Source organism: Pseudomonas sp. MWU12-3103b (assembly GCF_023100615.1).
GTDB classification, from domain to species: domain Bacteria; phylum Pseudomonadota; class Gammaproteobacteria; order Pseudomonadales; family Pseudomonadaceae; genus Aquipseudomonas; species Aquipseudomonas putida_A.
Window position 1 is genome coordinate 1 of record NZ_JALMEY010000016.1, and the last position, 57,671, is coordinate 57,671.

43 protein-coding genes (1 of these 43 running past the window's edge) are annotated in these 57,671 nt (G+C 61.7%); 15 read left to right on the plus strand and 28 right to left on the minus strand.

The window, feature by feature from the left end:
• The first annotated feature begins 104 nt into the window (after positions 1–104).
• Positions 105–2,054 carry a hypothetical protein gene (locus M0808_RS22410; RefSeq protein WP_247842457.1) on the plus strand — a complete coding sequence of 650 codons (1,950 nt, stop codon included), beginning with the start codon at positions 105–107 and terminating at the stop codon, positions 2,052–2,054.
• 121 nt (positions 2,055–2,175) lie between these two features.
• On the opposite strand, the gene M0808_RS22415 is transcribed toward M0808_RS22410, so the two are convergent.
• Positions 2,176–2,925, minus strand: a complete 750-nt coding sequence (locus tag M0808_RS22415; RefSeq protein WP_247842458.1) for a transporter substrate-binding domain-containing protein — start codon at positions 2,923–2,925, stop codon at positions 2,176–2,178.
• 143 nt (positions 2,926–3,068) lie between these two features.
• Here M0808_RS22415 and dnaX point away from each other — a divergent pair, with 143 nt between their 5' ends.
• From dnaX to M0808_RS22440, 5 genes are all read left to right on the plus strand, one after another.
• Entirely contained in the window at positions 3,069–5,150 is a 2,082-nt protein-coding gene (gene dnaX / locus M0808_RS22420; protein ID WP_247842459.1) for a DNA polymerase III subunit gamma/tau, read from the plus strand.
• 67 nt (positions 5,151–5,217) lie between these two features.
• The gene (locus tag M0808_RS22425) at positions 5,218–5,556 is read left to right on the plus strand and encodes a YbaB/EbfC family nucleoid-associated protein (RefSeq protein ID WP_003223337.1); all 339 of its coding nucleotides are present in this window, start codon (positions 5,218–5,220) and stop codon (positions 5,554–5,556) included.
• Positions 5,557–5,820: 264 nt separating this feature from the next.
• Positions 5,821–6,855: an NADP-dependent oxidoreductase gene (locus M0808_RS22430; protein WP_247842460.1), complete on the plus strand. Its 1,035-nt coding sequence runs from the start codon at positions 5,821–5,823 to the stop codon at positions 6,853–6,855.
• Positions 6,856–6,921: 66 nt separating this feature from the next.
• Entirely contained in the window at positions 6,922–7,524 is a 603-nt protein-coding gene (gene recR, locus M0808_RS22435) for a recombination mediator RecR (RefSeq protein ID WP_007965550.1), read from the plus strand.
• Between the two features lie 201 nt (positions 7,525–7,725).
• Positions 7,726–8,874, plus strand: a complete 1,149-nt coding sequence (locus M0808_RS22440; protein WP_247842461.1) for an acyl-CoA dehydrogenase family protein — start codon at positions 7,726–7,728, stop codon at positions 8,872–8,874.
• Positions 8,875–8,982: 108 nt separating this feature from the next.
• On the opposite strand, the gene M0808_RS22445 is transcribed toward M0808_RS22440, so the two are convergent.
• Together M0808_RS22445 and fnr are read right to left on the minus strand one after the other, a co-directional pair.
• Positions 8,983–9,531, minus strand: coding sequence for an adenine phosphoribosyltransferase (locus M0808_RS22445; RefSeq protein ID WP_003223345.1), 549 nt, complete (start codon positions 9,529–9,531; stop codon positions 8,983–8,985).
• A gap of 78 nt (positions 9,532–9,609) precedes the next feature.
• Complete coding sequence (gene fnr, locus M0808_RS22450; RefSeq protein ID WP_003223347.1) at positions 9,610–10,344, minus strand: fumarate/nitrate reduction transcriptional regulator Fnr; 735 nt, start codon at positions 10,342–10,344, stop codon at positions 9,610–9,612.
• A gap of 155 nt (positions 10,345–10,499) precedes the next feature.
• On the opposite strand from fnr, the gene M0808_RS22455 reads away from it, so the two are divergent.
• Complete coding sequence (locus M0808_RS22455; protein ID WP_247842462.1) at positions 10,500–10,982, plus strand: hypothetical protein; 483 nt, start codon at positions 10,500–10,502, stop codon at positions 10,980–10,982.
• Here the strand turns inward: M0808_RS22455 and hemN are convergent.
• The 8 genes from hemN to M0808_RS22495 all read right to left on the minus strand — a co-directional run bounded on the left by hemN (position 10,979) and on the right by M0808_RS22495 (position 18,922).
• Complete coding sequence (gene hemN / locus M0808_RS22460; RefSeq protein WP_003223350.1) at positions 10,979–12,361, minus strand: oxygen-independent coproporphyrinogen III oxidase; 1,383 nt, start codon at positions 12,359–12,361, stop codon at positions 10,979–10,981. The genes M0808_RS22455 and hemN overlap by 4 nt on opposite strands.
• A gap of 133 nt (positions 12,362–12,494) precedes the next feature.
• Complete coding sequence (locus M0808_RS22465) at positions 12,495–13,178, minus strand: sulfite exporter TauE/SafE family protein (RefSeq protein WP_097087645.1); 684 nt, start codon at positions 13,176–13,178, stop codon at positions 12,495–12,497.
• Positions 13,171–13,383 (minus strand): cbb3-type cytochrome oxidase assembly protein CcoS, encoded by a 213-nt coding sequence (gene ccoS / locus M0808_RS22470; RefSeq protein WP_007965536.1) that lies wholly within the window; start codon positions 13,381–13,383, stop codon positions 13,171–13,173. The genes M0808_RS22465 and ccoS overlap by 8 nt, the downstream gene beginning before the upstream one ends.
• A gap of 22 nt (positions 13,384–13,405) precedes the next feature.
• A complete protein-coding gene (locus tag M0808_RS22475) occupies positions 13,406–15,856 on the minus strand; it encodes a heavy metal translocating P-type ATPase (protein ID WP_247842463.1) in 2,451 nt (816 codons plus the stop codon).
• A gap of 212 nt (positions 15,857–16,068) precedes the next feature.
• On the minus strand, positions 16,069–16,608 hold the full coding sequence (locus tag M0808_RS22480) for a FixH family protein (RefSeq protein ID WP_098967981.1): 540 nt from the start codon (positions 16,606–16,608) through the stop codon (positions 16,069–16,071).
• Positions 16,609–16,619: 11 nt separating this feature from the next.
• A complete protein-coding gene (gene ccoG / locus M0808_RS22485; protein ID WP_247842464.1) occupies positions 16,620–18,035 on the minus strand; it encodes a cytochrome c oxidase accessory protein CcoG in 1,416 nt (471 codons plus the stop codon).
• 222 nt (positions 18,036–18,257) lie between these two features.
• Positions 18,258–18,668, minus strand: a complete 411-nt coding sequence (locus M0808_RS22490) for a type II toxin-antitoxin system VapC family toxin (protein ID WP_098967983.1) — start codon at positions 18,666–18,668, stop codon at positions 18,258–18,260.
• On the minus strand, positions 18,668–18,922 hold the full coding sequence (locus tag M0808_RS22495; protein WP_047599120.1) for a type II toxin-antitoxin system Phd/YefM family antitoxin: 255 nt from the start codon (positions 18,920–18,922) through the stop codon (positions 18,668–18,670). The genes M0808_RS22490 and M0808_RS22495 overlap by 1 nt, the downstream gene beginning before the upstream one ends.
• Before the next feature lie 627 nt (positions 18,923–19,549).
• On the opposite strand from M0808_RS22495, the gene M0808_RS22500 reads away from it, so the two are divergent.
• Positions 19,550–20,554 carry a metallophosphoesterase gene (locus M0808_RS22500; RefSeq protein ID WP_098967985.1) on the plus strand — a complete coding sequence of 335 codons (1,005 nt, stop codon included), beginning with the start codon at positions 19,550–19,552 and terminating at the stop codon, positions 20,552–20,554.
• Between the two features lie 56 nt (positions 20,555–20,610).
• On the opposite strand, the gene ccoP (M0808_RS22505) is transcribed toward M0808_RS22500, so the two are convergent.
• From ccoP (M0808_RS22505) to ccoN (M0808_RS22540), 8 genes are all read right to left on the minus strand, one after another.
• Positions 20,611–21,594: a cytochrome-c oxidase, cbb3-type subunit III gene (gene ccoP, locus M0808_RS22505; RefSeq protein WP_103368398.1), complete on the minus strand. Its 984-nt coding sequence runs from the start codon at positions 21,592–21,594 to the stop codon at positions 20,611–20,613.
• The gene (locus M0808_RS22510; RefSeq protein ID WP_003175465.1) at positions 21,591–21,776 is read right to left on the minus strand and encodes a CcoQ/FixQ family Cbb3-type cytochrome c oxidase assembly chaperone; all 186 of its coding nucleotides are present in this window, start codon (positions 21,774–21,776) and stop codon (positions 21,591–21,593) included. Before M0808_RS22510 ends, ccoP (M0808_RS22505) begins: the two co-directional genes overlap by 4 nt.
• Before the next feature lie 6 nt (positions 21,777–21,782).
• Positions 21,783–22,391 carry a cytochrome-c oxidase, cbb3-type subunit II gene (gene ccoO / locus M0808_RS22515; RefSeq protein ID WP_024164411.1) on the minus strand — a complete coding sequence of 203 codons (609 nt, stop codon included), beginning with the start codon at positions 22,389–22,391 and terminating at the stop codon, positions 21,783–21,785.
• Positions 22,391–23,833: a cytochrome-c oxidase, cbb3-type subunit I gene (gene ccoN / locus M0808_RS22520; RefSeq protein ID WP_007969186.1), complete on the minus strand. Its 1,443-nt coding sequence runs from the start codon at positions 23,831–23,833 to the stop codon at positions 22,391–22,393. Before ccoN (M0808_RS22520) ends, ccoO (M0808_RS22515) begins: the two co-directional genes overlap by 1 nt.
• Before the next feature lie 482 nt (positions 23,834–24,315).
• Complete coding sequence (ccoP, locus tag M0808_RS22525; RefSeq protein WP_247842465.1) at positions 24,316–25,269, minus strand: cytochrome-c oxidase, cbb3-type subunit III; 954 nt, start codon at positions 25,267–25,269, stop codon at positions 24,316–24,318.
• On the minus strand, positions 25,266–25,463 hold the full coding sequence (locus M0808_RS22530; protein WP_098968495.1) for a cbb3-type cytochrome c oxidase subunit 3: 198 nt from the start codon (positions 25,461–25,463) through the stop codon (positions 25,266–25,268). The genes ccoP (M0808_RS22525) and M0808_RS22530 overlap by 4 nt, the downstream gene beginning before the upstream one ends.
• A gap of 5 nt (positions 25,464–25,468) precedes the next feature.
• Complete coding sequence (gene ccoO, locus M0808_RS22535) at positions 25,469–26,077, minus strand: cytochrome-c oxidase, cbb3-type subunit II (protein ID WP_003223389.1); 609 nt, start codon at positions 26,075–26,077, stop codon at positions 25,469–25,471.
• Between the two features lie 10 nt (positions 26,078–26,087).
• Positions 26,088–27,512, minus strand: a complete 1,425-nt coding sequence (ccoN, locus tag M0808_RS22540) for a cytochrome-c oxidase, cbb3-type subunit I (RefSeq protein WP_103368400.1) — start codon at positions 27,510–27,512, stop codon at positions 26,088–26,090.
• Between the two features lie 95 nt (positions 27,513–27,607).
• Between ccoN (M0808_RS22540) and M0808_RS22545 the strand changes: the two genes are divergently transcribed.
• Positions 27,608–28,288, plus strand: a complete 681-nt coding sequence (locus tag M0808_RS22545) for an alpha/beta family hydrolase (RefSeq protein WP_247842466.1) — start codon at positions 27,608–27,610, stop codon at positions 28,286–28,288.
• Between the two features lie 907 nt (positions 28,289–29,195).
• Here the strand turns inward: M0808_RS22545 and M0808_RS22550 are convergent.
• Positions 29,196–29,663 (minus strand): hypothetical protein, encoded by a 468-nt coding sequence (locus tag M0808_RS22550; RefSeq protein ID WP_098967989.1) that lies wholly within the window; start codon positions 29,661–29,663, stop codon positions 29,196–29,198.
• Positions 29,664–30,060: 397 nt separating this feature from the next.
• Here M0808_RS22550 and M0808_RS28510 point away from each other — a divergent pair, with 397 nt between their 5' ends.
• On the plus strand, positions 30,061–30,189 hold the full coding sequence (locus M0808_RS28510; protein ID WP_256214487.1) for a hypothetical protein: 129 nt from the start codon (positions 30,061–30,063) through the stop codon (positions 30,187–30,189).
• Between the two features lie 772 nt (positions 30,190–30,961).
• Here M0808_RS28510 and M0808_RS22555 read toward each other — a convergent pair.
• The 3 genes from M0808_RS22555 to inhA all read right to left on the minus strand — a co-directional run bounded on the left by M0808_RS22555 (position 30,962) and on the right by inhA (position 34,344).
• Entirely contained in the window at positions 30,962–32,527 is a 1,566-nt protein-coding gene (locus M0808_RS22555) for a PAS domain-containing methyl-accepting chemotaxis protein (protein ID WP_003223402.1), read from the minus strand.
• Between the two features lie 102 nt (positions 32,528–32,629).
• On the minus strand, positions 32,630–33,421 hold the full coding sequence (locus tag M0808_RS22560; RefSeq protein WP_247842467.1) for a type II CAAX endopeptidase family protein: 792 nt from the start codon (positions 33,419–33,421) through the stop codon (positions 32,630–32,632).
• A gap of 236 nt (positions 33,422–33,657) precedes the next feature.
• Entirely contained in the window at positions 33,658–34,344 is a 687-nt protein-coding gene (gene inhA / locus M0808_RS22565; RefSeq protein ID WP_247842468.1) for an isonitrile hydratase, read from the minus strand.
• Positions 34,345–34,433: 89 nt separating this feature from the next.
• Here inhA and M0808_RS22570 point away from each other — a divergent pair, with 89 nt between their 5' ends.
• Entirely contained in the window at positions 34,434–35,465 is a 1,032-nt protein-coding gene (locus M0808_RS22570) for a GlxA family transcriptional regulator (protein ID WP_247842469.1), read from the plus strand.
• Here M0808_RS22570 and M0808_RS22575 read toward each other — a convergent pair.
• The 4 genes from M0808_RS22575 to M0808_RS22590 all read right to left on the minus strand — a co-directional run bounded on the left by M0808_RS22575 (position 35,428) and on the right by M0808_RS22590 (position 39,479).
• Positions 35,428–36,066 carry a BRCT domain-containing protein gene (locus tag M0808_RS22575; protein ID WP_247842470.1) on the minus strand — a complete coding sequence of 213 codons (639 nt, stop codon included), beginning with the start codon at positions 36,064–36,066 and terminating at the stop codon, positions 35,428–35,430. The two genes, M0808_RS22570 and M0808_RS22575, sit on opposite strands and share 38 nt — an antisense overlap.
• Before the next feature lie 12 nt (positions 36,067–36,078).
• Positions 36,079–36,468 (minus strand): hypothetical protein, encoded by a 390-nt coding sequence (locus M0808_RS22580; RefSeq protein WP_247842471.1) that lies wholly within the window; start codon positions 36,466–36,468, stop codon positions 36,079–36,081.
• 391 nt (positions 36,469–36,859) lie between these two features.
• Positions 36,860–38,686: a glycoside hydrolase family 15 protein gene (locus M0808_RS22585; RefSeq protein ID WP_247842472.1), complete on the minus strand. Its 1,827-nt coding sequence runs from the start codon at positions 38,684–38,686 to the stop codon at positions 36,860–36,862.
• Positions 38,679–39,479, minus strand: coding sequence for a glucose 1-dehydrogenase (locus M0808_RS22590; RefSeq protein ID WP_247842473.1), 801 nt, complete (start codon positions 39,477–39,479; stop codon positions 38,679–38,681). Before M0808_RS22590 ends, M0808_RS22585 begins: the two co-directional genes overlap by 8 nt.
• A 251-nt stretch (positions 39,480–39,730) precedes the next feature.
• Between M0808_RS22590 and M0808_RS22595 the strand changes: the two genes are divergently transcribed.
• Positions 39,731–40,903 (plus strand): MFS transporter, encoded by a 1,173-nt coding sequence (locus tag M0808_RS22595; RefSeq protein ID WP_247842474.1) that lies wholly within the window; start codon positions 39,731–39,733, stop codon positions 40,901–40,903.
• 177 nt (positions 40,904–41,080) lie between these two features.
• Here M0808_RS22595 and M0808_RS22600 read toward each other — a convergent pair whose 3' ends face one another.
• A complete protein-coding gene (locus tag M0808_RS22600) occupies positions 41,081–42,214 on the minus strand; it encodes a cupin-like domain-containing protein (RefSeq protein WP_108182192.1) in 1,134 nt (377 codons plus the stop codon).
• 132 nt (positions 42,215–42,346) lie between these two features.
• Between M0808_RS22600 and M0808_RS22605 the strand changes: the two genes are divergently transcribed.
• The 3 genes from M0808_RS22605 to M0808_RS22615 form a co-directional block, all read left to right on the plus strand.
• A complete protein-coding gene (locus tag M0808_RS22605) occupies positions 42,347–43,081 on the plus strand; it encodes an alpha/beta fold hydrolase (RefSeq protein WP_333991454.1) in 735 nt (244 codons plus the stop codon).
• Positions 43,082–43,325: 244 nt separating this feature from the next.
• Positions 43,326–55,646, plus strand: coding sequence for a non-ribosomal peptide synthase/polyketide synthase (locus M0808_RS22610; protein ID WP_247842475.1), 12,321 nt, complete (start codon positions 43,326–43,328; stop codon positions 55,644–55,646).
• A protein-coding gene (locus M0808_RS22615; RefSeq protein WP_247842476.1) for a non-ribosomal peptide synthase/polyketide synthase crosses the window boundary here: on the plus strand, positions 55,646–57,671 show its 5' end (the start). Its footprint extends 12,971 nt past the window's final position; the window shows 2,026 of its 14,997 coding nt (coding positions 1–2,026); the start codon lies at positions 55,646–55,648; its stop codon lies beyond the right edge, outside the window. Before M0808_RS22610 ends, M0808_RS22615 begins: the two co-directional genes overlap by 1 nt.

Genomic DNA, 57,671 nt, shown 5'->3' on the forward strand with positions numbered 1-57,671 from the left:
GCTGCCCCCCGATGCCTGTTCAGTCACCAAGGTTGAACAGTGGCATACTCCACCGTCTTGCTGCGCGCGTCGTTGACAAGTTCGCGCCCTGGCTACGAGGTTGTATGCACCCGGAACATCACGATTTATCCACCGCCGTGTACTTGCCCGTGACGGATGAGACCTGCGCCAGCCTGTTGCAGCCCGATGGCGCAAAAAACCTCGGCGAGTTGACGGATGCGCAGCTGGCCGCCGTGCTGGTCATCCAGAATCTGGCTCAGGCCACCGAAAAGGATCTCACCGCCGCAGCGGCGGAGAAGGTGCTGGCGCGCCTGATCGCCTGGGCGGTCGATGGCGGGGCAGGGCTGCTGTCCGAGGCGCAACGGCTGTTCGATCCGCGCCAGTTGTACTTCGGCCTGAACGCCATCAGGGGATTGAACCTGCGTCTGCTGTTGGCCGAAGAGGTATCGGCGCAGGATTACCTGCTGCCCGATGGCAAGTGGGACGACGAGTTCAAGACGCGCCACCACGCGGTCAACAATCCGTTCAGCCAGCAGATGATCAGCCCGGCGCACCGCGAGCGCTGGCTCAGCGCTGCGCAAGACAAACTGGTCAGAACCTTCCGCGCCAACCTCGATGAAGACCTGCACGTGCAAGGCTATGCCGGGATCGGCAAGAGCCACTTGGTCGGTGCCTTGACCGAGTACCTGGACCCCGGGAAAACCTTGTTGCTGGCACGCACCCCGGAAAAACTTGCGACCCTGTGCCAGCGCATGGGCGTTGCCAGTGAACGCAAGCCCGGCATCACCTTTGAGGCGTTCGCGCGCGGGCTGATTTATGGGCGCAAGCCACAGCCTGCAAGCGCCGCCGGCCGAGTCGCGAGTAAACAGAGTCTGGCGCAGGAGCTGAACATCCTCGGCTTTCGCGAGCATGACGCGCAACGCACCCTGAACGTCTGCCTGGAAACCCTCGAGCGCTATTGCCACGCCCGGGACTACAGCCTGTCGGCGCATCATCTGCCGTATTTCAAACTGTCCTTGTCCGGTCTTGAGTCCAAAGTGCTGCTGGAGTATTCGAGCCGCGTCTGGACTTACCTTGAGGCCAATCCGGCGTGGGGCCGGCAGAGCGGCTTTGAAGCCTTGTTGCTGATCAAACGGGCGAGCCTTGCGGGCTGCGTGGTGCCGCCGCGTTATACCCACGTGCTGATCGACGAGAGTCAGGACATTCCCGCTTCGCTGCTGCAGATAATCGAGCGTGGCCGACAGGTGCTGATCACGCTGGGCGATGAGTACCAGCATGCCGAGCGCGATCTGGTGAAGAGAAAGCGTGAGGTGCGCCAGAGCGATATCACCTACTCGGTGCGTTCGGGACGAAACGTCGAGCGTCTGGTCAATCCGCTGATTTCCCGGCACTCGGAAAAGAGCAAGGTGCCGTTCGAAGGCGCGCGTGAAGCTGACGTCGGCATCGAGTTTTATCCGCAGGGCTTTGTCCCGCCGGAAGGTTGCGTGGTGCTGACGGCGTCCCCTTGGGACACCATGAAGTGGGCCATGCAGCTGCACGATGCCAATTGCCTGTTCAGCTTTGCCGACATGAAAGCCCAGCGCGACCTCGAGCACTTCATGATCACCGCCATCGAACTGTTCAGGGTCGACTTCTACAGTGCCGAACACAGCGAGAAGGGCCCGCATCGCTATTTCAGCGATCTGCCCAAGTGGCAGCAGGTGCGCGATGCCAACCAGTTCGACGAGGCGTTTCTGTGGGTCGAGGCCGAACTGGAGAAGGGCTTCAAGGTCGCTGACCTGACCCGGCTCAATCGGATGATCGGCGGCCCCGGCAAAAGCTGCCTGCTGATGCAGGCGCACGAGGCGGGCGGCATGGAGTTCGACCGGGTTCTGCTGACGCCCGAACTGCTGACCAATGTGCAGTTCAAGGACGCCTACGCGTTCGATCAGCGGATCTGCGCCGTGTACATCGCCATCTCCCGCGCCCGGCAGCAGCTTTATCTGCCGTACGATGTGGTCGAATGGATCGAATTTCACGACTACCAGAAATTCCGTGAGTCGCACGGCTACTGAATAATTCTCTGTCGGAAATGTCCCCCTGTGGGAGCGGGCTTGCTCGCGAAGGCGGTGTGCCAGTTAACGAATCAGATGACTGACACACCGCCTTCGCGAGCAAGCCCGCTCCCACAATGGGTTATGGGGTGGCTTCAGTGGACCCGGTATACAACCGGATGATGTCATCAATCTCCCCCGACATTTTCATCCGCAGCAACGTGCGCAGGATCCGCTGCACTGGCACCTGTGGGTCATTCCTCACGTAGCAGCCCACATGCTGCTCCTGCAGCACCGCGACGCCGTGCAGTTGCTGCCCGGGCAGCAGGCGCTGATTGAACCAGTCGAGTGTCCATTGATTGCTCACCGCATAGCGGTAGCGGCCGGCCAGGAGTTTTTCCAGCACTTGTTCCTGATTACGCGCGTCCTCGCGTTGCAGGCGATCGGCGTCGAACAGCGGTTGCAGGGTCGGGTAGGTGTAGCCGAGCACGGTGCCGATCGATTGGCGGGGCAGGTCGGCAGGGTCGACGCGGGGCGGCTGAGCGTCGCGGCTGATCAGCAAATCGCGCTGGAACAGCAGCGGAAGGCTCCAGATATAGTCCCCGGACTGATTCGGCAGCCACGATTGTGCGGCATAGCAGCGCACGTCGACTTCACCGTGTTCCATGGCGTTCTGCACCCGGGCGCGCGGCAGCACATGGAATTCGGCGGGTACGCCGACCTGCGTTGCCAGGCTGAGCATGATGTCGTGGAGAATGCCCTGGGTGGGGCGGCCATGGTCGATCTGCACCATGGGCATCGCCCAGCTGTCGGCCACGACGAAGCGCAGCGGCGGTTCGGCGGCGTTCACGCTCAGACTGATCCCCAACAAAGCTCCCAAGGCCCAACGCATACATGCTCCGATGAGTCCCGACCACGAGCGAAATTTCCCCGCCAACAGCAGCTTAGCCAGATTAGACGAGCACACCGGATGCAATTTTGCCCTTGCTCCGCTAGCATTAGCCGCTTCAGCTTCCTTCGTTGCGACGGTTTTCGATGAGTTATCAGGTTCTTGCACGTAAATGGCGTCCGCGCTCGTTCCGCGAAATGGTCGGCCAGACCCATGTGCTCAAGGCTCTGATCAATGCCTTGGACAGCCAGCGGCTGCACCACGCGTACCTGTTCACCGGTACCCGCGGGGTCGGTAAGACCACCATTGCGCGGATCATTGCCAAATGCCTGAACTGTGAAACAGGTATCACTTCCAGCCCCTGCGGCGAGTGTTCGGTGTGCCGCGAGATCGACGAAGGCCGCTTCGTCGACCTGATCGAGATCGACGCCGCGAGCCGGACCAAGGTCGAGGACACTCGCGAGCTGCTGGACAACGTGCAGTACGCGCCGAGCCGCGGGCGCTTCAAGGTCTACCTGATCGACGAAGTGCACATGCTCTCCAGCCATTCCTTCAATGCGCTGCTGAAAACCCTCGAAGAGCCGCCGCCGTACGTCAAGTTCATCCTGGCGACCACCGACCCGCAGAAACTTCCGGCAACGATTTTGTCGCGTTGCCTGCAGTTCTCGCTGAAGAACATGACGCCCGAGCGTGTGGTCGAGCATTTGACCCACGTCCTCGGCGCCGAAAACGTGCCGTTCGAGGACGACGCGCTGTGGTTGCTGGGCCGCGCCGCTGACGGCTCGATGCGTGACGCCATGAGCCTGACCGACCAGGCCATCGCCTTCGGTGAAGGCAAGGTATTGGCCGCCGATGTGCGAGCGATGCTCGGCACGCTGGATCACGGCCAGGTCTTCGACGTGCTGCATGCACTGATCGAAGGCGACGCCAAGGCGTTGCTCGAAGCCGTGCGCCACCTGGCCGAGCAAGGCCCGGACTGGAACGGCGTGCTCTCGGAAATTCTCAACGTGCTGCACCGTGTCGCCATCGCCCAGGCCTTGCCTGAAGGTGTCGACAACGGTCATGGCGACCGTGACCGCGTATTGGCATTGGCTCAGGCGCTGCCGGCCGAAGACGTGCAGTTCTATTACCAGATGGGCCTGATCGGTCGCCGCGACTTGCCGCTGGCGCCGGATCCCCGTGGTGGCTTCGAAATGGTCCTGCTGCGGATGCTGGCCTTCCGGCCCGCGGACACGGCGGACGCCCCGAGGCAACCGCTAAAGCCAGTGGGGATCAGCCAGGCCACAGTTGATTCCGCAAACTCAGTGGCTGCCGCGCCCAAGCCTGCGCCGGTAGTCGCTGCGGCTGTTGCGCCTGCACCGGTGGTTGCGCCAGCGCCGGCTCCAGCGCCTGTGGTGGTGGCTGCGCCGGCACCCGCGCCAGAAGCAGAACCTGAACCGGTCGCCGCCGAAGCGGTGGTCGACCTGCCGTGGAACGACCCGGTCGAACCCGAGCCAGAACCCGAGCCGGTGCAGCAACCAGCCGTCGAGCCGGTGCTGGAAACCGCCAGCGAGCAGCCCGAGTTGCCGCCGATGCCGCTGCCGACCCCGGACAGCGTGGTGCCGGATGCACCGGAGTGGGCCGCTGCGCCGATTCCCGAGCCGTCGGTCGCCGACGTCGATGCCGCCACTCCAGGCATGGACCTCGACGACGAGCCGCCGCTGGACGAAGACTACATCGAGCCGGACATGGATTCGGCCTACAGCTACCTCGACGACCTGGCCAGCGAACACACCGCCGAGCCGGCCCCGGAACCCGAGCCGGAGCCTGCCGCAGCGCCGGCCACCGGTCTGGCGTTGCAATGGCTGGAGCTGTTCCCGCAACTGCCGATCTCCGGCATGACCGGCAGCATCGCCGCCAACTGCACGCTGATCGCGGTCGATGGCGACCATTGGCTGATGCACCTGGACCCGGCGCACAGCGCGCTGTTCAACGCCACGCAACAGCGGCGCCTGAACGATGCGTTGAACCAGTTCCACGGTCGCACGCTGACCCTGACCATCGAGTTGATCAAGCCCGAGCAGGAAACCCCGGCGCAGGCCGCGTCCCGTCGCCGGGCCAACCGTCAGCGCGAGGCGGAGGAATCGATCCACGGGGATCCGTTCATCCAGCAGATGGTCCAGCAGTTCGGTGCAGTGGTGCGACACGATACTATTGAACCTGTCGACGCCTTGGTCGCCCAAGGCTAATAACTGAGGGCGTCCGGCCTCGCTGGCCGGGCGCTGTTTTGATCCAAGTACTTTTGAGGTGATTCCCATGATGAAAGGTGGCATGGCCGGCCTGATGAAGCAGGCGCAGCAGATGCAGGAAAAAATGGCCAAGATGCAGGAAGAACTGGCCAACGCCGAAGTCACCGGCAAGGCCGGTGGCGATATGGTCACCGTGGTGATGACCGGTCGTCACGACGTGAAAAGCGTCAGCATCGACCCAAGCCTGGTTGAAGGCCTGAGCGAAGACGACAAGGAAATGCTCGAAGCCGTTGTCGCCGCGGCCGTCAACGACGCCGTGCGCAAGATCGAAGCCAACAGCCAGGAAAAAATGGGCAGCATGACCGCCGGCATGAACCTGCCAGCAGGTATGAAACTGCCATTCTGATTCGCCATCGCGAGTTGGATGAGCTACACAAAATGCCAGGCATCGCGCCTGGCATTTTTGTTTCTGCCTGAGTGTCATGTGTTGGCAGAGCTGACGCTTTCGCGAGCAAGCCCGCTCCCACATTTGGAATGCGTTCTTCCTGTGGGAGCGGGCTTGCTCGCGAAGGCGTCGACTCGGACCAACTGAAGAAACATCGAACCCACCACCGCCGCCAAAGGTCTGCTCCCTATACCCCCGGATTCCCCATTCACAGGAGACGCTGACATGTCCGACCCTCTGACCCTCAATCAACGCTTCGTCCTCGCCTCGCGCCCGGTCGGTGCGCCGACTCCGGAAAACTTCCGTCTGGAGCGCGAAGCGTTGCCGGATCTCGAAGACGGCCAGGTGTTGCTGAAAACCCTGTACCTGTCGCTGGACCCGTACATGCGCGGGCGCATGAGCGAGGCACCGTCCTACGCCGCGCCGGTACAAATCGGCGAAGTGATGACCGGTGGCGCTGTCAGCCGTGTCGAGAATTCCCGTCATCCGAAATTCCACCAGGGCGATCTGGTGGTCGGCCTCACCGGCTGGCAAAGCCACAGCATCAGCGACGGGCGCAACATCATGCCGATTCCGTCCGGTCTGCCGAGCCCGTCGATGGCGCTCGGCGTGTTGGGCATGCCGGGGATGACCGCGTACATGGGGCTGATCGACATCGGTCAGCCGAAAGAAGGCGAAACCCTGGTGGTGGCTGCAGCTTCGGGTGCGGTCGGTTCGGTGGTCGGTCAGGTGGCGAAGATCAAGGGCCTGCGCGCCGTGGGTGTGGCCGGTGGAGCCGACAAATGCAAATACGTGGTCGAGGAACTGGGGTTTGATGCCTGCATCGATCACAAGGCGCCGGACTTTGCCGAACAACTGGCCAAGGCTTGCCCGAATGGCATCGACATCTATTACGAGAACGTCGGCGGGCATGTGTTCGATGCCGTGGTGCCGCTGCTCAACCCCAAGGCGCGGATCCCGCTGTGCGGGCTGATCGCCGGTTACAACGCCACTGAAGTGCCGCAAGGTCCGGATCGTCTGCCGATGCTGCAACGCACCCTGCTGACCAAGCGCGTGCGGATCCAGGGCTTTATCGTGTTTGACGACTACGGCGACCGTCAGCCGGAATTCATCAGCCACATGGTGCCGTGGGTGCGCGACGGCAAGGTCAAATTCCGCGAAGACGTGATGGAAGGTCTGGAGCAGGCACCCGAGGCGTTCATCGGTCTGCTGGAGGGGCGCAACTTCGGCAAACTGGTGGTGAAGGTTGCCCAGGACTGAGCATTTGACGCTGGCCAGAGGCGCGGGTATAAACCGCGTCTCGTTGTTTTGTCGGACTTTTTACCCATGAGCTTCAGCCCTTTGATTCGCCAACTGATCGACGCCCTGCGCACTTTGCCGGGCGTGGGTCAGAAAACCGCCCAGCGCATGGCGTTGCAGTTGCTCGAGCGTGATCGCAGCGGCGGCACGCGCCTGGCCCAGGCCTTGAGCCAGGCCATGGAAGGGGTGGGTCACTGCCGTCAGTGCCGCACGCTGACCGAAGACGATCTGTGCCCGCAATGCGCCGACACGCGCCGCGACGACACGCTGCTGTGCGTGGTGGAAGGGCCGATGGACGTGTATGCGGTGGAGCAAACGGGTTTCCGTGGGCGCTACTTCGTGCTCAAAGGCCACCTGTCGCCGCTCGACGGTCTGGGGCCGGAAGCCATCGGTATTCCGCAGTTGATGGCGCGTATTGAAGAGGCGGGCACGTTTACCGAAGTCATCCTCGCCACCAACCCGACGGTGGAAGGTGAAGCTACTGCGCATTACATCGCTCAACTTCTGGCCAACAAAGGCCTGATCGCCTCGCGGATTGCCCACGGTGTGCCACTGGGTGGGGAACTGGAGCTGGTGGATGGCGGGACGCTGGCGCATTCGTTTGCCGGGCGTAAACCCATCTCTCTCTGAATTACAGGGTGTCTGAGCAGACGCCTTCGCGAGCAAGCCCGCTCCCACAGTTGATCGAGTTCATTCAGATTGAATGCGGTCGAATGTGGGAGCGGGCTTGCTCGCGAATGGCGCACCTCGGTCTGACTGATTCACACAAACTGATTGAAAACCAAGCAAGCGCTCGGTTAAGTTCGGTAAACCCTTCGATGGAGTTCGCCGATGCCTGCCTTCCAGGAATACTTCGACCCCAGCCACCAAATGGTCCGCGACAGCGTCAGACGTTTCGTCGAACGCGAGATCCTGCCGGACATCGATGCGTGGGAAGAAGCCGAAAGCTTTCCCCGAGAGCTGTACCTGAAGGCCGGGGCGGCGGGGATTCTCGGCATCGGTTATCCCGAAGCGCTGGGTGGCAGCCACGAAGGTGATGTGTTCGCCAAGGTTGCCGCCAGCGAAGAGCTGATGCGCTGTGGCTCCGGTGGTCTGGTCGCGGGCCTCGGTTCGCTGGATATCGGCCTGCCACCGATCGTCAAATGGGCCCGGCCCGAGGTGCGCGAGCGCGTCGTGCCGCAAGTGCTCAGCGGCGAGAAGATCTGCGCGTTGGCAATTACCGAACCCGGCGGCGGTTCCGACGTCGCCAACCTTCAGACCCGCGCCGTGCGTGACGGCGAATTCTACCGGGTCAGCGGCAGCAAAACCTTTATCACCAGCGGCGTGCGTGCCGATTTCTACACCGTCGCGGTGCGCACCGGAGCGCCGGGTTTCGGCGGCATCAGCCTGCTGGTGATCGAGAAGGGCACCCCAGGCTTCACCGTAGGCCGCCAGCTAAAGAAAATGGGCTGGTGGGCCTCGGACACCGCTGAGCTGTTCTTCGACGATTGCAGGGTGCCCGTGGGCAATCTGATCGGCGCGGAGAACATGGGCTTCGCCTGCATCATGGGCAATTTCCAGAGTGAACGGCTGGCGCTGGCACTGATGGCCAACATGACCTCGCAGCTCGCGCTCGAAGAGGCGCTGAAGTGGGCGCGCGAGCGTGAGGCGTTCGGCAAACCGATCGGCAAGTTTCAGGTGATCAAGCATCGGCTGGCCGAGATGGCCACGGCGCTGGAAGTATCGCGCGAGTTCACCTACCGCCAGGCGGCGAAAATGGCGGCGGGGCAGAGCGTGATCAAGGAGATTTCCATGGCCAAGAACGTTGCCACGGATACTTCGGACCGGATTACCACCGAGGCAGTGCAGATTCTTGGCGGCCTGGGTTACATGCGCGAGAGTCTGGTGGAGCGGCTGTATCGGGATAACCGCATTCTGTCGATTGGCGGCGGGACGCGGGAGGTGATGAACGAGATCATCAGCAAGCAGATGGGGCTTTGAATCTTTGGTGAGGCTACTGGCCCCTTCGCGAGCAAGCTCGCTCCCACAGGAGAATGCATTCAACTGTGGGAGCGAGCTTGCTCGCGAAGGCGGCCTGAAGGGCGCTACTTACTTATCAGTCAAAGCAAACTGCGTCAGGCAGAACGTCGGAATCCCCATGTCTTCCAGACGCTGCGACCCACCCAGCTCCGGCAGATCAATGATCGCCGCCGCCTCATGCACCCGCGCGCCCATGCGGCGGATCAGGTTGGCGGCTGCGATCAGCGTGCCACCGGTGGCAATCAGGTCATCGAACATCACCACCGAATCGCCTTCGCACAGGCTGTCGGCGTGTACTTCGAGGAACGCTTCGCCGTACTCGGTCGCGTAACCTTCGGCCAGCACGTCCGCCGGCAGTTTGCCTTGCTTGCGGAACAGCACCAGCGGCTTGTTCAGCTGGTAGGCCAGCACCGAACCGATCAGGAAACCGCGCGCATCCATCGCGCCGATGTGGGTGAAGTCGGCTTCCACATAACGGTGGGCGAAGCTGTCCATCACTAGGCGCAGGGCCTTGGGCGACTGGAACAGCGGGGTGATGTCGCGAAAGATCACGCCCGGTTTCGGGAAGTCGATCACGGGGCGGATCAGGGATTTGATGTCGAAGGAGTCGAAGACCATCGTCGAGGTGTCCTGGCAGGGCTGCAAACGGCGCAGTATACCCGCGGCTGAAACGCTTCGCTCAACCGCGGATCGAGATCAGCCTTCGAGCGAGCCGCCGGCCAGGGCGCAGAGCTGGATCGGGTCGAGGATGTGGATCTCTTTGCCCTCGGCGGCGATCAGTTCGTTCTGCTGGAAGCGGGTGAATACCCGTGACACGGTTTCCACCGCCAGGCCCAGATAATTGCCGATTTCATTACGCGACATGCTCAGGCGGAACTGGTTGGCCGAGAACCCGCGAGCGCGGAAGCGGGCCGACAGATTGACCAGGAACGTGGCGATGCGCTCGTCGGCGGTTTTTTTCGACAGCAACAGCATCATTTGCTGGTCGTCACGGATCTCGCGGCTCATCACCCGCATCAACTGACGGCGCAGTTGCGGCAGTTGCAGGGCCAGTTCATCAAGGCGTTCGAACGGAATTTCGCAGACCGAGGTGGTCTCCAGTGCTTGGGCCGACACCGGGTGTTTCTCGGTGTCCATGCCGGACAGACCAACCAGTTCGCTCGGCAAGTGGAAACCGGTCAGCTGTTCTTCGCCGCTGTCGCTCAGGCTGAAGGTCTTCAGCGCGCCGGAGCGTACTGCATAGACGGAATCGAAGGTGTCGCCCTGACGGAACAGGAACTCACCCTTTTTCAACGGGCGGCCACGTTTAACGATTTCGTCCAGCGCATCCATGTCTTCCAGATTCAGAGAAAGTGGCAGGCAGAGAGGGGCCAGGCTGCAATCCTTGCAATGGGCCTGGTTGTGAGCGCGCAGTTTGACTGGCTCGGACATTTCTTAAATCCTTGTGGGAAAACACACATAAGACGTAAGGGTAACCCACGGGGGGACATTCAGGCCAGCCTGTGGCGAGTTTGTCCCGCGGGCGTAAAGCCGCAGGGCAAGTGGCCGATAAAGGGGTATCACCACGCATGCAAGGAATCGCTTCGATGGCCGCCATTGACACGCTGAACCCCGGTAGCAGCGGCGTTGCGTCTGTGCCGAGCACCGCCAGGACAGGCACCGACAGCGAGCAGAATGCCGCCTCTACGCCGTTGGCAACCCCGACCTTGGTCGAGGGCGTCAAAGTGTCGCTGTCCGGCGCCTCCATCGAAAAATCCTTCAGCGTCGGTGGTGAGAACAGCGACATCGAAGACAGCGGCTTGCCCGAGAACGTCCAGCAGTTGCTGAAGATGATCCGCAAACTGCAAAAAGAGATCGCCGAGAAGAAAGCCCGGATGGCGGCGGTCATGTCCGACAGAACACTGACCAACGAAGCCAAGGTCAATATGCTCGCCGCGCTGCGCGGTGCCATCGCCGCCCTGAATACCGGGCTGATCAGCGCCAATCTGGCCCTGTCCAAAGTCATGGATCAGTCCGGCCTCACCTCCGAGCAGAACCTCAAACTCGGCTCACTGCTGACGAAAAACTAGATCACCCGCGAGAAGCGCTGGCGGTTCTGCTGTTCCAGATACGCGTCGAACACCATGCACACCGAACGCACCAGCAGGCGCCCGGCCGGCAACACTTCGATGCGCTCGCGTTCCAGATTGATCAGCCCATCGTTGGCCATGCCTTGCAGTTGCGGCCACAGCGCGCCGAAGTAACCCTGAAAATCGATGTTGAACGCCTGCTCGATTTCGGCGAATTCCAGGCTGAAATTGCAGATCAGTTGCTGGATCACCGCGCGGCGCAGGCGATCGTCGGCATTGCACACCAGGCCACGGCTGGTTGCCAGTTGCGCGGCGGCGAGGGTGTTCTGGTACTGGTTCAGATCGCTGTTGTTCTGGCAGTAGAGGTCGCCGATCTGGCTGATCGCCGACACCCCAAGACCAATCAGGTCGCAATGACCGTGGGTGGTGTAGCCCTGAAAGTTGCGCTGCAGGGTCTGCTCTTCCTGGGCGATCGCCAGCTCATCGTCGGGCAGGGCGAAGTGATCCATGCCGATGTAACGGTAGCCGGCGGCAGTCAGTTGTTCGATGGTGCGCTGAAGCATTTCGAGTTTCTGCGCAGGGCTCGGCAGCTCGTGGCTGTTGATCCGCCGCTGCGGCATGAAGCGCTCCGGCAGGTGTGCATAGTTGAATACCGAAAGCCGGTCCGGTTGCAGGCTGATGACTTCCTCGACGGTGCGCGCAAAGTTCTCCGGGGTCTGCTTCGGGAGGCCGTAGATCAGGTCGATGTTGATCGAGCGAAATTGCAGGGTGCGCGCGGCGTCGATCACCGCGCGGGTTTCTTCCAGGCTTTGCAGGCGATTGACCGCCCGTTGCACCGCCGGGTCGAGGTCTTGCAGGCCGATGCTGACCCGGTTGAAGCCGAGTTCGCGCAACAGACCCATGGTCGACCAGTCGGCCTCGCGTGGGTCGATCTCGATGCCGTAGTCGCCGGAATCGTCATCCAGCAGATTGAAGTGTTTGCGCAGGTGCGCCATCAACTGGCGCAGTTCGTCGTGGCTGAGAAAGGTCGGAGTGCCGCCGCCAAAGTGCAGTTGCTCGACTTTCTGCGCCGGCTCCAGGTGACAGGCGATCAACTGGATTTCCTGCTCCAGCCGCTGCAGATACGGCTGTGCGCGACCGCGATCCTTGGTGATGACCTTGTTGCAGGCGCAGTAGTAGCAAATGTTCGCGCAGAACGGCACGTGCACATACAGCGACAAGGGGCGCAACGCCTTGCGGCTGTCGCGCAGGGCGTGGAACAGGTCGAAGGTGCCGACCTGGCTGTTGAATTGCACGGCCGTCGGGTACGAGGTGTAGCGCGGCCCCGCCAGGTCGTAGCGGCGGATCAGATCAGTGTCCCAACGAATGGCGTCGAGCATGCGGGCATTCCCCCGGATAGGCTGGCAGTGTGGCGAGTCTATCGGGGTGCGGCGACGGGGCTGTTGATTTGCATCAACGGCGGATTGGTAGTGACTGCTTTTGTGGTGAGGGAGCTTGCTCCCTCACCACTGTTTAGTGGCCCATCAACCAATGTTGGTGAGGGCCAGGAAGCGTCCAGATCCCGAACACAATCACCAGCAACCCCCCAGCCATGCGCACGCTGCGTTTACGCAGCAACGCCGTGACCCGCTCGGCCGCCAGCCCGGTCGCCAGCAGCACCGGCCATGTGCCCAGCCCGAACGCCAGCATCAACAGCGCACTGTCCAGCGCATTGCCCTGGCTCGCCGACCACAGCAGCGTGCTGTAAACAAGTCCGCACGGCAGCCAGCCCCATAGCGCTCCGAGCAATAACGCACGGGGCAGTGTCGACACCGGCAGCAATCGATTGGCCACCGGCTGAATGTAACGCCACAAACCACGACCAAGACTTTCGATGCGAGTCAGGCCGCTCCACCAGCCGGCCAGATACAGGCCCATGGCGATCAGCAGCAGTCCGGCGAGAATTCGCATGACCATCGCCGCCGGGCTGTTCGCCACCGCCCAACCTGCCAGGCCGATCAGCAAACCGGCGGTCGCGTAACTGAGGATCCGTCCGAGGTTGTACGCCAGCAGCAGACGAAAGCGTCGGCTGCGCTGCTCCTTGGGAATCGCCAGGGTCAGCGCGCCCATCAGGCCGCCGCACATGCCCAGGCAATGCCCGCCACCGAGCAGGCCGAGGATCAGCGCGGAAACCAGCAGCGGCGCCAGCTCAAGCATGGGGTGGCGCCTTGTCCTGCGGTTTGTCGGCTTTGGCTTCGTCCACCGCGGCGGTGTGGTTCGGGTCCTGATCGTCGAACAGGATGCTGTGGGCCGGGCCGTCGAGGTCGTCGTACTGTCCGCTGTCCACCGCCCAGAAAAAGATGTACACGGCGATGGCCACGATCAGCAGGGCGGCCGGGATCATCACGTAAAGAGCTGGCATCGGTACTCCTGGCCCGCGCGGCTCAGGCCGGCAACGGGCGGGTTTCTGAACGGGTGCCGGCGACCGGCGCGCTCGGCAGGCGAGTCAGGCGCAGGGCGTTGAGCACCACGGTCAACGAACTGATCGACATGCCGACCGCAGCCCACACCGGGGTGATCCAGCCGAGGGCGGCGAACGGCAACATGAGGCCATTGTACAGCGCCGCCCACAGCAGGTTCTCGATGATTACCCGACGGGTTCTGCGCGCTAAGGTAAAGGCTTGCACCAGCGCGTCGAGGCGGTTGGATAGCAGCACCGCGTCGGCGCTGGTTTTCGCCAGATCGGTGGCCGAACCCATGGCCACGCTGATGTCGGCAGCAGCCAGCACCGGCACGTCGTTCACACCATCGCCGAGCATCAACACCTTGCCTCCTTCTTGATGAAGCTGTTGCAGCACCTGCAATTTGTCGTCCGGACGCAGACCGCCACGGGCCTCGTCGATACCCAGTTCGGCGGCGACGCTGGCGACCATCGGCGAGCTGTCGCCGGACAACAGCAGCGTGCGCCAGCCACGGGCCTTGCAGGCGGCGAGCAGGGCGGGCGCATCGTCGCGCAGGCGGTCGTCGAGAACGAACCACGCCAGCGCTGCCGAGTCATCGCCGAGCAGCAGCCACTGACCCGGTTCATCCGGCATCGCCGGCAGCGGCGAACCGCTGAGGGCGCAGACAAATTCTGCCTGACCGATGCGCAAACGCTGTGTGCCGACCAGCCCTTCGAGGCCAAGTCCCGGCGTGCTGTGCACTTCTTCAGCCGCCAGTGGCGCACGACCGAAGGCGCGGGCAATCGGGTGTTCCGAACGATTTTCCAACGCGGCGGCAAGGCTCAGGCACTGGTCGCTGTTCAGCGTGCCCAGTGGACGGATCGAACGCAAAACCAGCCGCCCCTCGGTGAGGGTGCCGGTCTTGTCGAAGATCACCGTGTCGATCTGGTTCAGGCCTTCCAGCACATGGCCGCGCGTCAGCAACAGGCCGAGTTTGTGCAGGGTGCCAGTGGCGGCGGTCAACGCCGTCGGGGTTGCCAGCGACAGCGCGCAAGGGCAGGTCGCCACCAGCATCGCCAGGACGATCCAGAACGCCCGCGACGAGTCCAGGTGCCACCACAACAGGCCGATCGCTGCGGCCGCAATCAGCGACAACAGCAGGAACCATTGCGCGGCGCGGTCGGCGATTTCTGCCAGTCGCGGCTTCTCGGCCTGGGCGCGATCGAGCAGGCGGACGATGGCCGACAGGCGCGTGTCCTGACCCAGTGCCAGTACCTCGACGGTGAGTGCGCCTTCGACGTTCAGCGTACCGGCGGTGACCGCATCACCCAGCATGCGCGGTTGCGGCAGGTATTCGCCGGTCAGCAGCGATTCGTCGATGCTCGACTGGCCATCGAGGATCTTGCCATCCGCCGGCAGGATCGAACCCGGTTGCACCAGCACCCGGTCACCCAGGCACAATTCGCTGAGCAGGATGCGTTCGCTCTGGCCATTGGCGTCGAGGCGCAGGCACGAGGCCGGTAGCAGGTTCACAAGCTGCGCGGTGGCCGCGGCGGTGCGTTCGCGGGCGCGTCGCTCCAGATAGCGCCCGGCGAGGAGAAAAAGCGCGAACATCCCGACCGCATCGAAATACAGCTCACCGACGCCGGTGATCGAGGTCCAGATCCCGGCGATGTAGGCACTGCCGATCGCCAGCGACACCGAGACATCCATGGTCAGATGTCGGGTGCGCAAATCGCGCATGGCGCCCTTGAAGAACGGCGCGCAGCTGTAGAACACGATCGGCGTAGTGAGAAACAGCGCGACCCAGCGCAGGATCGTGTGCAGTTCGGGGCTGAGGTCGATGTTGAATTCCGGCCAGGTGGCCATGGTCGCCATCATTGCCTGAAACCACAGCAGCCCGGCGACACCGAGCTGACGCAACGCGAGACGGTTTTCGCTGGCCAGTTGCTCGCTGGCGCGGTCGGCCTGATAGGGGTGGGCGGCGTAACCGATGTGGCGCAGCTCGGCGAGGATCTGGCTCAGCGGCAATTGCCCGTCGGCCCATTGCACATGCAGGCGATGGTTGGACAGATTGAGCCGCGCCTCGGCCACTGCCGGCAGGCTGCGCAGGTGTTTCTCGATCAGCCAGCCGCAGGCGGCGCAACTGATGCCTTCCATCAACAGGGTGGTTTCGGCGAGTTCGCCCGCGTGACGGACGAAAGGTTGTTGCACGTCGGCGCGGTCATACAGCGCCAGTTCATCGGTCAATTGCACCGGCAAGGCTTCGGGGTTGGCCGAGGCTTCGCTGCGATGCTGGTAATAGCTTTCCAGGCCACCGGCGACGATGGCTTCGGCCACGGCCTGGCAGCCGGGGCAGCAGAACTCGCGGGACTCCCCGAGCACGACGGCGGTGAAGCGGCTGCCTGACGGGACGGGCAGAGCGCAGTGGTAACAGGGGAGTGGGGTGGTCATGGCATCGTTGAGGGGGTAAGCCCTTGCATTGGGGTTGTCCGCTTGCCCTCACCCCAGCCCTCTCCCGGAGGGAGAGGGAGCCGATTGATGGAGGCCGGAAAAGAGGTGCATCCACGGATTTCGTCACTGCCATACAAAAGGCATGCGAGCGGCCGAAATCAGTCCCGTCTCCCTCCGGGAGAGGGTTAGGGTGAGGGGCTTCTGCAGTTTATTTATTTATCCAGGTCTTCGGCGCCCTGCAGCGGTTCGTCACCGAGCAGCAGATCCTTGTCGTGGCTGACCTGTTCCTCTTCGAACATGCGCCACACGTGGTCGTCCTGCGTGCCCAGCAATTCGACAAAACGTCGGCCTTCGACCTTGTCGCCCAACTGACCGATGTAACGGCCGGCTTCGGTTTCGCTGCGGGTCAGGACGATCTTGCGATCCTTCTCCGGCTGGGTCGGCGAGATCAGGTTCAGTTCCAGGGTTTTCGGCTGGCTGTCACCGCTCAGGCGCAGGTCGACTTCGCCGGTCAGGTCATCCAGATGCACGCTGGCGCGCATCTTCAGCTCCTGCGCCAGCAGCTCGCGATCCAGCGAGCGGTTGATGCCTTTGCCGGCCTCGTAATAGTTGTCGTTGACCAGGTTGTCCGGGTTGTTCACCGCGATGGTCACCATCGACAGGGTCAAGGTCACCGAACAGGCCAGAATTCCGATGATGATCCACGGCCAAAGGTGCTTGTACCAAGGACTGGCGGCGTTTGCTGCGGGCATGTTCAGTTCTCTCAACGGGTTTGTGGGCCGATGAATCGGCTCTTGGCTTCAACGTGAACGCTGTCGTCGTCGGCATCCTTGAGGATGAATTTCACCTCGTTGGTGCTCGACGGCAATTGTTCCGGTGCACTCGACAACTCCACCGGCATGCTGAAAATTTCGCCGGCCGGTACCTTGATCTCGCGTTTGCCTTGCAGGCGCAGATCCGGCAGACCGGCGGCTTCCAGCACGTAGGTGTGGTCGCGCTGATCCTTGTTCATGATCTTCAGGCTGTAGACGTTTTCGATCCGGCCTTCGGCGTTTTCGCGGTACAGCACGCGGTCCTTGCTGACGTCGAAACCGACCAGCGAGCGCATGAAGAACGCGGTCACCAGCAGGCTGATCATCGCCAGCAGCACCACCGCGTAGCCAATCAGGCGTGGCCGCAGTTTATGGGTTTTCTGGCCGGAGAGGTTGTGTTCGGTGGTGTAGCTGATGAGGCCGCGCGGGTAGTCCATCTTGTCCATGATCGCGTCGCAGGCGTCGATACACGCGGCGCAGCCGATGCACTCGATCTGCAGGCCGTCACGGATGTCGATACCGGTCGGGCACACCTGAACGCACATGGTGCAATCGATGCAGTCGCCCAGACCCATGGCCTTGTAGTCGACACCTTTCTTGCGCGGGCCACGGCTTTCGCCGCGACGCGGGTCGTAGGAAACAATCAGGGTGTCCTTGTCGAACATCACGCTCTGGAAACGTGCGTAGGGGCACATGTAGATGCATACCTGCTCGCGCAGCCAGCCGGCGTTGCCGTAGGTGGCGAGGGTGAAGAAACCGACCCAGAAATACGACCAGCCATCGGCCTGGCCGGTGAAGAATTCAAACACCAGTTCGCGGATTGGCGAGAAGTAGCCGACGAAGGTGATGCCGGTGACGAAGCCGATCAGCAGCCACAATGAATGCTTGGCGAGCTTGCGCAGAAATTTGTTGCCGGTCATCGGCGCTTTATCGAGCTTGATCCGCTGGTTGCGGTCGCCTTCGGTGACCTTCTCGCACCACATGAAAATCCACGTCCACACGCTTTGCGGACAGGTGTAGCCGCACCAGACGCGGCCGGCGTAAACGGTGATGAAGAACAGGCCGAACGCCGCAATGATCAGCAGCCCCGACAGCAGGATGAAGTCCTGCGGCCAGAAGGTCGCACCAAAGATGAAGAACTTGCGTTCCGGCAGGTTCCACCACACCGCCTGATGCCCGCCCCAGTTCAGCCACACCGTACCGAAATACAACAGGAACAGCGCGGCGCCGCCGATCATCCGTAGATTGCGGAACAGGCCGGTGAAAGCACGGGTGTAGATTTTTTCTCGAGAGGCGTAAAGATCGACGCTGTTGTTCGCGTTTTTGCTCGGTGGTGTGACGTCGTGTACCGGAATCTGGTTGCTCATCATTGCATCCCACGGCAGTGGACAAATGCCTCGGTCGATACGTGCCGACCGCGGTCAGAAAGGGGTGTCGCAGTGGCGCAATGATACGCCTGTCGCTCTAACTCAAGGGTGCGACCTTTGGTCGCGTTGGGGAAAAAGCATTATTGGTGTAGCGAATGCAGCAAAGCCTGATGCAGATCAATTGACTTGTTGAGTATGGACGGTTTTGGGGTGGCGGCTAATTCATTGTTCCCATGGGTTGATCAGGGCGACGCCGCTCGAGCGGAAATCACCGACATTGCGGGTGACCACTGTGAGTCCATGCACCAGGGCCGTGGCAGCTATCAATGCATCGCTTTCATTGGCCTGGTCGGGTACATGCAGGCTGGCACAACGCAGTGCCACCGCGGCATCAACCGGCAGAATTCGTGCTTCGAATGCCGGAATGACGTGACGCGTCAGCCAACTGCGCAACAGCTTTCCTTGAGCAGGATCACGCCGTTCCATTCGCAGTACTCCGGTTTCCAGTTCTTTCAAAGTAATGGCGGAAATGTACAGGCGCGGGGCGATGACGCCTTTGGCCCAACTGACCACATTGGCATCGGCCTGCGGCTTGCGAAGTTCGGAAATCACATTGGTGTCGAGTAAATACATCAGGACAGATCCACGGGACGATGAATGATGACTGCGCGCTCGGTTTCGAAATCGATGTCGGCAGCCTCCGGCATGACCAACAAATCGACAATGCTCGTGTTTGCGCCGCTCAGTTTCTGATATTCCTCAATGCTCAACAGGACATGAGAGGCCTTGCCACGGTCGGTGATGATCACTGGACCCAGACGCGCAGCCTTTTTGGCGCTGCTGGTGTCCTGATTGAATTCACGGCTGGAGATGGTGGTGATTGCCATCATGGTTGACCTCTCGCAATACAGATGTAGCAACGTTACTACTTCGCCTTGGGGGCGGCAATCGAGGAAGACAGGACTCAGCCGTCCGTTGGTCGGTCCGTGGCAGACATCAGTCGAGCCAGCCTCGCACAAGGCGCAGACCGGCTCGGATTGATTCAGACGTGGCGTCAAGACTCAGGGAAATCTGCCGCCGCCCAGGCTCTCGAGACTGCCGGTATTTCTGTGGGACTTTGTGGTGCTTCTGGAGTCGGGTTGCAACGGATTACCCAGTGTCACGGCAATCGATTCCACGGGGTGGTTCGATGGATCGATTGCCTGATCGTTGTCTGTGAGTTTCTGATCAACCGGGAGAGGGTTTTTGCTGTCATTCAACATAGCGGCTTCATCCTTGAAGTGGCTCCGATGAGGGTCAACGGGCTGTGGACGACCCTACAGAGCATAGCGAATCGAGTCCATCAGGCATGTGTCTCAAAGTATTAATTTCGAAGGCGATTTTAATATTCCAGAAATATCATTAGTTAATTAATGGGTTTTATTTTCTTGTTTTTTTCGAATAGCTTATTGGCTGTTCTGCAGCGTGCTAGTTGCATGTTCATGTTTTGAAATTTAACGGAATAATGGAGTGTTATGAAAATCAAGGAAGTTAAAAAGCTTTTCGCTTGTCTGTGTCTGGTGTCCCTGACTTCTCTCGCCAGTGCCAATGAAGGTATGCCGCAGCACATGGTATTTGCATCAGACCCGCAGTACCCGTGGACAGAAAAGTCGGACAGTGGCGAGGATGAATCGAGCGCGGATTTCGAAAAACGCGCGAAATGGTTGGTGGAAACCCAGTTCGCGAGCATTGCCCAGTTCCGCACCGAGATGGGCGGGCAGGCTGCCGTGCCATTGATGATCAACGGTGACATGACCGCGTTTGGCCACGGCTGGCAGCGCTCTTTCATCGGTTCGATGCTGAAGAAGCACTTTGGCGATCACGTGCTCTACGGATTGGGTAATCACGACTACCAGAACAACGTGAATGACTGTTTCAGTGAAAGTTGCGCAGCGGGCAGTATTGTTGATTACCGTGATCATCATGTCGGTAAAGTCGATGAGTTTGATCTGGAAGTCACCGGCAGCTTTGTGAATAAACACTATCTGGGTAGTCTGGCTTATTCAAAGAATATGGGTGAAGTGCATCTGGTGCAGTTGAACAATGAACCCACTTATGCGGTGAAGATTTCTCACGCGTTGAATCCGACCACATTCGATATCACGGCGTCGCTGGACTGGCTGGAAAATGATTTGCGAATAGCGCGAGCGCAGGGCTACGCGATCATTATCAACATGCACAAGCCCTATGAGTGGAAAGGCAGTTGGGATCAAGAGAAGCGCTTTCGCGAAATGATTGAAAAGTATCAGGTGACGGCGATGTTCGCCGGCCACTTCCACGACGAGGGTGGTAGCCAGACCTATATGGGGAGCGTGCCGATGTTTCTCAGCGGTTCAGCTTCTCAGCAGACGTACCTGACCGCCACTTTCTCCAAGGATCGCAAGCAATTGGAGGTGAGTCTGGTCGAGGACAATCAGTGGCGCAAACGTACGCCGGTGGCCACCGTGCCGGTGAAGTCGATCTGGGCCAGTAACCCATAAAAAAATCCCCCGCCAGAGCACTGGCGGGGGATTCTTCATTGCATCAAGCCCTGGCTTTACTGCGCCTCGGCCTCCGGCGCTTTTTCACCGTGGGACAGGCTGTACACGTACGCTGCCAGCAGGTGGACCTTGTCGTTGCCTTGCAGTTGTTCCTGCGCAGGCATCTGGCCCTGACGGCCGTAACGGATGGTCTGCTGCAGTTGCGCGAAGCTCGAACCGTAGATGAACGCGGCCGGGTGGGTCAGGTTAGGCGCGCCCATCGCCGGGGTGCCTTTGCCTTCCGGACCGTGGCAGGCCACGCAGTTGGCGGCGAACAGTTTCTGGCCGTTGGCCGGGTCAGCCTTGGTGCCTTCCGGCAGTTTGCGGCCATCGAGCTGGGTCACCACGAAGGCTGCGACATCGGCTACGCCTTGTTCGCCAATGACTTCGGCCCAGGCCGGCATCACCGCGTGTCGACCGCCCATGATGGTGGTCTTGATGGTTTCCGGCTCGCCGCCCCAGCGCCAGTCGGCGTCGGTCAGGTTCGGAAAGCCATAGGCGCCCTTGGCGTCGGAACCGTGGCATACCGAACAGTTGGAGGCGAACAGACGGCCACCCATCTTCAGCGCTTGCGGATCCTTGGCCACTTCCTCGATCGGCATCGCCGCGAACTTGGCGAAGATCGGACCGAACTTGGCGTCCGAGCGGGCCATTTCCTTTTCCCACTCATGCACGCCGGTCCAGCCGGTCTGGCCGTTGGCGAACGCGGTCTGCTTGTCGTTATCGAGGTAGTTGTAGCCCGGCAGCAGGCCTTTCCAGTTGCCCAGGCCCGGGTACAGCACCAGATAACCCAGGGCGAATACGATGGTGCCCACGAACAGCATGAACCACCATTTCGGCAGTGGGTTGTCGTACTCCTCGATCCCGTCGAAGGAGTGGCCGACCGTTTCGTCCGTCTGTTCGCTGCGCTGGCCCTTGCGGGTCGACAGCAGCAGCCAGGTCAGGGCGAAGATCGTACCGAGACTGAGGACTGTGACGTACAGACTCCAGAATGTAGTCATTCTTTGTTACTCCTAGAAGCTTGCTCGACGTGCTTGATGGCTTCGGGATCATCCGCAAAAGGCAGCAAGGTTGCGTCTTCAAACTCCGACTTGCGCTTGGGGCTGAATACCCACAACGCCAAACCGATGAAGGCCACCATCACGACAACGGTGCCCAGGCCGCGAATCATCCCGATATCCATTAAGAATCACCGTTTGCTTTTGATGATGGTGCCCAGGCCCTGAAGGTAGGCCACCAGCGCGTCCATTTCGGTTTTGCCCTTCACGGCATCTTTTGCACCGGCGATGTCTTCGTCGGTGTAAGGGACGCCGAGCGTGCGCAACACTTCCATTTTCTTGGCCGTGTCTTTGCCGTCGAGCTTGTTTTCCACGAGGAACGGGTAAGCCGGCATTTTCGACTCAGGCACCACGTTGCGCGGGTTGTACAGGTGCGCACGCTGCCAGTCATCGGAGTAACGACCGCCCACGCGAGCCAGATCCGGGCCGGTACGTTTGGAACCCCACAGGAACGGGTGGTCCCAGACGCTTTCACCGGCGACCGAGTAGTGGCCGTAGCGTTCGGTTTCAGCGCGGAACGGGCGGATCATCTGCGAGTGGCAGCCGACACAACCGTTGGCGATGTAGACGTCGCGGCCTTCCAGTTCCAATGCCGAACGCGGCTTCATGCCCTCGACCGGCTTGTTAGTGACGTCCTGGAAGAACAGCGGAACGATCTGGGTCAGGCCGCCAATGCTGACGGCAATGACCATGAAGAAGGCCAGCAGGCCAATGTTCTTCTCGACAGCTTCATGCTTCATCAGTGAGCTCCAACAACAGCGATCTGGGCGGCGGCTTCGGCTTCAGCCGCGTTCGAGGCGCGCACGGTGCGCCAGACGTTGTAAGCCATCAGGAACATGCCGCTGGCGAAGAAAGCACCGCCCAGGGCACGAACGATGTAGCCCGGGTGGCTGGCCTGCAGCGCTTCGACGAACGAGTAGGTGAGGGTGCCGTCATCGTTGATTGCACGCCACATCAGGCCCTGAGTGATGCCGTTGACCCACATCGAGGCGATGTACAGCACGGTACCGATGGTCGCGAGCCAGAAGTGCGCGTTGATCAGGCCGACGCTGTGCATCTGCGCACGACCGAACAGTTTCGGGATCATGTGGTAGATCGCGCCGATCGAAATCATTGCCACCCAACCCAAAGCGCCGGCGTGGACGTGGCCGATGGTCCAGTCGGTGTAGTGCGAGAGCGAGTTGACGGTCTTGATCGCCATCATCGGACCTTCGAAGGTCGACATGCCGTAGAACGCCAGCGACACCACGAGGAAGCGCAGGATCGGGTCGGTGCGCAGCTTATGCCAGGCGCCCGAGAGGGTCATCATGCCGTTGATCATGCCGCCCCAGCTTGGCGCCAGCAGGATGATCGACATCGCCATGCCCAGCGACTGTGCCCAGTCCGGCAATGCGGTGTAGTGCAGGTGGTGCGGGCCGGCCCAGATGTACAGGGTGATCAGCGCCCAGAAGTGCACGATCGACAGGCGATACGAGTAGATCGGACGTTCGGCCTGCTTCGGCACGAAGTAGTACATCATCCCGAGGAAGCCGGTGGTCAGGAAGAAGCCCACGGCGTTGTGGCCGTACCACCACTGGATCATCGCGTCGGTCGCACCCGAGTAGGCGGAGTAGGACTTGAAGAAACTCACCGGCAGGGAGGCGTGGTTGACGATGTGCAGCATCGCGGTCACGACGATGAACGCGCCGTAGAACCAGTTACCGACATAGATGTGTTTGGTCTTGCGCTTGGTGATGGTGCCGAAGAACACCAGCCCGTAGGAGACCCAGACAATGGCCAGCAGAATGGCGAGCGGCCATTCCAGTTCGGCGTATTCCTTGGTGGTGGTGTAACCCAGCGGCAAGGTAATGATGGCGCCGACGATGACCGCCTGCCAGCCCCAGAAGGTGAAGGCGGCAAGGCTGTCGGAGATCAGTCGCGTCTGGCAGGTTCGCTGCACGACATAGTAGGAAGTGGCAAACAGTGCACAACCACCGAAGGCGAAAATCACCAGGTTTGTGTGCAACGGGCGCAGGCGTCCAAAGCTCGTCCACGGCAGACCGAAGTTCAACTCCGGCCAGACCAGTTGCGAGGCGATGAAGACACCGAGCCCCATGCCAAGGATCCCCCAGACCACCGTCATGATGGCGAACTGGCGGACTACCTTATAGTTATAAGCAGTCGGACTGATTGCTGTGCTCATTCTAAGGTTCCACGGTTTGGGTGTTTTATTAGGATTAAAATCGGCCGCAAGTATGCAGAGAGCAGGGGGTCATTGCAACGCGCCATGACCTGGGTCAATGCTTTCCAACGCTGATTCTGCGGCCTTTCCATACGCCGCGTAAGGTCAAAATTGGCCTCGGACAAAATGTCGCAGCGGACGAAAAAAGCGAGGGGATCAGGTCGCTTGTAACGGGGTGTGTTCAAACGCTCAGTTCGGGTGACGGACGGTAAATGGCACGACAGCCGGTATCTACCGGCGTTTGCGGCCACATCAGTCAGCCGGTTCGCAGAACACAGCAGTCAGCGTTGACCTGGAACCAGCACAAGCCAGTCCGCATCGAGCAAGCGTAGACCCGAATCGGAGGATTCGAAAGGAGAGGGTGTGACGGGGTGCGACAATGCGTCGCAAAGGGGCGGGATGCTGCCGCACCGAGAACGGTGCGGCAGATATGTACGCAATGCTTATTGCTTGTTGTCTTCAGTAATCAGTTTTTCTGTATTCAATCCATGGCTCAGGCTGTACACATAAGCTGCGAGCAGTTGCACTTTATCGTTGCCCAACAGTTCGTTCTGTGCCGGCATGTGGCCCTGGCGACCGTGGCGGATGGTCTGCTCAAGCTGCGTCAGACTCGTGCCATAAATAAATCCGGCCGGGTGCGTCAGATTCGGCGCACCCATGGCTTCAGTGCCGTGGCCGGTTGCCCCATGACAGGCTACGCAGGTGGTGCTGAACGCTTGCTGTCCGGCTTGCAGGTCAGCCTTGCTGTCGGCGGGCAGTGGCAGGCCGGCCAGTTCGTGACGCACATACGCCGCGACGTTCTTCACCCCGGCTTCACCCAGCACGTCGCCCCAGGCTGGCATTGCCGCCATCCGGCCACCCATGATGGTGGTCTTGATGGTCTCGGCATCGCCGCCCCAGCGCCAATCGCTGTCGGCCAGGTTAGGGAAGCCGAAAGCGCCCTTGGCGTCGGAACCGTGGCACACCGAGCAGTTGGAAGCGAACAGCCGGCCACCCATTTTCAGCGCCTGCGGATCCTTCGCCACTTCTTCCACCGGCATGGCGGCGAATTTGGCGAAGATCGGCCCGAATTTGGCGTCGGCCTTGTTCATTTCCTTTTCCCACTCGTGCACGCCGGTCCAGCCGTCCTCGTAGCCGGGCAGAATGCCTTTCCAGTTGCCCAGGCCCGGATACAGGATCAGATAGCCCACGGAGAACACCAGCGTGCCGGCGAACAGCATGAACCACCACTGCGGCAGCGGGTTGTCGTACTCCTCGATGCCGTCGAAGCTGTGGCCCATGGTCTGGTCGACGCTGCCCTTGGTCTCGCCCCGGCGGGTGCCGATCAGCAGCCAGGTCAGGCCGATCAGGCTGCCGATGGTCAGTACGCAGATCCACGTACTCCAGAAGGTGGTCATGGCCGGGTACTCCTTGGTTCAGGTGCTTGGGTAATGTCGGGTTGCGGCTCGTCGGCAAACGGCAGCAGGCGCGCTTCGGCGAACTCCGGCGTGCGCTTGCGGTTGAACACCCAGATCGTCAGGCCGACGAAGGCGACGAACACCACGACGGTGCCGAGGCCGCGAATCAGCCCTGCACTCATTTCAATGATCATCGTGCTCACCTCTTGCTCTTGATCGCAGTGCCGAGCACTTGCAGGTAGGAGACGAGGGCGTCCATTTCGGTCTTGCCCTTGAGGCTGGCGACCGCGCCGCTGATGTCGTCGTCGGTGTACGGCACGCCGAGGGTGCGCATGGTCTTGAGCTTGGTTTCGGTGTGGCTGCTGTCGACCGCTTGCGTCACCAGCCACGGGTAGGCCGGCATTTTCGACTCCGGTACCACGTTGCGCGGGTTGTACAGGTGCGCGCGGTGCCAGTCGTCCGAGTAACGCGCGCCGACCCGGGCCAGGTCTGGCCCAGTACGTTTCGAACCCCAGAGGAACGGGTGATCCCATACGCTCTCACCGGCCACCGAGTAGTGCCCGTAGCGTTCGGTTTCGGCGCGGAACGGGCGGATCATCTGCGAGTGGCAGCCGACGCAGCCTTCGCGGATATAGATGTCGCGGCCTTCCAGTTGCAGCGCGGTGTAAGGCTTCATGCCTTCCACCGGTTTGTTGGTGACGTCCTGGAAGAACAGCGGGACGATCTGGGTCAGGCCGCCGATGCTCACGGCGAACACCATCAGCAGCATCAGCAGGCCGACGTTCTTTTCAATCGTTTCGTGTTTCATGGCGAACTCCTCAGGCCATCTGCGCGGCAGCAACGACGTCAGCAGGCTGCGAGGCCCGCACGGTGCGCCAGGTGTTGTAAGCCATCAGCAACATGCCGCTGAGGAAGATCGCCCCACCCACCAGACGCACGATGAAGCCAGGGTGGCTGGCCACCAGGGTTTCGACGAAGGAGTAAGTCAGCGTGCCGTCCTCGTTCACCGCGCGCCACATCAGGCCCTGGGCGATGCCGTTGACCCACATCGAGGCGATGTAGAGCACGGTGCCGATGGTGGCGAGCCAGAAGTGCGCGTTGATCAGGCCGATGCTGTGCATTTGCTCTTTGCCGAAGACTTTCGGGATCATGTGGTACAGCGCGCCGATGGAAATCATCGCCACCCAGCCGAGGGCGCCGGCGTGGACGTGGCCGATGGTCCAGTCGGTGTAGTGGGAGAGGGCGTTTACAGTCTTGATCGCCATCATCGGACCTTCGAAGGTCGACATGCCGTAGAACGCCAGTGAGACCACGAGGAAGCGCAGGATCGGGTCGCTGCGCAACTTATGCCACGCGCCCGAGAGGGTCATCATGCCGTTGATCATGCCGCCCCAGCTCGGTGCCAGCAGAATCAGCGACATCACCATGCCCAGCGACTGTGCCCAGTCCGGTAGCGCGGTGTAGTGCAAGTGGTGCGGGCCGGCCCAGATGTACAGGGTGATCAGCGCCCAGAAGTGCACGATCGACAGGCGATACGAATACACCGGACGTTCGGCCTGTTTCGGCACGAAGTAGTACATCATCCCGAGGAAACCGGCGGTGAGGAAAAAGCCCACGGCGTTGTGGCCGTACCACCATTGCACCATCGCGTCGGTCGCACCGGCGTACACCGAGTAGGACTTGGTCAGGCTCACCGGCAACTCAAGGTTGTTGACGATGTGCAGGATCGCCACGGTGATGATGAACGCGCCGAAGAACCAGTTGCCGACGTAGATGTGCTTGGTCTTGCGCTGCATGATCGTGCCGAAGAACACGATGGCGTAGGCGACCCAGACGATGGTGATCAGAATGTCGATCGGCCATTCCAGCTCGGCGTATTCCTTGGAACTGGTGTAACCCAGTGGCAGGCTGATCGCCGCCAGCAGGATCACCAGTTGCCAGCCCCAGAAGCAGAACGCGGCGATTTTCGGCGCGAACAATTGCGTCTGGCAGGTACGCTGCACCGAGTAGAACGAACTGGCGAACAGCGCGCAGCCACCGAAGGCGAAGATCACCGCGTTGGTGTGCAGCGGGCGCAGACGGCCGAAACTGGTCCAGGGCAAATTGAAGTTGAGTTCCGGCCAGACCAATTGGGCCGCGAGAAAAACCCCGAGCCCCATGCCGACGATGCCCCACACCACCGTCATAATGGCGAATTGGCGGACCACCTTGTAGTTGTAGGCGGTACTGATAGAAGTGTTCATGGTTCCCCATCCACGGTTCAGCCGAAGTGAGCGCGCGCAGAAAACGCCGCGAATCCTTCGCCTGGAGTTATAGGCAGACTAAAAGCGAGGCAAGCATGGACAAACAGCACAAGGCCAGTATTGACGGGGATCAATGGGCGCAGTGCGTGCGGGATCGTGGGTGGTTGTGGGACGCCGTTGTCGGCGAGGCTTCGGCGACGCTCATCCTCGCCCATGGTGCCGGGGCGCCGATGGACAGTGAGTGGATGACGGATATGGCTGGGCGCCTTGCTGCACTTGGGGTGAATGTGTTGCGGTTTGAGTTTCCATATATGGCGCAGCGGCGTATCGACGGTGGCAAGCGTCCGCCGAATCCGGCGCCGAAACTGCTTCAGTGCTGGCGCGAAGTGTTCGCTGAAGTGCGACGTCATGTCGCTGGGACTTTGGCCATCGGTGGTAAGTCCATGGGCGGGCGGATGGCCAGTCTTTTGGCTGACGAGTTGGGCGCCGATGCGCTTGTCTGTCTTGGATATCCGTTTTATGCGGTTGGGAAACCTGAGAAGCCGCGGGTTGAGCATTTGGCTTCTTTGCGGACTCGGACTTTGATTGTGCAGGGGGAGCGGGATGCGCTTGGCAATCGGGACGCTGTCGAGGCTTATGATCTATCGCCGAGTATTGAGGTGTTTTGGTTGGCCTCTGGGGATCATGATTTGAAGCCGCTCAAGGTTTCCGGGTTTACGCATGAGCGGCATTTGGCTGCCGCCGGGCAGAAGGTGGCTGCGTTTCTTCAGTGTTGACCGAGCCGAGCTGAAATTTTGAAACTCATGAAGATCGGCTCCCTTTCCCCCCTCGCCCCCTTGGGGGAGAGGGCTGGGGTGAGGGGGTAGATCTTGAACGTTGCACACTTTTCGAACTGTGTGCATATCCGTTGCTGCGGTAACGGCTACTTAGGGTTCCGCCCTTACGGCGGGTCACTTTTTACAAACGCCTAAAAAGTAACCAAAAACGCTTGCTCCTACGTCCGGCCCGCTCGCTAAAGCTCGGGGTCCCTTCGCTCCGGGATCCATCCGGGCGCAGCGCCTACGGTTTGCTTCGCTGCACCTCCTCTCGCTGTGTTTGGCTGCGCCAAACGGTCGCTGCGCTCCCACCCCCGGATCAATCCCTCCGCTCAGCCTTCCGATGTCGCCTGTGGATCAAGATCAAGAGCGACAGCCGAGCTTGCGCTCATCCTGGAGTGGGGCGGCTGCGCCGCGGGTTTTGTGTAGGAGCTGCCGAAGGCTGCGATCTTTTGATCTTGATTTTGTGGGAGCTGGCCTGCCTGGCGGCCTACGACCCGACCATTCACTTACTGATGCACCCCATCCAACTGTAGGAGTGAGCCTGCTCGCGATGGCGCCCTGATACCTGACCAACATCCTGCAGACTGCATGCAATCTCTGTGGGAGCTGGCTTGCCAGCGATGACGGTCTGACAGCCGATCATTCCCTTACTGACGCACCCAGTCCAAATGTGGGAGCGAGCTTGCTCGCGAAAGCTGTCTTCCGCGCGCCATCCATTTCAAACAGGCAATAAAACCCCGGAGGCTTTCGCTAACCAGTTTTTCACGATCAAAGATCGCAGCCTGCGGCAGCTCCAAGGAGTCATTCTTTCAAATTACATTGAAGGGGTACTCCTCCGGAGTTGCAGCGAGCACCCCTGCCAGAGTTAGCCAGCATCCGATGGTCTCAGTCTCGTCATGGTGAAAGTCCCCTTGGGATTCAGGCGATAGCGATGACTTTTGAACACGGCCTCGAATGATCCCGTAGCGATATCCGTTTCAGCATCATATTTAACGCTGAGGATTGCCGAGTCGGCGTCCACCGAAGCCATTCCGATAAATCCCGGCGGCGCAGGGATCCAATGGCTGTGGACAAATGTCAGCCCGTTGTCGAAGTTATAGACGCCTGTGAGTGACTCATCGGATTGGTAGGGCAGAGTCATGGAGAACGAAAAATAGCTTTCATCGTCGAAATTTCCTGTTCCACCACTGATGGACCAATACCGCTCGCCCAAGAACTCGTCCTGATAGAAAGATCTGAATTTCGCTGTTTTCCGTTTACCGCCCAATCTCCATTGAAACCTGTCATCACTGACGAGTGGTTTTTTCGGGAGAAACATAACGTGAGTGGTCATTGTTAAACCTGCCTTTTCAATTAAGAGGAGGTGTTACAACCGACTGCAATTACGGTTTCTCTTGATATCCGCTCGAACAGGTGTGCGTCTACTGTCAGATCTGACAGCTAGGCAGCCAGCCTTATATGTGCTGGTCAGCTAATAACGTTGCCGAGACTGCGTGAATATCCGTTGCCGCGGTAACGGTCACTTAAGGTTTCGCCCTTACGACGACTCACTTTTTTGACAAACACCTCAAAAGCAAGCAAAACAACGCTTGCTCCGGCGTTCGGCCCGCTCGCTGGAGCTCGGGGTTCCTTCGCTCCGGGATCGATCCGGGGGGCAGCGCCTACGGTTTGCTTCGCTGCACCTCCTCTCGATCGCCGAGGCTTGCGAATCGTTGTCGTCGGCCAAAGTCATGGCTGGCAATATCGCCAACTCAATCGGTGGCCCGGAGGGCAATCCGCTGCTGGCGCTGCAACAGCTGATCATGTTGAACGAGCTGTTGGTTAATCGATTGCTGGACAAACTGCGGTTGCCTCAATAATTCCGCTGGCCGTTATGGCCTCTTCGCGAGCAAGCTCGCTCCCACATTGGTTCTGCGTACACAGGACTAAATGTGGGAGCGAGCTTGCTCGCGAATGCGGTCTGCCAGACACCACCAGTTTCAGACTGGCAACAAAAAGCCCGGACGCTTTAGCTGTCCGGGCTTACAGGTCAAAAGATCGCAGCTTTCGGCAACTCCTACAGGTGATCGGTGTAGGAGCTGCCGAAAGCTGCGATCTTTTGATTTACTTTGTGGTGGATAGCCTGCCAGTGATCACATATTTATCGAACACTTTCTGCCCATCACGCGCGGCGTGCCGAACATCCAGGAATGTCAGTTCATCACGAACTTACTGTTTGTGGGGTTTTCGCGTGGGGTATGGATTCATGCTGGCCGATCTGCGTGATTGAGTAGCGACCGGCAAACGATAGAACTTGGCTGCACCAAGCACCACTCGGCGCATTCTGGCGCAGTTGTAGGCAGTGTCTGCGTTGCTTGAGTGAGATCGTCGTTGGTAGAGAAGGCCTCTTCGCGAGCAGGCTCGCTCCCACAGGTGATTGTCGTCGTGCGCAGAACTGTGACTCAACGCAGTGCCAATGTGGGAGCGAGCTTGCTCGCGAATGCGGTCTGCCAAGCACCATCAATTTCAGACTGGCAATAAAAAGCCCGGACGCTTTCGCTGTCTGGGCTTTTAAGATTAAAAGATCGCAGCCTGCGGCAGCTCCTACAGGTGATCGGTGTAGGAGATGCCGCAGGCTGCGATCTTTTACTTTTAGCGGTTAAACCGCTCCACCAACGAATACTGAGTATTCGCAGTCTTGGTCAGCTCTTCACTCAGCAACGCCGAGTTATGCGCCTGTTCCGAGGTCTGGTCTGCCAGTTCCGAAATGTTGCTGATGTTGCGGCTGATTTCTTCAGCCACGGCACTTTGCTCTTCGGTCGCAGCGGCGATCTGGGTGGTCATGTCGGTGATGTTGGCCACCGCTTCGCTGATGCCGACCAGTGCCTGATCCGCTTCCAGTACCCGCGCCACACCTTCTTCGGCCTGGCGATGGCCGGCTTCCATGGTTTGCACGGCGCTGGACGCGGTCTGCTGCAGCTTGGCGATCAGGGCATGGATCTGGCCGGTGGATTCGCTGGTGCGTTGCGCCAGTTGGCGGACTTCGTCAGCGACTACGGCAAAGCCACGGCCCATTTCGCCGGCACGTGCGGCTTCGATGGCGGCGTTGAGGGCGAGCAGGTTGGTCTGGTCGGCGATGCCTTTGATCACGTCGACCACGCCGCCGATTTCGTCGCTGTCCTTGGCCAGTTGGGTGACGGTCAGGCCGGTTTCGCCGACCACCACCGACAAGCGCTGGATGGCTTCGCGGGTTTCCCCGGCGATGTCACGGCCACGACCGGTCAGGCGATTGGCTTCCTGGGTGGCGTCAGCGGTGCGCTGTACGTGGCTGGCCACTTCCTGAGTGGTGGCGGCCATCTGGTTAACGGCGGTGGCGACCTGTTCGGTTTCAACGCGTTGGCGTTCCAGACCGCTGGAGCTGTTGTGCGCCAGAGCGTCGGACTGTTTCGCTTGATCGGTCAGGTGCTCGGCGGTGTCCTGCAGACGGGTCAGGCAGGTTTTCAGGCGCGCTTCCTGGCTGAGGATCGACATTTCCAGACGCGCCTGCGCGCCACGGCTGTCGGTGTACATCTGCGCGATCAACGGGTCGGAAGTGGTCTGCTCGGCCAGGCGCAGCAGGCGCTTGAGCCCGCGTTGCTGCCATTGCAGGCCCATCAGGCCCAGCGGCACCGACAGGCCGGCAGCGAGGGCGAAGCCCCAGTGCGAGTTCAGGGTTGCGCCGATCACGAAGCTCAGTTGGCTCACCAGAATGAACGGCAGCCAGTCCTGCAGCACCGGCAGCCATTTGTCGCTGGAAGGGATCGCCGACTTGCCTTGGTTGATGCGTTGGTAGAGCGCTTCGGCACGGCGGATCTGTTCGGCGGTGGGTTTGATCCGCACCGACTCGTAACCGACCACCTGATTGCCGTCGAACACCGGTGTCACGTAGGCGTTCACCCAGTAGTGGTCACCGGATTTGCAGCGATTCTTGACAATGCCCATCCATGGCAAGCCTTGTTTCAGTGTGCCCCACATGTGCGAAAACACCGCAGCCGGGACGTCGGGGTGACGAACCAGGTTGTGCGGCGCACGGATCAGCTCTTCACGCGAAAACCCGCTGATTTCGACGAAAGCGTCGTTGCAGTAGGTGATCACGCCTTTAGCGTCGGTTGTGGAAATCAACCGCTGCTGAGCCGGGAAAGTCCGTTCGCGTTGTGTAATGGGCTGGTTATTACGCATGGTTTTTCAATCCGCAAGGCTTTGAAAGGTTGTCGGCGCTGTCAGGAAATTATTGAAGTTTTTTTTCAGATATAAGTACGGCGTCGCAAAACCGCTCTTGCTTCAACCGGCCAGCATCGGATAGGTGAACAGCGCAAAATGCAGCAGGTTCAGCCCGAAATGCGTGGCGATCGCCGCCGCCAGCCCGCCGAAACGGTAGGCCAGACCATAGCCGACACCCGCCAGACCCGCCAGCAACACCCAGTGCCATCCTGCGCCCAGATGCGCCAGGGCAAAGATCAGCGACGCCAGCAGCAGAGCGAGGTTGTCGCCGTGCGGCAGGTGTTTGAACAGTCGGCTCAAACCGCCCTGTATATAGCCGCGAAACAGCGCTTCCTCGACCAGCGTCACCAACAGCAAATTGTTCAGCAGCCACAGCCATGCCTGATCAGGCCACTTCGGCGCCCAGGCAATCATGCCGAACAACAGCGCACCGCCCAGCGCCAGGACGGCGCTCAAGGTCAGGGCGAGGACGCTGGCGTACACCGTCGGACGCAGCGAGCGTGCCGCGACAATCCACGGGCAGGCGAGCAACAGCCAGAAGCCGATCAAGGGTTTATCCAGATTCAGGTACATCGCAAACGGCACGGCGTCGTCGGTGAAACGCAGCGGGGCGATGGCCCGGCCGTTGGCGAATCCCGGCAACCAGTGCAGCGCCAGCGACAGGGCGAGGAAGATGAACACGGCATGCCCCAACAGGCGCGCCACCGGCACCTGCTGTTGGCGCACGGCGAAACCGGTCACCAGCAATAGTCCCACGGAGATCAGCGCGAGCCAGCCGAGTTGGCCAAAGCTTAACGCCAATCCATAACCGAGGCTGAGAAGTGCCAGATGGAGCCATGGCAACGCCTTCATCGAAAGTCCTTGTGCAGAATTTTGTGGAAGGGCTTTCTACACGGGTGAGGGCGTCGGGACAAGTAAAGCTGTGGCGGGATGCGGGGACAGGCTCCCAACCTTAGGCTATCCACAAAACCCATTGTGGGAGCGGGCTTGCTCGCGAATGCGGTGTGTCAGGCGATAAAAATCTCGACGGATACACCGCATTCGCGAGCAAGCCCGCTCCCACAGTAGATCTGTGTGTGGCTGAGGAATCAGCGCAGATCGAGTTTCGCCGCCGCGCGCTCGGTGATTTCCGTGCGCAGTTTCAACGAAGGCGCTGCACGGTGCCGAGCCTCATCGACGACAGCACTCGGCGCCGTCTGCGGGCTGCCCGATTCAAACGGCGGTGCCGGCGCATATTCCAGTTGCAGCTGAATCAACTGCGCCGCCTCAACCCCCACCAGTTCGGCGGCCAGCACCAGCGCAAAGTCGATGCCTGCGGTAATGCCGCCACCGGTAAACAGATTGCCGTCGCGTACCACCCGGTCCTGCACCGCAATCGCGCCGAGTTTCGGCAGCAGTTCGTGATAGGCCCAGTGGGTGGTCGCACGTTTGCCTTTCAGCAGTCCCGCCGCGCCCAGCACCAGCGAACCGGTGCACACCGACGTCACATATCGGGCCTGTGCCGCCTGACGCTTGATGAAGCCCAGCGTCTGCTCATCTTCCATCAAAGGCCCGACCCCGGCGCCGCCGGGAATGCAGATCACATCCAGATTCGGGCAGTCGTCGAAGGTGGTTGTCGGTTTCAGCAGCAGGCCGGTGCTGGCGGTGACCGGCACCAGATCTTTCCAGATCAGATGCACCTGCACGTCCGGCAGCGAGGCCAGTACGTCATAGGGACCGGTCAGGTCGAGTTGCTGCACCTGCGGAAACAACAGAAAACCGATCTGCAACGTCATGGGGTGTTTCTCCATTTGAGGGGTGGACGGCTTCACTGTAGGCGCGTAGGTTCTGGCGTATACGCCAATAACCCCACGAATTACGCCAAATGCCCAAAGCCATTCACGTACTTGCGTTCGCCAACATGCAGATCCTCGACGTCACCGGCCCGCTGCAAGTGTTCGCCTCGGCCAACGACATCGCTCGCCAGCGCGGCTTGCCGGTGCCGTATGCACCGTCGGTGATTGCCAGTGAGGGCGGGGCGGTGATGTCGTCGGCGGGGCTGGCAGTGCTCGCCGAACCGTTGCCGCAGCAGGCCAGTGATACCTTGATCATCGCCGGTGGCTGGGGCATTTACCCGGCGGCGGAGGATTTGGCACTGGTGGACTGGGTGCGGGAGCATGCGGCGAAATGCCGACGCGTCGCCTCGGTGTGTACGGGGGCATTTCTACTGGCGGCGAGCGGCTGGCTCGACGGACGTCGCGTGGTCACCCACTGGACCCGCTGCGAACAACTGGCGCAGCAGCACCCGAAGCTGCAGGTCGAAGCCAATCCGATCTTCATCAACGACGGCCCGGTCTGGACCTCGGCCGGCGTCACCGCCGGCATCGATCTGGCGTTGGCGATGGTCGAGGAAGATCTGGGCAGTGATATTGCTCTCGACGTTGCCCGGCATCTGGTGGTGTTCCTCAAACGACCGGGCGGGCAGTCGCAGTTCAGCGTAACCCTGGCCCTGCAGAATCAGGGCAATCGCTTTGATGAACTGCACGCCTGGATCGCCGAAAACCTCACCTGCGACCTCGGCGTGCCGACCCTGGCCGAACAGGCCGGCATGAGCGAACGCAGCTTCGTCCGCCACTACCGCGCCGACACCGGCCAGACCCCGGCCCGCGCCATCGAGCTGATCCGCGTCGAAACCGCCCGGCGTCTGCTCAGCGACACCGGGCTGCCAGTGAAGCGAATCGCGGCCAATTGCGGCTTTGGCAGTGAAGAAACGTTGCGCCGCAGTTTTCTGCGGGCGATTGGCGTGACGCCGCAGGCGTATCGGGAGCGGTTTTCGGTCAGAGCTGGCGAAGCAGAGTCAGCGATGCCCTTAGGGGCAATTACCCGAACAGAACCTTCTGCCAATGATCTTCGCTGATGATCGCAATCGGCACGCCGCTGTCTCTCAGCTCAACGGCTTTCTTGATCTTGGTGCCGTAAGAGCTGTGAAGCCACTGATCATTGCCAATGCTGCCCACTACCAAATAGTGAATCTTTTTGCTGACGGAACCACCAATAAGGCCGCCGCGTTCGAGGATCTGCGACTCACATTCTTTACGTGGCCCATAGGCCATGACGCCTGTAAACAGGAAGACCCGATCAATCAGGCATAACTGCGGGGCAGGGTGGTCGAGAGGAAGGCTGGCCGGAGTGGTAAACGTTGGTGTTTGTGTTGGTGCGACTGGCAGCCCGGTGAACTGATGCAGCATTTCCAACAGCTCCGCAGACTCGTCGGCGTCTAGAACTCCATCACTGAGCATGTCGGCAAGACGTCTGTAAAGGATGTTCACAACCGGATCATCCAGGTGCGCCAAATGGGTTTCAATCCAGGTTCTGAGAAACTCGGCTTCTTGCTGGTTGATCGTGCCGTCTGCGGCAAGCCCGGCGGCGATGCCGATGAGAGCATCGACCGAGCGCCGCTCGATTCTTGCCTGGTGAAAGAACACGCTGCTCTTAAATTCCTGATGCAAATCGACCATCGTTGCTTCTCCTTAAGCCTCGGCTTCCGCCACCTGATTGAAATACTTCGTCCGATCCGGGGTAAACGTTACCCGCATCTTCGTCCGCGAGCAGGTCAGCGAACGTTCTTCAGCCAGATCAATATCCAGATCCTCGCCCCGCAAGCCCTGCCACTGGGCGAGGTATTTCAGCGAGCCGTATTTCTCGTTTTTCTTCAGGCTGCGGCTCACGCCACCTTTCCAGCCGAGCACCGGCAGTTCGCCGGCGAGGCATTGGTGGGCAAGGTCGGGGAAGCGGGTGGCGCGCTGGCGGCCGATTTCCCAGCACTTGATCAGGCCTTTGTCGGCGGCCTCCCACAGTTGGGTGCGGGTCAGGCCGCTGCGCAGGGGCGTGGCGATGGGGCGGTGGACGTGCTGGGTCATTCTGGTTCCTTGAATTCGGGTTTTATTGGACAGCTCCGCTGTGCCCGTTGCGGTGGATGGTAGGGGGGGATGTAACAGCTGGCAACAGGGTATTTCAGGGTGTAAGTGCAGGTTGCGGGGGAGGGATTTGCCAGGGTGTTGTTTAGAAGAAGCAGGAACAAACTACCCAAACTGTGGCGAGGGGATTCATCCCCGATCGGCTGCGCAGCAGTCGCAAACTCAGGCAACGCGGCGTCGTTGACGAAATGCACAGGCAAAATCAGGGGCTGCTGCGCAGCCCGTCGGGGATAAATCCCCTCACCACAGGAGATCTGATTCTGTTTACTTCTGTGTAGGGGTTAGCCCACCGAAGCGCGTTGATGCGGCATATTTCCTACAGACACTGACGAAATTACGGCTGCCAAACACTCTTCTCCCCACTCAGACGCCGATCAAGAAAACTCGCCGCACTGATCAGCGCCAGATGCGTCAGCGCTTGCGGGGTGTTGCCCAGATGGCGGCCCTTGCTGTCGAACTCTTCGGCGTACAGGCCCAGCGGGTTCGCATAACGCAGCAATTGCTCGAACTCCAGATGGGCCTTTTCCACCTGACCGGCCCGGGCCAGGCATTCGACGTACCAGAACGAGCAGGCGGCAAACGCGCCTTCGGTGCCGGTCAGACCGTCGATGTTGGCGTCGTCGTTGCGATAGCGATAAACCATGCCGTCGCGCACCAGATGCTTTTCGATCGCTTCAAGGGTCGACAGCCAGCGCGGGTCCTTGGCGCTGACGAAGCGCACCAGCGGCATCAGCAGCATCGAACCGTCGAGCGCGGTACCGCCCTTGTACTGGACGAAATGCCCGCGCTCCTCATCCCAGAAGTTGTCCCAGATGTCGGCGTAGATCGCCTGCCGGGTCTGATCCCACTGGACGAACGGCGCCGGCAGCGAGCGTTTCGAGGCCAGGCGGATGGCCCGGTCAAGCGCCACCCAACACATCAGTCGCGAGTGCAGGAAGTGATGTTGCTCACCGCGCATTTCCCAAATGCCTACATCCGTGGTCTGCCAGGTCTCACACACCTGATCGACCACTTCGCGCACGTGTTTCCAGCCTTGGTGGGAAATCGCGTCGCCGTACTTGTTGACCAGGTACACCGCGTCCATCAGTTCGCCAAAGATATCGAGCTGAATCTGATCGTACGCGCCATTGCCGATGCGCACCGGTTGTGCGCCGCCATGACCGGAGAGGTGAGAGAGTTCGGTTTCCGGCAGTTCCTGACGACCGTCGATCGCATAGAGGATGTTGAGTTTGGTCGAATGACCCTGACAATCGCTGACCCGCCCACGCAGCCAGCCCATGTAGGCGTTGGCCTCGTCGACAAAGCCCAGGCGCATGAACGCGTAGACGGTGAACGAAGCGTCGCGGATCCAGGTGTAGCGATAATCCCAGTTGCGCTCGCCGCCGGGAGTTTCCGGCAGGCCGAAGGTGGCGGCGGCGAGGATTGCGCCGTGCTTGCGCGAGGTCAGCAGCTTCAGCGCCAGTGCCGAGCGATTGACCATCTCCCGCCAGCGCCCGCGGTAGTTGGACTGGCCGATCCAGTCGCGCCAGAACTTCAACGTGCGCTCCAGGCACATTTTCGCGCCGTCATCCTTGAAACGCGGATCGTCGGCGCCACCGAGAACAAATTCGGCGTGCTGATCCTGTTTCAAACTGAAGGAAGCAACGGCCGCTTCGCCATCGATGTGCAACGCCTGATCCGCCACCAGCCGCAACGATGGCTGACCCTCGGCGCTAAATATCACCGATTGTTGATCCATCTGCGCCCGGGTGTTGGCACGCGCGTAGTCATGCCGCACCGCGCAGCGCATGTGAAACGTCGCTTCACCGCTGACCACCCGCACCCGGCGCATCAGCAGCGGCAGGTCATCGACACTGTCGCCGATCGGCAGCAAGTCAGTGATTTCCACCACGGCCTGTTCGCTGAGCCAGCGCGTTTGCAAAACGTTGGTGTCCGGCAGGTAGATCTGTTCGCGTCGGGCATCGGGTAAGTCCGGGGCGAGCTGGAAAATCCCTGCCTCGGGCGTGTCGAGCAGCGCACAGAAGATCGACGGGCTGTCGAATTCCGGCCAGCAGAAAAAATCCACGCTGCCCTTGTCGTTGACCAGTGCCGCACTGCGCAGATCACCGATGATGCCGTGGGCGTCGATCGGGCTTTGTCGTTCAGGATGATGCTCAGCCATTGCCACGAAACTCCGGATAAAGACTCATGCCGCCGTCGATGAACAGGGTGGTGCCGACGATGTAGTCGGCGGCGTCGGAAGCGAGAAACACCACCGCGTTGGCGATGTCCTCGACATCGCCGATGCGTCCGTAGGGGATAAGCTCCAGCAGCTTCTCACCGGCAGCGCCTTCGGTGGCTTCCTGATTGATTGCCGTGCGAATCGCCCCCGGCGCGATGCCGTTGATACGGATGCGCTGCTGGCTGACTTCCTGGGCGAGGGTCTGCATCAACTGATCGACGCCGCCCTTGGACGCCGCATAGTTGACATGCCCGGCCCACGGAATGCGCTGGTGTACGGAGCTCATGTGAATGATCTTGCCGGCCGCGCGGGACACGCCTTCACGCACCCCTTGGCGGTTGAAAATCCGCAGCGCGGCGCGGGCGCAGAGGAACTGGCCGGTGAGGTTGACGCCGATCACCGTGTTCCAGTCTTCCAGGGTCATGTCGACCGCCGCGGCATCCTTTTGCAGGCCGGAATTGGCCACCAGAATGTCCAGCGCACCAAAGGCCTCGAGGGTCTCGGCGAACAGCCGTTCGACCTCGTCTTCCTTCGACACATCGGCGCCGATGGCCAGTGCCTGACCGCCATCGGCGATGATCTGCCGGGCCAGCGCTTCGGCGGGTTCGGCCTGACGGTTGTAATTGATCACGACAGCTGCGCCGGCAGCGGCCAGCGCTTTGGCGGCGGCGTGGCCGATGCCGGAGCTGGCACCGGTGACCAGTGCTACTTGGCGGGCGAGGGATATTTGCATGCAGGGTCGCGCCTTGAGTGAGGGCCTATTTAGCTGACTGGTCGCAGGCCATGAGAGTTCATTCGACGGTGCGGTGTTGTGGTGAATATGCCGGCCTCTTCGCGAGCAGGCTCGCTCCCACGGTTAGAATGCGTTGCCCCTGTGGGAGCGGGCTTGCTCGCGAAGGGGCCTTCACATTCCACCAACAATTGTGCGCTTCCACGCTCATCAACCTTTATGGCAACTTGGCCGCCCCTGATGAGGCTGTCCCCATGGCAAACCCCTACCGCGAATTATTCACCGCCCCCGGCGCCCGGGCTTTTGTACTGGCCGGGATGATCGCGCGCATGCCGATTTCCATGACCGGCATAGGCGTGATCACCATGCTCTCGCAGCTCAAGGGCGGGTACGCGCTGGCCGGTGCGGTGGCGGCGACGTTTGCCCTGGCCACGGCGTTTTGTGCGCCGCAGGTCTCGCGGCTGGTGGATCGTTTCGGCCAAGGCAAAGTGCTGCCGCTGTCGGCATTGATCGGTGGCGGGGCGCTGCTGATGTTGCTGCTGTGCACGCGTTTGCAGGCGCCGACCTGGACACTGTTCATCTTCGCCGCGCTGGCCGGTTGCATGCCGAGCATGTCGGCGATGGTGCGCGCGCGCTGGACCGAGATCTATCGCGGCCAGCCGCAATTGCAGACTGCCTACGCGCTGGAATCGGTGCTCGATGAAGTCTGTTTCATCGTCGGCCCGCCTCTGTCGGTGGGTTTGTGCGTGGTGGCGTTTCCCGAGGCCGGGCCGTTGGCCGCGCTGTTGGCGCTGGCGATCGGGGTGACGGCGTTTGTCGCCCAGCGCAGCACCGAGCCGGCGGTGCACCCGCAGGAATCACAGCATCAGGGTTCGATCATTCGCTCGACCGACGTGCAATGGCTGCTGGCGTTGATGCTCGCCATGGGCATTATCGTTGGCGTCGTCGATGTGGTCAGCGTCGCGTTCGCCCAGCAGCAGGGCCAACCGGCGGCGGCGAGCATCGTCTTGTCGGTGTATGCGATCGGCTCGTGTCTGGCCGGGATTGCGTTTGGCGCGATGTGCTCGAAACTGCCGTTGCCGCGGCTGTTTCTCTACGGTGGGGTGGCGACGGCGGTGACCACGCTGCCGCTGTTGCTGGCGAGCAATATTTTCGGTTTGTCGCTGGCGGTGTTTGTCGCGGGATTGTTCTTCTCGCCGACGCTGATTGTGGCGATGGCGTTGATCGAACGCATCGTGCCGCCGGCGAAACTGACTGAAGGCCTGACATGGCTGGTGACGGGGTTGAGCATCGGCGTGGCGATCGGCGCCGCCGGCTCGGGCGCTCTGGTGGATGCGTTTGGCGCCCGCAGCGGGTTCTGGCTGGCGATTGTGGCGGGGGCGGTGGTGTTGGCGTCGGCGTTTCAGAGTTATCGGCACCTGAAATAACCCGGCATTGATGAGCGGTTGTGGTGAGGGGATTTATCCCCGATGGGCCGCGAAGCAGCCCCAAATCCAGCCAGCGCTTTCCTTCAGAAGTACCTTGCCGGGAGTTTGCGACTGCTGCGCAGTCGATCGGGGATAAATCCCCTCGCCACAGAGTTATCCATACAGGCAGCGAATGGGTTACCAACCCCGACCCGAATTCACCCAGAAATTCACCGACAGTGACGTCGACACCGATTCCACCTGATGGAACCAGCCCTCCGGCAGAAACAGCAGATCCCCGGCCTCCAGCGTCACGCGCAGGAACGTCACATCGCGTGCCGCAGGAAAGCGCTCGTAGTCCGGCGCGTCGGGGTTGAAGTCGCAGCCGTCCAGGCCACCCTTTGGCGCTGTCGACCAGGTGCCCAGCGCCTCGCGGTGATGCGGGGCGGCGAGGGTGAACTGCTTCTGGCCCCAGACCTGCGCGAACAGGTTGTCGGTGTCGTCGCGGTGCAGCGGCGTCAGCGTGCCTTTGGGGCCGATCCAGATGCGTGGCGGGATGAACAGCGAGGCATCGAAGTAGGGCGGGTACTTGATCTGCTGCAGCAATTGCGCCGGCAGGATGTTGTTGCCCATGTAGGCTGGTGGTTCGCCGTCAGCCCGTTTGACTGCCGGTTGGTCCAGCGAGGCAATGAACTCGGCCATCGACGTCGAGCGGAAATCACGTTCGGTGGAAAAGGTTTTCTTCACGTAATCGCCGTGGCGGGTGATGCCCTGCAGTTCGGCGAAATGCACCAGTGATTCCTCGCGACTGAGCTTGAACAGCGGCCAGTCCTGCAAGGCATTGCTGATCACCACCGGGATGCCGTTGGGCAAGTATCTGCTTTTGAATTCGCTGACCGACAATTCATCGCGCGCATGGCGCTCGATGCGGGTCTGCACCGGCAGCCCGGCGGTGAGTTGTTCGCTGAAGCGTGGCGGGGTCGGGTAGCGCTTGTTCATGTCGACCTTTTGCGCCACTGCGCCACCGTGCATCGCATGCTCGATGATCTGCGGCAGCAGCGTCGCCAGGCCCATGTTGCCGCCGATTTTCAGGCGTCCGCTGGCGAACAGTTCTTCGACATTGACTCGGCCGCCCATGATCCCGAGAAAATCACTCTCGGCGACTTCAATGGTCACGTCGGGGCTGGGATGGCGTCCGGGCGCGGTGCGGCTGCTGGCCTTGACCTCGGACCAGTAGGCCTGCTGCGGGCCAAACACGAATTGGAAAACGCCTTCGATGCCGACGGCACCGGCGTTGGCGAACAACTTGCCCAGGATGCTCTGCAGGTCCACGGTGAATCCTCGTTATTGGTTTTGGCCTGAACAGTTAACGAGCGCCTGTTGGCGCAATTTACCGGCGCGCGACTAATTTGCCGGGGGCGTAATCCGTTTATCTCTACAGACAAATTTTTCGAGGAAAGCCGGGTGAACAAGCTGACCCTGCTGTGCCTGCCGTACTCCGGCGCCAGCGCCATGGTCTATAGCCGCTGGCGGCCAAAACTGCCGCAATGGCTGCAACTGCAACCGGTGGAACTGCCGGGGCGCGGTGCACGTTTCGACGAGCCGCTGCACACGGACATGCGGGCGCTGGCGATGCAACTGGCCAAGGAATTGCGGCCGAATCTCAAAGCGCCGTATGCGTTGTTCGGCCATAGCCTGGGCGCGCTGCTGGCCTGCGAAATCGCTCACGCGCTGCGCGCATTGGGCTGTCCAGAACCGGTGGCGCTGTTTGCCTCGGGCACGGCGGCGCCGACGATGCGCGCCGATTACGATCGCGGTTTTGCCGAGCCGAAAACCGACGCCGAGCTGATCGATCAATTGCGCACACTCAACGGCACCAGCGAAGAAGTGCTGGCCAATGCCGAACTGATGAGCCTGACCCTGCCGATCCTGCGCGCCGACTTTCTGCTCTGCGGCAAATTCGAGCCGTTGTCGCGGCCGTTGCTCAACTGCCCGGTGCACGTGCTGGGCGGCAAGGCGGATCGCGCGACCACCGAACAACTGATCGGCTGGAGCAAGGAAACCCGTGGCAGCTTTTCAGTGGACATGCTCGCCGGCGGGCACTTCTTCATTCATGAGCATGAAGCCAAAGTGCTCAAGGTGATCAAGGATCAGCTGGAAGGGCATCATCGTCGGCATGTCATGGCCGCAATCGCCTGAACAGCGCATCACTCAATGTGGGAGCGGGCTTGCTCGCGAAAGCGGTATTTCAGTTATTGCATCGTTGACTGACACACCGCTTTCGCGAGCAAGCCCGCTCCCACATTTGATTTGTGTTTATGAAAAAAGCCGCTCAACCGCCCGCCTGACAGTTGTTCTCATTCGCTAATTTTTCCGGTCTGCATTCGTTTTATAGGGACGACGTGCCTTTGTGCTTCCTGCCTACTGATCCGGATGCTGAGAAATGAATGCTGAAGACTCCTTGAAACTTGCTCGCCGGTTTATCGGGTTGCCCCTGGAAAAGCGCCAGATGTTCCTCGCGGCCCTGCACAAGGAGGGCGTGGATTTCGCGCGGTTCCCGATACCCGCCGGTATCGCAGCCGAGGATCGTCAGGCGCTGTCTTACGCGCAGCGACGCATGTGGTTCCTGTGGCAACTCGATCCGCAGAGCGGCGCCTACAACCTGCCCGGTGCGGTGCGACTCAATGGTCGACTGAACCAGTCGGCGCTGGAGCAAGCTTTCGCCAGCCTCGTGGAGCGCCACGAAACCCTGCGTACGGTGTTCCAGCGCCAGGCCGATGACAGCCTCCTGCAAGTGCCGGCCACCGCGCCGCTGCTGATTAACCGGGAAGACTTCAGCGCACTGCCGGCCAGCGAGCGCGAGCAGGCGGTGATCCGTGCCGCCGAACAGCAGTCGGTGTTGCCATTTGATCTGGCGGTCGGCCCCTTGCTGCGGGTGACCTTGCTCAAGCTTGCCGAGCAGGAACACGTGCTGCTGCTGACCCTGCACCACATCGTCTCCGATGGCTGGTCGATGAACGTGTTGATCGACGAATTCATCCGTTGCTACGACGCGTTCGACGCCGGTCAGACGCCGCAATTGCCGCCATTGCCGATTCAGTACAGCGACTATGCGCTGTGGCAACGCCGCTGGCTGGAGGCCGGTGAGCAGGCGCGCCAACTCGATTATTGGCAGGCACAACTGGGCGACGAACACCCGGTGCTGGAATTGCCGCTGGATCATTCGCGCCCGGCGATGCCGAGTTATCGCGGTACCCGTTACGAATTCGCGGTCGACGGCCAATTGGCCGAGCAACTGCGCAGCACTGCGCAACAGCATCAAGTCACTTTATTCATGTTCCTGCTCGGCGCCTTCAATGCGCTGCTGCACCGTTACACCGGGCAGACCGACCTGCGGGTCGGCGTGCCGATCGCCAACCGCAATCGCGGCGAGATCGAAGGCCTGATCGGCTTCTTCGTCAATACCCAGGTGCTGCGCACGCAACTGCACGGTCAGACCCGGGTCGACGAACTGTTGCGGGCGGTCAAGGAAACCGCGCTGGGTGCCCAGGCGCATCAGGATCTGCCGTTCGAGCAACTGGTCGAAGCGCTGAAGCTGGAACGCAGCCTCAGCCACACGCCACTGTTCCAGGTGATGTACAACCATCAGCCGCACGTCGCCGATATCGCCACCATCAGCACCGCATCCGGCCTGCAACTCGACAGCCTCGACTGGCAGAGCCGCACCACCCAGTTCGACCTGACGCTGGACACCTGGGAGAAGGGCGGCAAGCTGCACGCCGCGCTGACCTACGCCAGCGACCTGTTCGATGCACCGACCATCGAAAGCATGGCGCGGCACTGGCTGCGCCTGCTGACGGCGATGGTCGCCGATCCGTCGCAGCGTATCGGTGAATTGCCGCTGCTGGAGGCTGACGAGCAGCGCACGCTGGTGCACGACTGGAACAACTTCCACGCGCAGTACCCGAGCGACACGCCGATTCACCAGTTGATCGAAGCACAGGTCGCGCGCACGCCGCAGGCACCGGCGCTGGTGTTCGGCGAACAGACGCTGAGTTACGCCGAACTGGATGGCCGGGCCAATCGCCTGGCGCATCTGCTGCGCGAACAGGGCGTGCAGGCGGACAGTCTGGTTGGCGTTTGCGCTCTGCGTTCGGTGGAAATGGTCGTCGCGCTGCTGGCGATTCTCAAGGCCGGCGGCGCCTACGTGCCGCTGGATCCGGAGTACCCGCAGGAGCGTCTGGCCTACATGATCGAGGACAGCGGCATCACTTTGCTGCTGACGCAACAGGCGCTGCTGGCAGCGCTGCCGACTGACGGCGTAAACGTCATCACCCTGGATCAGCCGGGGCTGCTCGACCGTTACAGCGATAGCCGTCCGGAGGTCAGCGTCGATCCGCTGAACCTGGCCTACGTGATTTACACCTCGGGTTCCACCGGCAAGCCGAAGGGCGCCGGCAACAGCCACGCGGCGCTGGTCAACCGTTTGTGCTGGATGCAGGAGGCCTATGCGCTGGACGCCAGTGATTCGGTGCTGCAGAAAACCCCGTTCAGTTTCGACGTATCGGTGTGGGAGTTCTTCTGGCCGCTGCTGACCGGCGCGCGGCTGGTGGTGGCCGCGCCGGGTGCGCACCGTGATCCGCTGCAATTGATCGATAGCATCAACCGTCACGGCATCAGCACGCTGCACTTTGTGCCGTCGATGTTGCAGGCGTTCATCCACGAGGCCGGCGTGGAAAGCTGCAGCGGTCTCAAGCGGATTGTCTGCAGCGGTGAAGCGTTGCCACTGGATGCGCAACTGCAAGTCTTCGCCAAGCTGCCGAACGCCAGCCTCTACAACTTGTATGGCCCGACCGAAGCGGCCATCGACGTCACTCACTGGACCTGTGTCGATGAAGGCGCGGACAGCGTGCCGATCGGCCGGCCGATCGCCAACCTGCGCACCCATGTCCTCGATGCCGAATTGTTGCCGGTGCCGAGCGGTGTCGCCGGTGAGCTTTATCTGGGCGGCGCCGGGCTGGCGCGCAGTTATCACCAGCGCCCGGCGCTGACGGCCGAACGTTTTGTGCCGTGCCCGTTCCATGACGGCGCGCGCCTGTACCGCACCGGTGACCGTGTGCGGCAGCGTGCCGACGGGGTGATCGAATACCTCGGGCGTCTCGACCATCAGGTTAAGTTGCGCGGTTTGCGCATTGAGTTGGGCGAAATCGAGACCCGCCTGATGCAGCACTCGCTGGTGCGTGAGGCGGTGGTGCTGGTGCAGGGCGGCAAGCATCTGGTGGCTTATCTGGTGCTGGAAAACCCGCAGGCAGACGAGCAGTGGCAGCAAGAGGTCAAGGCGTGGCTGCTCGGCAGTCTGCCGGAGTTCATGGTGCCGACCTACCTGATCACCCTCGACAAATTGCCGGTCACCGCCAACGGCAAGCTCGACCGCAAGGCCTTGCCACAACCGGATGCCGCGCCGCAACAGGCATTCGTGGCGCCACAGGATGCCATGCAAAAAGCCCTCGCGGCGATCTGGGAAGCTGTGCTCGGCCTCGACCGCGTCGGCCTCGAAGACAACTTCTTCGAGCTGGGCGGCGATTCGATCATCTCGATTCAAGTGGTCAGCCGTGCGCGGCAGGCCGGGATCCGTATCAGCCCGCGTGACCTGTTCCAGTACCAGACGGTGCGCAGTCTGGCGCTGGTCGCGAGCCACGATCATCTGTCCACTGTGGATCAGGGCCCGGTGACCGGCGACGCCGTGCTCGGGCCGATCCAGCAGGATTTCTTCAGCCGCGCGATGCCGGTGCGCGAGCACTGGAACCAATCGTTGCTGCTGACCCCGCGTGAGGCATTGAACGCACAATGGCTCGATGCGGCGCTGACCCACCTGATCAATCACCACGACTCCTTGCGCCTGCGTTTTGTCGAAGGCAGCGAAGGCTGGCAGCAAAGCCACGGCCCGCTGCTGACGGGCGCTGAGCTGTGGCAACGCGATGCCGAATCTGCCGAACAATTGCAGGCGCTATGCAACGAAGCGCAGCGCAGCCTCGACCTGCAAAACGGCCCGTTGCTGCGCGCGTTGCTGGTGACCATGGCCGACGGCTCGCAACGACTGGCGCTGATCATTCATCACCTGGCGGTCGATGGCGTTTCCTGGCGGGTGCTGCTGGAAGATTTGCAGCAGGCTTACGAGCAACTGGCGGCGGGTGGCGGCATTCAGTTGCCGGCCAAGACCAGCGCGTTCCAGAGCTGGACGGCGCGTCTGGCGCAGGAAGCGTCGCGTTTCGATGAGCAATTGAGTTACTGGAAAGCCCAGCATCAGGGCGCCGAAGATCTGCCGTGCGACCGCCCGGATGGCAGCCTGCACAACCTGCATGGCGAAAAAATCGAATGGCGCCTCGACGCCGAGCGCACCCGCCAGTTGCTGCAACAGGCGCCGGCCGCCTATCGCACCCAAGTCAACGATCTGTTGCTCACCGCACTGGCGCGCACCATCAGCCGCTGGAGCCAGCAGCCGGGCACGTTGATCGAAATGGAAGGGCATGGCCGCGAAGATCTGTTCGATGACATTGACCTGACCCGCACCGTGGGCTGGTTCAGCAGTCTGTTCGCGGTCAACCTGACCGCCAGTGCTGATCTCGACGGTTCGATCAAGGCGATCAAGGAGCAACTGCGCGCGGTGCCGGACAAAGGTCTGGGTTACGGCGTGCTACGGCATCTGGCCGCGCCGTCGGTGCGCGCCGAACTGGCCGCGCTGCCGCAACCGCGCATCACCTTCAACTACCTCGGCCAGTTCGACCGCCAGTTCGACGAAGCGGCGCTGTTCGTGCCGGCTGTTGAAACCAGCGGCGTGGCGCAGGATCCGTCGGCGCCTCTGGGCAACTGGCTGACCCTGGAAGGTCAGGTGTATGGCGGCGAACTGTCGATGAGCTGGGGCTTCAGCCGCGAGATGTTCGACAGCGCCACGGTGCAGCAACTGGTCGATCAATACGCCAGCGAATTGCAGGCGCTGATCGAACACTGCTGCAGCCTGCAAACCGCGCAAGCGACGCCGTCGGACTTCCCGCTGGCTCGGGTGACCCAGGCGCAACTGGATGCGCTGCCGGTGCCGGCCGGTCAGCTCGATGATGTCTATCCGCTGTCGCCGATGCAGCAGGGTTTGCTGTTCCACACCCTTTACGAGCAAGCAGCGGGGGAATACATCAATCAGTTGCGCGTGGATGTGCAAGGTCTTGAGCCTGAGCGCTTCCGCGCTGCATGGCAGGCCACCGTCGATGCGCAGGACATTCTGCGCAGCGGTTTCGTCTGGCAGGGCGAACTGGCGCAACCGCTGCAGATCGTCCACAAACAGGTGCAGTTGCCGTTCAGCATTCTCGACTGGCGCGAGCGCGACGATCAGCCGGCAGCCCTCGTGGCGCTGGCCGATGCCGAGCGTCAGCAAGGATTCGATTTGAGCCATGCACCGTTGCTGCGTCTGGTGCTGGTGCAGACCGCTGCCGAGCAATGGCACCTGATCTACACCCATCACCACATCCTGATGGACGGCTGGAGCAACTCGCAGTTGCTCGGCGAAGTGTTGCAGCGCTACAGCGGTCGCACCCCGGCCCATGGTGGCGGACGGTATCGCGATTACATCGCCTGGCTGCAGCGTCAGGACGCGCAACTCAGTCAGGACTTCTGGAGCGTTCAGTTGGCCGCGCTGCAAGAGCCGACCCGACTGGCCCGCGCCGCTACCGGCGGCGAGCGCGCCAGCGGCCATGGCGACCATTATCTGACGCTGGACGTGACGCGCACCCAGGCGCTGGAAGCGTTTGCCCGGCAGCAGAAAGTCACCGTCAACACCCTCGTGCAAGCTGCGTGGCTGCTGTTGCTGCAGCGCTACACCGGTCACGAAGCGGTGGCGTTCGGTGCGACCGTGGCCGGGCGTCCGGCGGATTTGCCGGGCATCGAGCAACAGGTCGGCCTGTTCATCAACACCCTGCCGGTGATCGGCGCGCCGCGTCCAGACCAAAGCGTTGGCCAATGGCTGCAAGCGGTGCAGGCGCAAAACCTCAGCCTGCGCGACTTCGAACACACGCCGCTGGCGGACATCCAGCGCTGGGCCGGGCAGGGCGGGGAAGCGCTGTTCGACAATATTCTGGTGTTCGAAAACTACCCGGTCGCCCAGGCGCTGAGCCAGGCCGGGCAAGGCCTGACATTCGGGGATGTCGGCAACCTGGAGCAGACCCACTACGCCCTGAGCGTGGCGGTCACCCTCGGTCAGCAACTGGCGCTGCACTACAGCTTCGACCGCAGCCAGTTTGCCGTTGAGGTGATCGAAGGCATCAGTGCCCATCTGCTGCAATTGCTTGAACAGTTTGCGCTGTCGGCCGAGCGCAACCTTGGCGAAATCGCTCTGGCCAGCGCTGACGAGCATGCCCGCCAGCAAGCCGAAAACCAGCCGCAGCCGTACCCGCTGGACATCGCTGTGCATCAGCGCATTGCTGCGCTGGCGACCGAGCGTCCGCAGCGCACTGCCGTGATCTTCAACGGTCAGCATTTCAGTTATGGCGAGATCGAGCAGCGTGCCAATCAACTGGCCCACGCGCTGATCGCCCGTGGTGTCGGCGCCGAGACCCGGGTCGGCGTGGCCCTGCCACGCAGCGAGGCGGTGATCGTCGCGTTGCTGGCGGTGCTCAAGGCCGGCGGTGTGTATGTGCCGCTGGACACCAGTTATCCGCGTGAACGCTTGGCCTATCTGATCGAAGATTCGGGGCTGGCGCTGCTGATCAGCGATTCGTCGGTGTCGGCGCAATTGCCGGTCGGCGAGTCGGTGCCGTTGCTGGAGCTGGATCGTCTCGACCTGCGCCAGTTGCCGAGCACGGCGCCACAGGTGGCAGTCGATCCGCATAACCTCGCGTACGTGATCTACACCTCCGGTTCCACCGGCAATCCGAAAGGCGTCAGCGTTGCCCACGGCCCACTGGCGATGCATTGCCAGGCCATCGGTCAGCGCTACGAAATGCGCGACAGCGACTGCGAATTCCACTTCATGTCGTTCGCCTTCGACGGCGCCCACGAGCGCTGGCTGACCAGCCTGACCCACGGTGCTTCGCTGCTGATTCGCGACGACACGCTGTGGACGCCGGAGCAGACCTACAACGCGATGATCGAACACGGCGTGAGCGTGGTTGCGTTCCCGCCGGTGTACCTGCAACAACTGGCCGAACACGCCGAGCGTGTCGGCAACCCGCCGAAAGTGCGGATCTATTGCTTCGGCGGCGATGCGGTGCCGAACGCCAGTTTCGAGCGGGTCAAACGCGCGCTCGATCCGGACTACATCATCAACGGCTACGGCCCGACCGAAACCGTGGTCACGCCGTTGATCTGGAAGGCTGGCCGTGAAGAGCCATGCGGTGCCGCTTATGCGCCGATCGGCAGCCGGATCGGCGACCGCAGCGCCTATGTGCTCGACGCCGATCTGAACCTGTTGCCGCAAGGCATGGCCGGTGAGTTGTACCTCGGTGGTACCGGGTTGGCGCGGGGTTATCTGAACCGTCCGGGGCTGACCGCCGAGCGTTTTGTCGCCGACCCGTTCAGCGCCCATGGCGGCTTGCTGTATCGCACCGGTGACCTGGTGCGCCAGCGTGTCGACGGCACGTTCGACTATCTGGACCGCATCGACAATCAGGTGAAGATTCGCGGTTTCCGTATTGAACTGGGCGAAGTCGAAGCGGCGTTGCAAGCCCTCGACGGCGTGCGTGAAGCGGTGGTCGTGGCGCAGGAAGGCAGCGCCGGCAGTGGCAAGCGGCTGGTGGCCTACGTAGTCAGTGATTCAGCGAGTGCCGAGTTCACCGATCACCTGCGCGCGCAGCTCAAGGCCAGCCTGCCGGCGCACATGGTGCCGGCGTATGTCCTGCGTCTTGAGCGCATGCCGCTGACGCCGAACGGCAAGCTCGATCGCAAGAACCTGCCAAAACCGGACGTCAGCCAACTGCAACAGGCCTACCTCGCGCCACAGACGGCGCTGGAGCAGCAACTGGCGGCGATCTGGCAAGACGTGCTCAAGCTTGAGCAAGTCGGTGTCAGCGACAACTTCTTCGAACTGGGCGGCGACTCGATCATCTCGATTCAGGTGGTCAGCCGGGCGCGGCAGGCCGGGATTCGCTTCAGCCCCAAAGACCTGTTCCAGCACCAGACCATTCAGGCCCTGGCCGCCGTCGCGCAGACCGGCGAAGCCGTGCAGCCCATCGATCAGCGCGCGCAAACCGGCGAAACCGCGCTGCTGCCGATTCATCAGACATTCTTTGCCGAAGCGATTCCCGACCGTCACCACTGGAACCAGTCAGTGATGCTCAAGCCGACGCAGGCACTGGACGCTCAGGTACTGGAGCAAGCGCTGGATGCGTTGGTCGTTCAGCACGACAGTTTGCGTCTGGACTTTGTCGAGCAGGCTGCGGGTTGGTCGGCGCACTACCGCGACGTCGCCACGCAAGCGGGGGAAACCATTCTCTGGCAAGTCGAGGTCGCTGATCTCGCCGCCCTTGAGGCACTGGGCAACAAGGCCCAGCGCAGCCTGCAACTGAGCGGCGGTTCGCTGATCCGCGCGGTGCTGGCGAACCTGGCTGATGGCAGTCAGCGCCTGCTGCTGATCGTCCATCACCTGGTGGTCGATGGCGTGTCGTGGCGGATTCTGTTTGAAGACCTGCAAAACGCTTATCGCCAGCTCCTCGCAGGTAAGCCTGTGCAATTGCCGGCGAAAACCAGCGCAGTCAAAGCTTGGGCGGCAGCGTTGCAGGACTACGCCCAAACCCCGGCGTTGCAGGCCGAGCTGGGCTTCTGGCAGCAGCAGTTGCAGGGCGCTTCGGCGGCCTTGCCTTACGACCGGCCGCAGGGTGGTCAGCAACACGATCAGGCACTGACCCTGCGCAGCAAACTCGATCAGACCCTGACCCGTCAGCTGTTGCAGGAAGCTCCGGCGGCCTATCGCACCCAGGTCAACGACCTGTTGCTGACCGCGCTGGCGCGGGTGCTGGTGCGCTGGACCGGTGACGACAATGCGTTGGTATTGCTTGAGGGCCATGGTCGCGAAGACCTGTTCGAACACATCGATCTGACCCGCACCGTGGGTTGGTTCACCAGCGTATTCCCGGCACGCCTGGCACCGGCCGCCGAACTCGGCGCGTCGCTCAAGCAGATCAAGGAACAGCTGCGGGCGATCCCCCACAAAGGCATCGGCTTCGGCGCACTCGCGCACCTTGGTGATGAGCCGGCGCGTGCCACCCTGCAAGCCTTGCCGGCGCCGCGCCTGACCTTCAACTACCTCGGCCAGTTCGACGGCAGCTTCGACGCTGCCAGCGATGCTCTGTTCGTGCCGACCAGCGAGTCCGGCGGCGCAGAGGTCAATCTGCAAGGGCCGCTGGGCAATCCGCTGGCGCTCAACAGCAAGGTGTTCGGCGGCGAGTTGGACCTGAGCTGGACATACAGCGGTGCGATGTTCGACACCGCCACCATCCAGCGTCTGGCCGACGACTATGTGCAGGAACTGACTGCACTGATCGGCCACTGCTGCGACACTGGCAACCGTGGCGTGACGCCGTCGGACTTCCCGCTGGCGCAACTGTCGCAAGCGCAACTGGATGCGCTGGTGCTGGAGCCGCAAGGCATCGACGACATCTATCCGCTGTCGCCGATGCAGCAGGGCATGCTGTTCCACACCTTGCTCGAACACGGCAATGGCGACTACATCAACCAGATGCGCCTGGACGTCGACGGTGTCGATCCGCAACGCTTCCGCGCGGCGTGGCAGGCGGCCGTGGATGCCCACGACATCCTGCGCAGCGGCTTCTTCTGGCAAGGCGATCTGCCGCAACCGGTACAAGTGGTGCAGCGTCAGGTCGAGGTGCCGTTCAGCGTGCTCGACTGGCACGGCAGAACTGATCTGGAGGCAGTGCTGCAAACCCTCGCTGATGAAGAGCGCGCCCTGGGTCTGGACCTGAGCTGTGCACCGCTGATGCGCCTGGTGCTGGTGCGCACTGCAGCCGAGCGTTATCGCCTGATCTACACCAACCATCACATCCTGATGGACGGCTGGAGCAGCGCGCAGTTGCTCGGCGAAGTGTTGCAGCACTACAGCGGCGAAGCGATCGCCCGTGGCGCGGGTCGTTATCGCGATTACATCGCCTGGCTGCAACGTCAGGATGGCGCGGCGGCGCAAGCCTACTGGCGGGCGACGCTGGGCAATCTGCAGGAACCGACGCGCCTGGCCGATGCCATCGCGCGGCCGCAGGCCGGTTTGCCGAGCGTGGGTTACGGCGATCATTACCAGGTGCTGGACGCTGAGCTTAGCCAGCGTCTGGGCGAGTTTGCCCGGGCCGCGAAAGTTACCGTCAACACCGTGGTGCAAGCGGCGTGGCTGCTGCTGTTGCAGCGCTACACCGGCAAGGATTGCGTGGCGTTCGGCGCCACCGTCGCCGGGCGCCCGGCGGATCTGCCGGGGGCCGAAGCGCAGATCGGCCTGTTCATCAACACGCTGCCGGTGATCGCCGCGCCGTCCGCGCAGCAGAGCGTGATCGCCTGGCTGCAAGCGGTGCAGGCGCAGAACCTCGCCTCACGCGAGTTCGAACACACGCCGCTGGCGGATATTCAGCGCTGGGCCGGGCAGGGTGGTGACGCGCTGTTCGACAGCCTGATGGTGTTCGAGAACTACCCGATCGGCGAAGCACTGGAGCGTGGTGCGCCGCAAGGTCTGCGCTTCGGCGCGGTGGCCAATCAGGAGCAGACCAACTATCCGCTGACCCTGCTGGTGAACATGGGCGCGCAACTGTCGGTGCATTTCAGTTATCAGCGCGACAGCTTCGCGGCGGCCAGCGTGGCGCAGTTAGGCGCGCATCTGCAGCGTCTGCTGAGCCAGATGGCGGATGCCGGTGAGCGCACGCTCAGCGAGCTGAACCTGATCGAACATCGCCCGCCGGTGAACAGCGATTTCGCCACCGAGCAATGCATCCATCAAACCATCGCCCATCAAGTGGCGGCGACCCCGAATGCCTTGGCGGTGACCTTCGCCCATACGCAACTGACCTACGCCGAGCTGGACGCGCAGGCCAATCGTCTGGCGCACAAACTGATCGAGCTGGGTGTTGGTCCGGAAGTGCGCGTGGGCGTGGCGATGTCGCGCTCCGAGCAGTTGCTGATTGCCTTGCTGGCGGTGCTCAAGGCTGGCGGTGCGTATGTGCCGCTGGACCCGGACTACCCGGCGGATCGCGTTGCCTTCATGCTCGAAGACAGTCGGGCGCGGGTGTTGCTCACCGAGCAGGCGGTTGCGAAAACCCTGAGCGTGCCGGGCGATACCCAAGTGCTGCTGTTGGATCAGCTGTCGCTGAGCGGCTATCCGAGCAGCGCGCCGCAAACATCGGTCGCTCCGGACAACCTCGCCTACGTGATCTACACCTCCGGCTCCACCGGCAAACCGAAAGGCGTAGCCATTGCCCATCGCAACGTCATGGCGCTGATCGACTGGTCGGCCAAGGTCTATAGCCGCGACGACATCCAAGGCGTGCTGGCCTCGACGTCGGTGTGCTTCGACCTGTCGGTCTGGGAGCTGTTCGTCACGTTGGCCAACGGCGGCTCGCTGATCATCGCGCGTAATGCCTTGGAGCTGGCGCAACTGCCGGCCCGCGATCAGGTGCGCCTGATCAACACCGTGCCATCGGCGATCGCCGCGCTGCAACGTGCCGGGCAGATTCCGCCAAGCGTGCGCATCATCAACCTGGCGGGTGAGCCGCTGAAACAAGCGCTGGTGGAGGCGTTGTATCAGCAGTCGACGGTCGAGCACGTCTACGACCTGTACGGCCCGTCGGAAGACACCACTTACTCGACCTGGACCCGCCGCAGTGCTGGCGGTCAGGCACGGATTGGGCGTGCGCTCGAGCACAGCGCCAGTCATCTGCTGGATGTCGATCTGCACGCGGTTCCGCAAGGCGTTTCGGCCGAGCTGTACCTGTCTGGCGCCGGCATCACGCGCGGTTATCTGGGGCGTGCAGCGATGACCGCCGAGCGCTTCGTACCGAATCCGTTCGTCGGCAGCGGCGAGCGCATGTACCGCACCGGCGACCTGATTCGTCAGCGCGAGGAGGGCGAGTTGGAGTACATGGGCCGGATCGACCATCAGGTGAAAATTCGTGGATTCCGCATCGAACTGGGGGAGATCGAGGCGCGATTGCTTACGCAACCGGCAGTCACTGAGGCGGCGGTGCTGGCCGTCGAAAGCGACACCGGCGCGCAACTGGTGGCGTATGTGGTCGCCCCGCAATTGAACATGCACGACGGCGACGCGCAGCGGCAACTGCGCGAGGGACTAAAGACTGGCCTCAAGTCTTCGTTACCTGACTACATGATTCCCGCGCACCTGCTGTTCCTTGAGCAGTTGCCACTGACCCCCAACGGCAAACTCGACCGCAAGGCCCTGCCGGCGGTCGATGCCAGCCAGATGCAGGCCGCGTATGTCGCGCCGCACAGTGAGCTTGAGCAGCAGGTCGCGGCGATCTGGCAGCAAGTGCTCGAAGTGCAGCGCATCGGTCTGAACGATCACTTCTTCGAACTCGGCGGGCACTCGCTGCTGGCGGTCAACGTGGTGTCGCGCATGGCCCTTGAACTAGGCCTGACGCTGACCCCGCAACTGTTATTCCAGCACCCCGTCCTGAGCGATTTTGTCGCTCGACTCGATACAGGAGGCGGGGCAATCAACGAACAGAAACTGAGCAAGCTGGAAGCCCTGCTTGACGATATGGAGGAAGTCTGATGGACAAGAGTGTTGCTTTGAGGGTAGCCAAGCGCTTTATCACTCTGCCGCTGGACAAACGTAAGCTGTACCTGGAAAAGATGCTCGAAGAGGGCGTCTCTCCGGCCAACCTGCCGATCCCGGAAACACGTTCCGGGTTTGCGGCGATTCCTCTGTCGTACGCTCAGGAACGTCAACTGTTCCTCTGGCAAATGGACCCGCACAGCACCGCGTATCACATCCCCAGCGCCCTGCGCCTCAAGGGGCGGCTGGATGTGGCGGCGCTGGAGCGCAGCTTCAACGCCGTGGCGGCGCGTCACGAAAGCTTGCGTACCACTTTCGCCGAACAGGGTGAAAGCTTTTGCCAGGTGATTCACCCGCAGCTGCCGCTGAGCATCAGCCTGACGCCATTGCCGGAGGGCCTCGATGCCGCCGGGGAAGACGCCGCGATCAAGGCCTTCGTCGAGAACGAAACCGCACGCCCGTTCAATTTGCAGCAGGGCCCGCTGCTGCGGGTGGCGCTGCTGAAAGTGGCGGAAGACGACCATGTGCTGGTGCTGATCCAGCACCACATCATCGCCGATGGCTGGTCGATCAAAGTCCTGGTCAACGAGCTGATCGAGCATTACGCCGCCGACACCGCCGGGCAGCCGCTGAGCCTGCCGGAACTGGAAGTGCAATACGCCGACTACGCGATCTGGCAGCGCCACTGGCTGGAAGCGGGCGAGCGCGAGCGCCAGTTGGCCTACTGGGTCAAGACCCTGGGCGGCGAGCAGCCGGTGCTGGAGTTGCCGATCGACTTCCCGCGCCCGGCCGTGCAAAGCCTGCGCGGTGCGCGGCTGGAACTGAACCTGCCGGCAGACCTCGGTGACGCCCTCAAACAGCTGGCGCAGCGCGAAGGCGCAAGCCTGTTCATGCTGTTGCTGGCGTCGTTCCAAGCGTTGCTGCATCGCTACAGCGGTCAGGCGCAGATTCGCGTCGGGGTGCCGACCGCCAACCGCAACCGTGTCGAGACCGAAGGCCTGATCGGCTTCTTCGTCAACACGCAGGTGCTGAATGCCGAGGTCAGCGGGCAACTGCCGTTCAACCAGTTGCTGGCTCAGGTCAAACAGGCGGCGATGGATGCACAGGCGCATCAGGACCTGCCGTTCGAGCAACTGATCGAAGCCCTGCAACCGGAGCGCAGCCTGAGCCACAGCCCGGTGTTCCAGGTGATGTTCAACCACCAGACCAGTCGTGATCAGGGCCGCAACGCGGCGCAGTTGCCGCAGCTGAGTGTCGAGGATGTGCAGTGGGAAGGGCGCACCGCGCAGTTCGATCTGACGCTGAATACCTACGAGTCCAGCGACGGCTTTGCCGCCGAGCTGACCTACGCCACTGACCTGTTCAAAGCTGAAACCGTCGAACGTCTGGCGCGTCACTGGCAGAACCTGCTGCGCGGCATCGTCGCCGCACCGAGCCAGCGCGTCGGCGAATTGCCGTTGCTGGAAAGCGCCGAGCGCGGCGTGCTGTTGCAGGACTGGTTGCGCCGCGCCGACCGCAGCGCGCAAGCCGAATGCGTGCAGCAGGATTTCTCCCGGCGTGCCCAGCAAACGCCGCAGGCCACGGCCCTGATCATCGGCGAAGACGTGCTGAGCTACGGCGAGCTGGATGCCCGCTCGAGTCAACTGGCGCACAAGCTGATCGAGGCCGGCGTCGGCCCGGATCAACTGGTTGGCATCGCCGTCGAGCGCAGCGCGGAAATGATCGTCGGCCTGCTGGCGATCCTCAAGGCTGGCGGTGCTTATGTGCCGCTGGACCCGGCGTATCCGCAGGATCGTCTGGCCTACATGATCGAGGACAGCGGCCTGCAATTGCTGCTGACCCAAAGCCATTTGCAGACGCAGCTGCCGATCCCGCCGGGCGTGCAAACGCTGCTGCTGGATCAACCTCGCGAGTGGCTGGCGGCTTATCCACAGACCGCGCCGGAAGTGGCAGTCAATGGCGAGCATCTGGCCTACACGATCTACACCTCCGGTTCCACTGGCAAACCGAAAGGCGTGATGG

Bases quoted from the DNA above. Each gene is read 5' to 3' on its own strand.
- M0808_RS22555 (WP_003223402.1), bottom strand. From the start codon at position 32,527: ATGCGTAATAACCAGCCCATTACACAACGCGAACGGACTTTCCCGGCT.
- M0808_RS22575 (WP_247842470.1), bottom strand. From the start codon at position 36,066: ATGGTCGATTTGCATCAGGAATTTAAGAGCAGCGTGTTCTTTCACCAG.
- M0808_RS22430 (WP_247842460.1), top strand. From the start codon at position 5,821: ATGTCCGACCCTCTGACCCTCAATCAACGCTTCGTCCTCGCCTCGCGC.
- ccoO (WP_003223389.1), bottom strand. From the start codon at position 26,077: ATGAAACACGAAACGATTGAAAAGAACGTCGGCCTGCTGATGCTGCTG.
- M0808_RS22545 (WP_247842466.1), top strand. From the start codon at position 27,608: ATGGACAAACAGCACAAGGCCAGTATTGACGGGGATCAATGGGCGCAG.
- M0808_RS22550 (WP_098967989.1), bottom strand. From the start codon at position 29,663: ATGACCACTCACGTTATGTTTCTCCCGAAAAAACCACTCGTCAGTGAT.
- M0808_RS22500 (WP_098967985.1), top strand. From the start codon at position 19,550: ATGAAAATCAAGGAAGTTAAAAAGCTTTTCGCTTGTCTGTGTCTGGTG.
- M0808_RS22490 (WP_098967983.1), bottom strand. From the start codon at position 18,668: ATGTATTTACTCGACACCAATGTGATTTCCGAACTTCGCAAGCCGCAG.
- M0808_RS22415 (WP_247842458.1), bottom strand. From the start codon at position 2,925: ATGCGTTGGGCCTTGGGAGCTTTGTTGGGGATCAGTCTGAGCGTGAAC.
- dnaX (WP_247842459.1), top strand. From the start codon at position 3,069: ATGAGTTATCAGGTTCTTGCACGTAAATGGCGTCCGCGCTCGTTCCGC.
- M0808_RS22425 (WP_003223337.1), top strand. From the start codon at position 5,218: ATGATGAAAGGTGGCATGGCCGGCCTGATGAAGCAGGCGCAGCAGATG.
- ccoP (WP_103368398.1), bottom strand. From the start codon at position 21,594: ATGACTACATTCTGGAGTCTGTACGTCACAGTCCTCAGTCTCGGTACG.
- ccoO (WP_024164411.1), bottom strand. From the start codon at position 22,391: ATGAAGCATGAAGCTGTCGAGAAGAACATTGGCCTGCTGGCCTTCTTC.
- ccoN (WP_103368400.1), bottom strand. From the start codon at position 27,512: ATGAACACTTCTATCAGTACCGCCTACAACTACAAGGTGGTCCGCCAA.
- M0808_RS28510 (WP_256214487.1), top strand. From the start codon at position 30,061: ATGGCTGGCAATATCGCCAACTCAATCGGTGGCCCGGAGGGCAATCCG.
- M0808_RS22560 (WP_247842467.1), bottom strand. From the start codon at position 33,421: ATGAAGGCGTTGCCATGGCTCCATCTGGCACTTCTCAGCCTCGGTTAT.
- M0808_RS22510 (WP_003175465.1), bottom strand. From the start codon at position 21,776: ATGGATATCGGGATGATTCGCGGCCTGGGCACCGTTGTCGTGATGGTG.
- ccoN (WP_007969186.1), bottom strand. From the start codon at position 23,833: ATGAGCACAGCAATCAGTCCGACTGCTTATAACTATAAGGTAGTCCGC.
- hemN (WP_003223350.1), bottom strand. From the start codon at position 12,361: ATGCTCGACGCCATTCGTTGGGACACTGATCTGATCCGCCGCTACGAC.
- M0808_RS22585 (WP_247842472.1), bottom strand. From the start codon at position 38,686: ATGGCTGAGCATCATCCTGAACGACAAAGCCCGATCGACGCCCACGGC.
- M0808_RS22475 (WP_247842463.1), bottom strand. From the start codon at position 15,856: ATGACCACCCCACTCCCCTGTTACCACTGCGCTCTGCCCGTCCCGTCA.
- M0808_RS22480 (WP_098967981.1), bottom strand. From the start codon at position 16,608: ATGCCCGCAGCAAACGCCGCCAGTCCTTGGTACAAGCACCTTTGGCCG.
- M0808_RS22590 (WP_247842473.1), bottom strand. From the start codon at position 39,479: ATGCAAATATCCCTCGCCCGCCAAGTAGCACTGGTCACCGGTGCCAGC.
- M0808_RS22610 (WP_247842475.1), top strand. From the start codon at position 43,326: ATGAATGCTGAAGACTCCTTGAAACTTGCTCGCCGGTTTATCGGGTTG.
- M0808_RS22530 (WP_098968495.1), bottom strand. From the start codon at position 25,463: ATGATCATTGAAATGAGTGCAGGGCTGATTCGCGGCCTCGGCACCGTC.
- fnr (WP_003223347.1), bottom strand. From the start codon at position 10,344: ATGTCCGAGCCAGTCAAACTGCGCGCTCACAACCAGGCCCATTGCAAG.
- M0808_RS22580 (WP_247842471.1), bottom strand. From the start codon at position 36,468: ATGACCCAGCACGTCCACCGCCCCATCGCCACGCCCCTGCGCAGCGGC.
- M0808_RS22570 (WP_247842469.1), top strand. From the start codon at position 34,434: ATGCCCAAAGCCATTCACGTACTTGCGTTCGCCAACATGCAGATCCTC.
- M0808_RS22410 (WP_247842457.1), top strand. From the start codon at position 105: ATGCACCCGGAACATCACGATTTATCCACCGCCGTGTACTTGCCCGTG.
- M0808_RS22440 (WP_247842461.1), top strand. From the start codon at position 7,726: ATGCCTGCCTTCCAGGAATACTTCGACCCCAGCCACCAAATGGTCCGC.
- M0808_RS22465 (WP_097087645.1), bottom strand. From the start codon at position 13,178: ATGCTTGAGCTGGCGCCGCTGCTGGTTTCCGCGCTGATCCTCGGCCTG.
- ccoS (WP_007965536.1), bottom strand. From the start codon at position 13,383: ATGCCAGCTCTTTACGTGATGATCCCGGCCGCCCTGCTGATCGTGGCC.
- M0808_RS22445 (WP_003223345.1), bottom strand. From the start codon at position 9,531: ATGGTCTTCGACTCCTTCGACATCAAATCCCTGATCCGCCCCGTGATC.
- M0808_RS22455 (WP_247842462.1), top strand. From the start codon at position 10,500: ATGGCCGCCATTGACACGCTGAACCCCGGTAGCAGCGGCGTTGCGTCT.
- recR (WP_007965550.1), top strand. From the start codon at position 6,922: ATGAGCTTCAGCCCTTTGATTCGCCAACTGATCGACGCCCTGCGCACT.
- ccoP (WP_247842465.1), bottom strand. From the start codon at position 25,269: ATGACCACCTTCTGGAGTACGTGGATCTGCGTACTGACCATCGGCAGC.
- M0808_RS22595 (WP_247842474.1), top strand. From the start codon at position 39,731: ATGGCAAACCCCTACCGCGAATTATTCACCGCCCCCGGCGCCCGGGCT.
- ccoG (WP_247842464.1), bottom strand. From the start codon at position 18,035: ATGAGCAACCAGATTCCGGTACACGACGTCACACCACCGAGCAAAAAC.
- M0808_RS22495 (WP_047599120.1), bottom strand. From the start codon at position 18,922: ATGGCAATCACCACCATCTCCAGCCGTGAATTCAATCAGGACACCAGC.
- inhA (WP_247842468.1), bottom strand. From the start codon at position 34,344: ATGACGTTGCAGATCGGTTTTCTGTTGTTTCCGCAGGTGCAGCAACTC.